We start from the raw sequence: 56,972 nt of genomic DNA on the forward strand, positions 1-56,972 counted from the left end.
AGCGCGCCGCCGGGGTGGAACATGGCGAAGTCTTCGGCCTTGAAGCCGCGGCTGACCAAAAGCGCCACCGCGATGGCATCCCCCATGGCGAGGGTGACGGTCGTCGATGCCGTGGGGGCAAGCCCGAGCGGGCACGCCTCTTCCTTTACCGATATGTCGAGAAAGATGTCGCCGCTCTTGGCGAGGGTGGAGGCGGGGTTGCCGGCCATGGCGATGAGCGATGCACCCAGCCGCTTGATGATGGGGAGGATTTTCACCACCTCGTCGGTCTCGCCGGAGTTGGAGATGGCGATGACGACGTCGCCCTTCATGATCATGCCGAGGTCGCCGTGGATCCCTTCCGCCGGGTGCAGGAAAAACGCGGGAGTCCCCGTCGAAGCCATGGTGGAGGCGATCTTCTGGCCGATGAGCCCGGACTTGCCCATGCCGGTCACGACGACGCGGCCGGTCTCGCTGTTCAGGATCATCTGCACCGCTTGTTCGAACGCTCCGTTGATCGACGCCTCAAGGTTCAAAAGAGCCTCAGCCTCGACCCGTATCACCCTCTTCGCTTCTTCTATTATCAATTTCAACTCCTTAAAGGCGGCCTCACGCAAAGACGCAAAGACCGCAAAGAAAACCTTTAAAACCACTTACAGGGATGAAGGGGATGAAGGGGATAAAACCAACTTTCAGCAGTATCCGTTCTTAGCGCCTTTGCGGCTTGGCGTGGCATGCACTACGGTTTGTATTTATGACAGTACCTTTCCACTCGTTCCACGGCATCTAAAAGGGCCGGGGTAAGTTCTAGTACCTTGACGAAGATTTCCTGGATGGCTTCAGGTACATACTCGTGGGCAATGTCGTTTCTAACCATTCGAATTTCGACAAATCTGTCACTGCTGCCGATCAGTTCTTTCTTTTCAGCCCTGTTAATCCTGTCCCTGATGGTCCCTTGGGTATCGAGATCGAGCTCATCGATCAGCCTGAACACCTTCTGAACCAGGATATCGCTCAGACGGGCAAACCGGCCGGTGAACGACTCGAAGCTTTCCAACTCCTCAGGCTCGTAGCAGGATTTAATGCCTATCCTACTGCACTTATTATAGGAATACGCCAGCACTTCAGTCGCGTCAGCGAGCAGCTTCAGTTCCTTCTGCAATATGAGTTGTAGCTGACCAGTCAAAGCTTCACCCCTGTCTTCAATGCCAATTTCACGAAAGGATCGGAATCGTCAGCAGCGAGCAAGATGTCTATCTTCTGCTCGCCAATCAGTCGGTAGAGTTCGGCTTTAATTGCTCTTTTGACATCACCACCGGAAAGCCTGCGGGACAGGACCAACAGATCGATGTCGCCGCCTTTTTTTGAATCGTCCACTCTGGAGCCGAAAAGGAACACGGCCGCCTCCTGGTCCAGGTTATGGATGGTGGACTTGATGGCGTTTATTTCTTCCCGCTTCAGTCTCATAATTGAACACCACTAGCCTCACGCAAGAAAGCATTAACACAGAGGTGTACACGGCGGTCTCAGAGAAAAAAGTCTTTACTTCGCCTTTCTCTGTGCCCTTCGTGAACCTCAGTGTCCTCTGTGCTCCGCATCCGGACCGTTCATATCCCGCCCCCTCCAAGACGCGGAATATTGAATTCGTTCATGGCGTGTTGAGACGCAACGTCGAAAAACCAGGGCGCCGGCAATATCCCCGGGTTTATTTCCACGCCGGCAAATAGTTTTTCCGGAGCTATATCGCCTGCCAGCACCACGAACTTGCCCTTCTTTGTCATTGCCAGGAATAAAGAAAACAGCTCCTGCCTTAGGTGGGGGCGTTTCAAAAGTAACCATGCGTTGTCAACCATCAGTACATCCAAGGAGAGGTACCTGAGCCTGAAATGTTGCATTGCCGATGTAGTGACAGCCTGCATCAACTCGGAGGAGAATTGGTGGACACACAGGCGCCTTGTCTTGATGCCAGGCTGCCTGCGCGTGCAGTCATGGTATCGCTTCAGCAAACGAGTTTTTCCGGTGCCTGTCGGGCCAAAAAGATAGACGAAATTGTTGGCAACCATGCTCCCCTGCATTCCCTTTATCCCTGTTAAACGTTTTTGCCTCACGCAAAGACGCAAAGACCGCAAAGAAAAACCTTTTCAAACCAAATTACAGGGATGGAGGGGATAAAAGGGATAAAACCAACTTTCAGCAGTATCCGTTCTTAGCGTCTTTGCGGCTTGGCGTGAAACGGGTTGCTTCAGGTTCTGCAGTTATCCCCTGCATCCCCTTTATCCCTGTTAAAGGTTTTAGCCTTAGCGCCTTTGCGGCTTGGCGTGAAACGGTCGCTCAAAATACTACAGCTGAGACCCAAAAGGCAAAACAAAAGCTCTGATCGATCCTAAGCCTTTGTTTTGCCTTTCTTTGCGTCTTTGCGTCTTTGCGTGAGTCGGTTTTGTTACTGGTTGACTATGGCGTCGATTGCTTTGAGCTTCTTCAAAAGCGCCGGCATGTCGTCCAGGCGCACCGAGTTCGGCCCGTCGCAAAGGGCCTGCTCCGGCTCCTCGTGCACTTCCATGAAGATGCCGTCCACCCCGGCAGCTACAGCCGCGCGGGAGAGGAACTCGACGTACTCGCGCTGTCCGCCGGAAGAGGTCCCCTCCCCTCCCGGGAGCTGCACGCTGTGGGTGGCATCGAAGATGACCGGATAACCGGTGGAGCGCATGATCGGGAAGCTCCTCATGTCGACTACGAGGTTGTTGTAACCGAAGCTCGCGCCGCGCTCGGTGAGGATGATGTTATCGTTGCCGCAGGAGCTGATCTTGCCGACCACGTTCTTCATGTCCCAGGGGGCCAGGAACTGCCCCTTTTTGACGTTGATCACCTTCCCGGTTTTGCCGGCTGCGACCAGGAGGTCGGTCTGGCGGCAGAGAAAGGCGGGGATCTGCAGCACGTCCAGGACTTCGGCCGCGGGCTCGACCTGCTCGATGGAGTGGATGTCGGAAAGGACCGGGACGCCGAGCGCCTCTTTCACCTTGGCGAGGATCCTGAGCCCCTCCTTCATCCCGGGGCCGCGGAATGCGGTGACCGAAGTACGGTTGGCCTTGTCGTAGGAGGCCTTGAAGATCAGCGAGATCCCCACGCCGTTGCAGATGCTCATCAGCCTCTCGGCGCAGCGCAGCGTGGCGGTTTCGTTTTCTATCACGCAAGGCCCGGCCACCAGCGCCAGCGGCCTCCCCCCGCCAATCTTCACTCCACCTACGGTGATTTCCTTAGTCATGAGACCTCTCCTGTAAATCAACGTTCAACGTTCAAAGTTCAACGTTCGACTTAAACCCAAAAACAAAAACACGAAAATTCTATCTACACGCAAAGACGCCAAGAACGCTAAGAAAACCGTTAAAACCTACTTACAGGGATGAAGGGGATAAAAGGGATAAAACCAAAGGCTTATGGTTCAACCCTCTTTACATGTAAGGTTCTGCCGTATCCCCTGTATCCCTGTAAAACGTTTTTGCTTTAGCCTTTCTTTGCGTCTTTGCGGCTTTGCGTGACACGGGTCGCTTCAGGTTGCGGCTTTGCGTGACCCCGCGGTTAGCCTCTCTTCGCCTTGGTGGCCCCGATGAAGGCCTTGAAGAGCGGGTGCGGGTTCAACGGCTTGGACTTGAACTCGGGGTGGAACTGGCACCCCAAGAACCACGGGTGGTCGGGGAGTTCGATGATTTCCACCAGGTTCCCTTCCTTGTAGACCCCCGAGATGACCATCCCCTTCTCCTCAAGGCAAGCGCGGAAAAGGTTGTTGAACTCGTAGCGGTGGCGGTGGCGCTCGGAGATCTCGGTGGCGCCGTAGGCCTTCTGGGCGAAGGTCCCCTTGGTGAGGGAGCAGGGATAGGCGCCGAGCCTCATGGTCCCCCCTTTGTTCTCCACTCCCTTTTGCTCTTCCATCAGGTGGATCACCGGGCTCTCGCAGTCCGGCTTGAATTCGCTGGAGAACGCTTCGGGAAGCTTGCAGACGTTGCGGGCGTACTCGACGGCTGCCATCTGCATGCCGAGGCAGATCCCGAAGAAGGGGACCTTGTTGACGCGGGCGTATTCGATCGCCTTGATCTTACCTTCGGTGCCGCGCTCGCCGAAACCGCCCGGCACCAGGATGCCGTCGACGCCGGCCAAGGAGTTCTCGGCCCCTTCCTCCTCTATCTTCTCGGAATCGAGGTAGACCAGCTTGACGCGGCAGTCGTTGGCGATGCCGCCGTGGGTGAGCGCCTCGGAAAGCGACTTGTAGGATTCCTTGAGGTCGACGTACTTGCCGACCACCGCTATGCGCACCTCGCCGGAGCCGGGGTTGGTGAGCTTGGACACCACCTGCTGCCAGTGGGAGAGGTCCGGAGCCTTGGTCCAGATGTTGAGTTTTTCCACCACCTGGTCGTCCAGCCCCTGATGGTTCAGCGCCATCGGCACCGCGTAGATGTGCTCGGCGTCCTGGGAGGTGATGACCGCCTTCTCTTCCACGTTGCAGAAAAGCGCGATCTTAGCCTTCATGTCCTGGGGGACGTCCTGCTCGCAGCGGCAAAGGAGGATATCGGGCTGGATGCCGATCTCGCGCAGCTCCTTGACCGAGTGCTGGGTCGGCTTGGTCTTCAATTCGCCGGCCGTCTTGATGTAGGGGACCAGCGTCACGTGCAGGTAGAGGACGTTGCCGGGGCCGCGGTCGCTCTTTAGCTGGCGGATCGCCTCAAGGAAAGGAAGCGACTCGATGTCGCCCACGGTGCCGCCGATCTCGACGATGGCGATGTCGGAGCCCTTGGCGTTTTCCAGGATGTTCAGCTTGATCTGGTCGGTGATGTGCGGGATGACCTGCACCGTCCCCCCCAGGTAGTCGCCGCGGCGCTCCTTCTCGATGACCGAGAAGTAGACCTGGCCGGTGGTGAAGTTGCTCTTTTTGGAGAGCTTGCCGGAGGTGTAGCGCTCGTAGTGCCCGAGGTCGAGGTCGGTCTCTGCGCCGTCGTCGGTGACGAAGACCTCGCCGTGCTGGAAGGGGGACATGGTCCCGGGATCGACGTTTATGTACGGATCCAGCTTCTGGATGGTGACCCGAAGCCCCCTAGCCTCAAGAAGAGCGCCCAAAGAAGCGGCGGCGAGTCCCTTGCCGATCGAGGAGACAACGCCGCCGGTAACAAAGATGAATTTTGTCTTCACTGAAAAAACCTCCAAAAAACAGATAAAGATGAACAAAACAGATAAAGATAAAGATAAAGATAAAGTAGAAGCTAAAACCTCGGGCAGACCGCTTCCGGTCGTTCTCAATCTCAATCTTAATATTTATCTAAATCTTTCTTCTAAATCTTAATTTCAATCTTTATCTTTGTCTAAATACTTTCCTTAATCTTTATCTTTTTTCTTTTTCTTTATCTTTATCTTTATCTTTATCTTTATCTTTATCTCTATCTCTATCTTTATCTTTATCTGTCTTTTAGCCTTTCAGCCTTTCCAGCACCTTGTCCAGGTCAGCCGGGGTGTCTACGCCTATGGACTCGAACTCGGTCTCGACGATCTTGATGCGATAGCCGTTTTCCAGAACCCGCAACTGCTCGAGTTTCTCGGCGAGCTCGAGGTAGGTGGGCTTTAGCCCTGCGAACACGGGGAGGAACTCCCTGCGGTAGACGTAGAGACCTACGTGCTTGTAGCAGAGAAGCTTGCCGCAGACGAAGGCGTCGTCTTTCAAATCGTTCCACTTGTCCCTGAAAAAGGGGAGCGGCGAACGCGAGAAGTAGAGCACGTTCCCCGTGGGGTCGGAAACGACCTTGACCACGTTCGGGGAAAGAAAGTCGTGCAGCGTCTTGATCCTGCACTTCAAGGTGGCCATCGGGATGGACGGATCGTCCAAAAGCGGCCGGATCGCCTCGTCGATCATGGCGGGATCTATCAGCGGCTCGTCCCCCTGGACGTTCACGATGATGTCCGCATCGATCTTGGCGGCCACCTCGGCCAGGCGGTCGGTACCGGTCTCGTGGGTCGGCGAGGTCATCTCGACCCTGCCGCCGAAGGCGCGCACGGCGGCGGCTATCCGCTCGTCGTCGGTCGCCACTATCACCTCGGAGACAAGGGTCGCCTTCGCTGCGCGCTCGTAAACATGCTGCACCATGGGGCGTCCCATGATGTCCGCCAAGGCCTTCCCCTCAAAACGCGTAGAAGCATACCTGGCGGGTATTACCGCGGTTATTTTCATTTGGCGTCTCAATAAGGACTCCGTCCGGAACTGCCGGCGTGAAGTCCTGGTTGCGGTTGTGGTTTGGTGAATTGGTATGGCTGGCTTTTTGCTGCGGCTTTAGCCGGCGGAGCGCAGCCTGAACTGCCGGCTCCGTCCCTTGTCTGGCGGGACGAAACAAGTTACATCAAAAGAAAGGGTTGTGTCAAGGAGTGAAATTAGAGAGATGCGGAGAGGCTGTCCGACCAGGCGATGGTCTCTAACTGGCAGGAAAGAAGCTGATCCAGATCGAGGCCGCTTTCTTCCAGTTGTTCGTTCACCCCTTCGAAATCAGCCTCTTCCAGCCTCTGGGCCAGTAACAGTAGCCCCCCCAGTTCGCCTTCGCGTGATAGGAGGGCCGACTTTACGTTCTCCACCAGATTCAGTTTCCCCACCAGCTCGTTCATGGAGTCGTCGAAGAGTACGTCGATGAGCGAGAGTATCCCGACCATGAAGGCCTGGTCGGCAAGCTCCCTCCCGGCGCGCCCTTTAAGGGCGAGCACCAGCTGTTCCATCAGCTTGCCGCGCGTGGCGGCCATCTCCAGAAGCGGGCTGTGCACGCCGTTTGAGTCGTTGCTGGCGTAAAGGGCCAGGGTGATCCAGCGCTTCAACTGCTCCATCCCGAGCACCATGAGGGCGTGGCGCAGGGTCTTGATGCGCACCCTGAGGCCGATGGCGACGGAGTTCACCAGCCTGAGCAGGTTGTAGGTGAGGCCGGGGTTCTGCTTGAAGGTCTCCTCGATCTCCTCCAGCTCCGTGTCGGCCATGACCTGCTGCATCAGCCGCAGCATGGCGATCTTCGCGATGTCGATCCTGTTCTGCCGCAGCACCACGGGACGGGCGAAGTAGTACCCCTGGAAGAGATGGAACCCCAGCTGCGAACAGAACCGGTACTGCTCGGCGGTCTCCACCTTCTCGGCCAAAAGGGTGAAGGGCCAGGGATTGAGCCGCTCCAGCATCTCGGGAAGAGCCGCGGCCGGCGTCTCCAGCACGTCGACCTTGACGATGTCGATCGCCTCGTAGATCTCGTGGCAGTCGGCGGAGTAGACGTGGTCGTCGAGGGCCAGGGTGAAGCCCAGCGACTTGAGGGTGCGGCAGCGCTCCACCACCTCCCGGTCCGCCACGATGGTTTCCAGAAGTTCGATCACCACGCGGTCCTTGGGCAAAAGTTCCACCGCGTCGCTCATCAGCATCTCGCGGGTGACGTTGAAAAAGCCGCGATGCCTCCCCAGCACGTCCTGGATGCCGAACTCGGTCAGGGCTCCCACGATGACGCTGGCGCTCGCCACCTGGACGTCGAGAAAGTTCGCCGACTGCAAGCTCTCCGCGGAACGGAACGAGAGCTCGAAGCCGACGATCTTCTGGGTCCGGTCGAGTATCGGCTGTCGTCCGAGAAAGAATTTTTCTTCGCTCATGAGTAACCCCGGAAAAGCTGTACAACGTTCGACGTTCGACGTTCAACGTTCAGGCGCAAAGCCTCAGGACTTCGCGGCTGATGGCGTCGAGGGGACGCACCAGGTCGACCCCCCCCAGCTTGATCGCCTCGTTGGGCATGCCGAAGACGATGCAGCTCGCCTCGTCCTGGGCGATGTTCACGGCACCGGCCTGCTTCATCTCCAGCATGCCGTGCGCGCCGTCGTCCCCCATCCCCGTCATGATGACGCCGACCGCGTTCTTGCCGGCGTAACGCGCGGCGGACCTGAAAAGCACGTCCACGGAGGGGCGATGCCGCGAGACCAGCGGCCCGTCCTTGATCTCGACGTAGTAGCGGGCGCCGCTTCTTTTCAAAAGGAGATGGTGGTTTCCCGCGGCGATCAGCGCCCGGCCTCGCACTACGGTGTCGTTGTTCTCCGCCTCCTTGACCGTGATCCGGCAAAGCCCGTCCAGCCGCTGCGAGAAGGCGCGGGTGAAACCTTCCGGCATGTGCTGCACGATGACGATGCCGGGAGAGTCGGCCGGCAGCGACTCCAGGAAGGTGCGCAGCGCTTCGGTGCCGCCGGTGGAGGCGCCGATTACGACCACTTTTTCCGTGGTCTGCATCATCGCCTGGCTCTTGGGCTTCTCCATGATGACGTCGGCGGAAAGCTTCGGGGCTACCTGGTGCGGGGCCGCCGACACCTTCCTGACCCTCGCCTGGCTCGCAGCCTTCACCACGTCGCAGATCCTCACCCTGGACTCCTCGAGGAAGGTCTTGGTCCCAAGGCGCGGCTTCTGGATGATCTCCACCGCGCCGTACTCAAGCGCCTTTAACGCGGTCTCCGACCCCATCTCGGTGAGGCTTGAGCACATCACCACCGGAATGGGATGCTGGCTCATGATCTTGTGCAGGAAGGTGATGCCGTCCATGCGCGGCATCTCGACGTCGAGGGTGATGACGTCGGGGACCTCGTGCCTGATGCGCTCCGCCGCGATGAAGGGATCACCCGCCGTCGACATCACCTCGATCTGGGGGTCTGAGGAGAGGATATCCGACAGGGTCTGGCGCACCACCGCCGAATCGTCCACTATAAGCACTTTTATCTTCTTCTTCGCCATCTATGAAACCCCCGATTTTCCGAGCCGTTGTAACAGCACCTCTCCGGTATCAGTATGAAAGATGATCTTTCTTCCCCGCTCTCCCCCCAGGTCCTGGCGCACCACCCTGATCGCCTCCCGTTGCAGCACCTGGAGCGCCATCTCCGCGTTCTGGCTTCCCACACCCGGATGTTGCACGCTCCCCTCGAACATGTCGGCCCCCCCGAACACCTTGGCCTGCAGTTCCTTGCCGGCGACCCCATGCGCTTTGAGCCGCTTCAGCAGCATCATGACGGCACAATCGACGTACTTCGCATGGGAGGGATCCTCGTGGCTGCAGCCGGCCTGGTTGCCGCAACTGGGGAGTTGCGCGTGACAGATGGCGCCGAAGCGGGTCCTTTGGCAAAAAAGCGTCACCGCGATGCAGGACCCTAGCAGCGTGGTGACCAAAGTCGGTTCAGAGCTTACCAGCATCTGCCCCGGTTTGAGGAAAAGCAGGCTCTGTACCTGCCGGCTCATTTCTGCCTGCGGTACACGGTCGGGTACACGCTCACCAGCGGCACGTCCAAGCCGCTCAGCGTCTCAGAGTGCCCCATGAAGATGAACGCCCCGGGTTTCATGTTCCGGTGAAAGCGCTGCAAGAGCTTCTCCTGGGTGGGGCGGTCGAAATAGATGATGACGTTGCGGCAGAAGATGATGTCCAAATGCTCCCGCATGCCGAAATCTTCGTCCATGAAGTTGAGCCTGCGAAAACGCACCTTCTCGCGCAGCTCCGGCACGATCCGGACCATGCCGGAGCTCCTGTCCTTGCTCCTCAACAGGTACTTCTTCTTGAGCTCGAAGGGGACCGGCTCCACCTGGCTCTCCTGGTAGATGGCGTTTTTCGCCTTCTCCAGGACCCGCGTGGAGATGTCGGTGGCGAGGATCCTGAAGTCGAACCCGGGATTATTGTGGGCGAACTCGGAGAGAACCATGGCGAGCGTATAGGGCTCCTCCCCGGAGGAGCAGCCGGCGCTCCAGATGGCCAGGGTGGCGCCGGGATGCCTTCTCACCCAATCAGGCAAGACCGTATGGGAGAGGTAATTGAAATGGTCGGGCTCGCGGAAGAAGTCCGTCTTGTTGGTGGTGACCATGTCGAGCATCTGCACCAGCTCCTTCTCCAGCCCCTCGCTGGAGAAGAGGTAGTCGCAGTAATCGGCGAAGCTGTGCATGCCGAGCGCCCTCAGCCTTTTTTGCAGTCGCGCTTCCAGCATGGTCTTTTTCACGTCGGGCATCTTGATGCCGCAGGTGTCGTAGATGAAACGGCTAAGTCTGCCGAAATCACGCGCCGACAGGACGGCGGTGTGGTCGATGCGGCCAGGCTCTTCCATGCGTAGCGCTCCCGATGCGAACATTCATCACTCCCTCAAAGGCTGTTCAACGTTCAACGTTCTATGTTCTGCAGTTAGAAGCAGAACCGCAGTTAAGCCTGCCCGGCTTCCACCGCCTGCAATAGTTGCGGCACGTCCAGGATCAGCGCTACGGATCCGTCGCCTAGGATGGTGGCGCCGGAAATGCCGTCCACATCCCTGTAGGCGCGCCCCAGCGACTTGATCACCGTCTGGTGCTCCCCGATCACCTGATCCACCACGAAGCCGACCCGGGTGCCGTTCACCTGGGTGATGACGATCTGCTGGATCTCCGGAGGGGTCCCCTGGATCCTGAAGTGTTCCCTGAGCGGGATGTACGGGATCAGCTGCGCCCTCACGTGGGCCAGGTTGCGGCCGTGGGAGCGCTCCACGTCCTCGCGGGTCAGTTCCACGCACTCGTCCACGAGAGCCAGCGGCAGCATGAAGGAATCCTCCCCGATCTGAACCCTGAGGCTCTCGATGATGGCCAGGGTAAGGGGGATCTTCACCGCGATGCGGGTCCCCTTTCCTTGCACGCTGGAGATGTCGATGCTCCCCCGCAGGAGCTCGATGGCCCGCTTCACCACGTCCATCCCCACCCCGCGCCCGGAGACGGAGGAGATCTTTTTCGCCGTGGAGAAGCCCGGCGCGAAGACGAGCGAGAAGAGTTCCTTGTCGGAGAGCTCCGCCGTGGCGGGGATGATCCCCCTCTCGATCGCCTTGGCCCTGATGGCCTCCTTGTCGAGCCCGGCGCCGTCGTCGTCTATGGTGATGACGACGCTGTCGCCGGAATGGACCGCGGCAAGGTGCACGGTGCCGTGGGCGGGCTTTCCTGCCGCAACCCTCGCCTCGGGGAGTTCGATGCCGTGGTCGATGCTGTTGCGGATCAGGTGCACCAGCGGGTCGTTCAGCTTCTCGATCACCGTCTTGTCCAGCTCGGTCTCGCCCCCCTCGGTGGTCATCTCGATCTGCTTGCCGAGCTCGACCGAGAGATCGCGCACCAGGCGCTTGAACTTGCTGAAGGTACTGCCGATGGGAAGCATCCGGATGTTGAGCGCGCTGTCCCTTAATTCCGCGGTGAGGCGCTCCACCTCCTCGGCTATGGCCACAAGCTCCGCGTCTTCCCGCTGCGCCGCCGTCTGGGAGAGGCGCGCCTGCACGGTGACCATCTCCCCGACCAGGTTTACCAAAAGGTCGAGGCGCTCGGCGGGGACCCGGATGCTGGAGGCCGCTTCGGTCGCCTGCTTCTCCTGGCGCACCTCCTTGACGTGCCGCTGCTCCACGAGGGCGGACTGCACCTTACCCTGGTCCAGGATCCCATTGGACACGGCCAGTTCGCCGAACCTATGCTGCTGGGCGAGTATCTCCTCCATCTCTTTGGTAGTGATGTCCCCGCGCTCCAAGAGGATCATCCCCAGCTTCTTGTAGTCCTGCGGCTCTTCGAACTGGGTATGCTCCGCCACCTGCTCTATCCTCAACTCGCAGTCGTCCTCGACGAAGATGAAGACGTCCCTGATCGCGTTCTCGCCCTGGTCGGTGGTCACTATCAGGTCCCAATAGACGTAGCAGGCCTCGGGGTCGATCTCCTCGAGGCAGGGGAAATCGCCGGTCTGCGCCACTACCGAGCAGGTCCCCAGCTCCTTTAGCTCCTGCAACAGCGTAAGCGGATTGGTCCCGGTGATGAAGATGTCCCGGGACGGTGCGAAACGTATCCTATAGGTGGCCAGATTGGCCGGCTTCCGGCCGGCCGCGGCAGCCTCGGGGGGCTCTGCTGCGGCCGGCTGGAAGCCGGCCAGCTCGCGCAGTCCCATGATGATTTCCCCGCTGACCTTAAGGTCCCCCCCTCCCCCGTCGTCGGCCCCGTCCAGCATGGCGCGGATCTGGTCCCGCGCCGCGAGCGTCAGGTTGACCAGGCGGCCGGTCACCTGAAGCTTCCCGTTGCGGACCATGTCGAAGATGGTCTCCACCTCATGGGTGAAAGCGGCGATGTCGTCAAAGCCGAACATCGATCCCGAGCCCTTGATGGTGTGCATGGCGCGGAAAACCCTGCCGATGACGTCGACATCGTCCGGCTGCTCCTCAAGCTCCAAAAGCGAGGTCTCCAGTTCAGCCAGGAGCTCGTACGCCTCTTCCTTGAATGCCTGCCGGTGCTGGTCTATCATCCGAGCACCTTCTTCACCACCGCCATCAGCTGTTCCGGCTTAAAGGGTTTCACGATCCATCCCGTGGCGCCGGCCGCCTTTCCTTCCTGCTTCTTGGAGTCCTGCGACTCCGTGGTCAGCATCACGATCGGTATGAACTTGCAGCTGGGAAGGGCGCGGGCCCCCTTGATGAGCCCGATCCCGTCCAGGTTGGGCATGTTGAGGTCCGTGATCAGCATGTCCACCTTGGTGGAGGAGAGCTTTTGCAGCGCGTCCTTGCCGTCCACCGCCTCGACCACGTCATATCCCCCCTGCTTAAGGGTGAAGGTCACCATCTGCCTGACGCTGGCGGAATCGTCCGCCGTCATTATTACCTTGGCCATTATTGCTCTCCTCCTACCCAGATGCAGCTATAAGAAGTGTCCCTCGCACACCCGGTATGCCTGCAGAAACCGGCTCCGGCAGCCATTTCGCGAAAGGTCAAGTTTCCTCCGTCCGTTATGTGGAGCCACTTCCCCCCCCGGACGGCGCTTTGGTGCGCCGCGCAGAGAAGCTGCAGCCCGGTCAGGTCTATCCCGGTCATCTCGGAGAGATCCAACTGCAGCTCGCTCGCCGCCTCAAGCGCCGCCAATAGCGCCTGGCGGAAACCGCCGGCGTCGCCGATGGTCACCCCTCCCGAGATTTTCAGTATCTGTTTTCCCCGCGACTCTGGGTCTTGCCTGCACTCCAACTTGAATTCGTCCATAAACCGTCCTTTATGCTGGAAAAGTTGCTAGAAAAGTTCCACATTGCCGCCCAGATCGTCCTCGGTTGCAGCCGGCGGCGGCGCGGCGGCAACGGTCAGCGGCCGCGCGGAAGCGTCGCGCCCTGCGTGAGCGCCGCTGAGCGATTCGTGAATCCTGCGTTCGCTTTGCATGGTGTAGCGCTGGGTGAGCTGTTCCAGGTTCCCGGCTCCCGGCGAGGCGGGAGCGATCTTTCTGGCCTGCGCCACGACCCCCGCTATTTCCCGGACCGCCGTCTCCAGCACCTGGCTCACCTTGCGGTGCACCGTGACCCCGGCGACCACCTGTTCGATATCGCCGGAGAGCCGGGTGACCGAGTCGTCCATGTTGCGCAGCGAGTGCAGCAGGGTGTCGTGCACCTGCCTTAGCGTCTGCAAAAGCCCGGAAAGGGTCTGCACCATGCCGTGCACCTCGCGTTCCAGCCCCGAGGCCTCGGCCCCCACCCCCTCGTTGAGGCGGTCGGTCACCGCGATGATCCCCTGCAAGGTCCCGGAGACGGCGCCGGTGTGGTCGATGGCGTCGATGGAGAGGCGCTGGATGGCTTCGGCGAGAACGCCCAGGGCGGCACCCTCGTCGCCGGTGTAGGCTGACTTTATCTGCGCATTCAGCGCGATCAGCTTGATCTCCTCGCCGATCTTTTCGATGTCGCCCACGAAGGTGGCGATCTCCCCCACCGTCTGCGCCACGGTCGCCATGGCCACGCAGAGCGCCTGGTTCACCTTGGAGCTGTCCAAAAGCGCGTCGCTCACCACCGAGATATCTTTCTCCATCTCGGAGAAAAAGCTCCCTCCGGTCTGGTCCGCCATCCCCGCCATGCTGGAGGTCTGCGCCGAGAGCCCCGACTGCTTGCGCGCGATCTCCCTCAGGCCGTCGATGATGGTGGTGACCGCATCGTCCAGTTCCGCCTCGGCATGGCGCAACTGGGCTATCTGCAGTTCGCAGACCGCGGCCGCGGTATCGGCTCCGGCCGTCCCGGCGGACAACCCGTGCTTGAGCTCGGTCAGCGCCTCGTCGACGTGCTCGATCTGCTGCCTTACGATGTCGTGGGCCTGCATGGACATCACCACGTCGCCGATGGAGCGGTACACCTCGTCGGAGACCGCCGAGATCGTGGCTACGGAACTGGAGCAGCGCGCGTTGATCTCGGTCAAGGCCTGCATGCTCCCCCGGGTCCGGGCCAGGATGGCCATGACCTGGTCATGCTGCTGCGCGCCGCTGTTCAAAACCCCGGCCAGGGTCTGCTCGATGGTCCGGGCCAGCTCCTCCTTGCGCTTCAGGATTACGGCGGCCTTGTCGTTGACCTGCACCGACAGCTCCCCTACGTCGCTTGCCAGCGTGTCGAAGCCGGCCGCACTCTGCCCCAGGCGCGCGCTCTCTATCTTGGTGGAGATGCCGAGCATCCTAAGCACCTTGTTCACCTTCTTGAATCCCGACAGCGGGTCGCTTACCTTGGCCAGCAGTACCAGGATCTCGCGCAGCGTGTCCGCGCTCACCTCGATCTCGTTTTGGGCCCGATTCACGTAGCGCCCCATGTCGTCGAGCATCTCCCCCAGCCCGCGCATGGCCCCGATGACGTGGTCCCCCGCGACCTCCCCCACCATCTCGGAGGCGAGCCCGGAGATCCCGAGGCCCCGCTGGTAGAAATCCTGGAGCCTGCCGCCGATGTCGAGAAACTCCTGCTCGGTGGTCCCGGAAACGGCAGCCAGCTGGGCGGCCTGCTCGGCCAAAACCGCCGACCAATCTTCCGACAGCCTCTTCAACTCCGCATCCTGCGTCACGCTATCCTTGCCGGTTGGCATCATAAGTACCTTCTTTATCGAGCGAATGGCTACGATGGATATTGCGGCCGGCGTGTTTTCATGCGTCACGGGCCCGGCTTTTTAATTTATCGTCAGGCGTTTTCAGATCTTGAAGCCTTTTTTCTCATGTAACTGAAAAATCAGGGGCTGGGGGCTGGGGAAAAAGCGGACTCACGCCAAGACGCCAAGGCGCAAGGAAAGCAAAACCATATCGGAACCAAACGGGGAACAGGGATCAGAGGCCGGGGGGTGGGGGGTAAAAGGCAGGGGCTGGGGGCTGGTAAAACCAATCCCTAGCCCCTGTTTTCGCGTTATCGTCTGACGAAAATCTCGCGGGCCATGGCGGAGTCGATGGCGAATTCGGAAAAAGCGACCCTGAAGATGTAGGACGGGAATGCCTGCAAAAGCAAGATGCGGTTTCCGGGGAGCACCCCCATGGCCATCAGTTTCTGCATCTTCTTGCTGTCCTCGGTCTGGATGTAGGCTATGTCCCCCTCGTCGCCGGGTTTGAGCTCGGTGAGCGGCACCACGCCGAGATCGCCGGTCTTGCGCGCCTCCTCGCAGCACTCCCCGGGCGGTATCGGCTTGCCGTGGGGGCAGGTCACCGGGTGGTTCAGCATGGTGCAGACCTTGGCGTCCACCCCCTCATTCAAAAGGTGCTCGAACTGGCACGCCTTCATGTCCCCGCTCTCGCCGCGGATATTGAGCACGTCCATCATCAGCCTCTCGGCGAGGCGGTGGCGCCGGATGGTGTTGCGCCCCTCCTCCCGCCCTTCGGGGCGGAAGTAGATGCGTCCTCCCTTGATCTCCACCAGGGCCTGCGAGGCAAGTTCTTGATAGGCGGGATCCGAGGCGTCTATTTCCATCCGGTCCAGTTCTGCGTAGCCGGTTCCTTTTTCCTCCGACTCGATCCACAACGCCTCCAGTATCTCTTCCGCCTTGTCAGTCAGCTTCATAAACCGCTCCTTTATCGAATATAAACTCTCAGTCAGCTTGTTGTTTTCTTTTTGGAGAATACCTTTTTGAGTGTCTTGATGAGCGCCGGCTCCGGGGGATTCTCATAGTTGCACCTGGGGCACTTCACCATCTTGCAGCCGCTTGACATAGGGCAGTTCTTGCATCCGACGTTGCCCTCATTCTCCTCGAACTCATGTCCGCAAAACCCGCACCGCATAAATTCGGACTCTCTTTTGAACCTGCATGCTAGCTGTCTAAGCGCACTAAGGTGCGTTTGAGTCAGTCATTGGATTTTAGTTGTCAATTGTCAATTGTCCATTGTCAATTGGTTCACAAGGGTTTTCGTTGTCAATTGTCAATTGTCAATTGTCAATTGGTTTTTAGTTGTCCATTGTCAATTGTCCATTGTCAATTGTCAATTGGTTCACAGGGTTTCGTCGTCAACTGGTTTACAGCAATTGCGTGGCGAGCAGGAAACGGTTCAAAAGCCATCCGCTGCCGAAGGCGAAGCCGGAGACGAAGAGCCCGATGGCGATGGCCACCTTCCAGCCGCGCTCCTTCTTCATGATCAGAAACTGCGCCACGCAGGGTATGAACAGGGTGAGGGTGACAGCCGCAACGGTGAGCTGCCTGCCGTTCAAAAGCCCCTTGGCCTGCAGGTCGTAAAGCCCGGCCGCGCCGTAATCGCGCCGGAAGAACCCGAAGATGAAGGCGACGGCCGACTCCTTGGGAAGCCCTAAGGCGGCCATGACCGGGGTCATCGCCTCGATCATCTTCTCGAAGAAATGGGTGATCTTGCCGAGCCACAAAAGCACGGAGGCGAGGATGAACAGCGGCAGGATCTCCATGAAGTACCACTGCATCCTGGTGTAGGTCTTGGTCAGCACGTTGCCGAACTGCGGCAACCGCATCGGGGGGATCTCCATGTAGAACATGGGCGTCTCGCCGGGGAGCACCTTGGCGGCCAGAAGGCCGACCAGCAGAAAGATGAGTGCCAGGCAGACGCCCCAGGCCAAAAGCGCTCCCGGAGTCTGGGAGAGAAGCGACATGATGACCCCAAGCTGCGCCGAGCAGGGGATGGCGAGCGCCAAGAGCACCGTGGCGATGACCCGCTCGCGGACCGTCTCCAGGGTTCTCGTCACCATGGTCGCCATGGTGTCGCAGCCAAAGCCCAGCACCATCGGTATCACCGCCCGCCCCGTGAGTCCCATGGTCTTGAACACGCGGTCCACCAGGAGCGCAAGCCGCGGGAAATAGCCGCTGTCCTCGAGCACGGAGAAGAAGAGGAAGAAGGTGGCGACGATGGGGAGGATGATGCCGACGGCATAGCGAAAGCCCAGGGTGATGATGCCGTACTCGCCCACCAGGAGTTCCTGGATCATCTCCCAGGGGACGTTGAGCTTGACGATTTCGGTGATCCAGGGGTTGAAATGCTCCTCGAACCCCTTTCCTTCCAGGAAATCGACCAGCGTCCCGGCGCCGAAGACGCCGACGAACTGGTAGAGACCGAAGTAAAGCACGATGAGCAGCAGCGGGATGCCGGTGGCAGGGCGTACGGTCCAGCGGGAGAAACGCTCGGCGAGCGTCACCACGCGCTTCTCCGGAGTCTTGAAGGCGCCGTCCAGGATCTTTTTCACTATCGCCTTGCGCTCCATGGAGAGGTCGAGGTGGAACGACTCGCGGCGCTCAAAGCGCTTGTCTCGAACCACCGTCTGGAGGGCGGGAAACCATACGCCCTCGGTTTCCCGAACCAATTCGGCTACCTCGGTGTCGTCTTGCAAAAGCAAAAGCGCAATCGCCTTCTTGGAGAGGATGTACTCGCCCCTGAGGCTCTGGCAGATCTCGGCGATGTCACCCTCCATCAGACGCGAATAGGTGAAGGGGGGGACGGCGCCGGGGGAGCTGCCGGCGATGGCGGACTTGATCTCGGGAATGCCGATCTTCTTAGCGGTAGCGGCCCCGATGACCGGGATGCCGAGCCGCCGGGACAAAAGCGGGATGTCGATCTCCAGCCCCATGCGCGCGGCCTCGTCCATGATGTTCACCACGAGCACCACGGGAAGCTCCGCCTCGATGAGCTGCAGCGTCATCGGGAGCATTCGCTCCAGGTTGCGGGCGTCAAGGACATGGAGCACGAGGTGCGGGCGCTCGGTCAGGAGGATCTCCCGGGCCACCCGCTCTTCCTCTGTGATCGGGAGTATGGAGTACATGCCTGGGGTGTCGATGATCTCGAACTCTTCCCCGTTGATCACCGCGCTGCCGCGGGAGACCTCGACCGAGGTACCGGGATAGTTGGATACGGTGACGTAGGCGCCCGTGAGGGCATTGAAGAGAACGCTCTTTCCGACGTTGGGATTCCCCACCAGCGCCACCTTCTTGGCGCCGCTGGCGGCAACGGTTGCGGTTTCGTGGCAGGAACCCTTCTTCTTGAAAAATGACATGTTTTCCACTACCCCTCTTTAACGTTTAGACGCCAATTAAAAGTCGATGAATATCACTTTCATGATGGCGGGAAAAATTTTTTACAGCTTAAACCAATGAGGAACCCGCCAGCCCTTTACTTTCTACAGCCGGAGCAAAGGCCGTAGAGTTCGAGGCGGTGGCGCTCGACCAGGAAGCCCCGGCTGTTGGCCACCTCGTCCTGCAGTTTCTCGATGGTCTCGTTCTCGAACTCCTCGATGTGGCCGCACCGGGTGCAGACCAGGTGATCGTGGTGCTCGCCCTCCCCCACGTGCTCGTAGCGGGTCTGGCCGTCGCCGAACTGCATCTCGCGGGCGAGGCCTGCCTCGGCGAAGAGCTTCAGAGTCCGGTAGACCGTGGCGTAGCCGATGTTCGGGTGCTTGGCTCTGAGCTTCAGATACAGCTCCTCGATGCTCAGGTGCCTGTCGCTGGACAGGAAACTGTCGAGGATGATATCCCGCTGCTTGGTCGTCTTGAGTCCGCGCTGCGCGATGAAGTCCGCGAAGATTTTTTTCTTGGCTCGTTTCATGAGAACCCCAATTGAAAGTGGATGTCATGGTAACGGCGGCGCCCGTCACTGTCAATGATTTTTTTGAGCACTGCGGACTGAATGGACTGAATGGACTGAATGGACTGAATGGACTGAATGGACTGAATGGACTGAATGGACTGCATGGGGATGGGAGAGTGCGGAAACTCGAATAGCACTGCCAGGATGAAGAACAGGCTGCTAACCACGCGGTAAGCAGCCTGCTGTTTTTCACTTCGGGACGGTCTCTTGGGCGGTTCTACCTGCCGTCATCGAGCCCTTGGCTTGGGGGCTATCTCCGGGGGGATGTCCTCGGGGTCGGGGAGTAAGGGCCTGCCGCACTGTTTGCAGCAATCCTCGCAGCCGTTTTTCTTTAGAGGGCTTTGTTGCTGCTGCCCGGACTGCACCGGCGCACGGGCGGCCTTGCACTTCTCGCAACAGTCGCAAGCTCGTTCCTGTTTTTTGTCCTGCATATCTTCGATATCGGTGCCGACCACGCCGCTTGATTCGTATTTCTCTTCCCCACCCTCCGCTCGCGCCGGTGCAAACTGCAGCAGGAGAACCAGCGCCACCATGATCGTCTTTGTCATCATCTCTCTTTCCTCCCTTTCTCAGTAGGCGGGACGTAAAAAATTAACATCAGCCAATAAAAAGTCAATTGCAGTGAATTGTCGACAGCACCGGAAGCGGCAGCCACTTTCTTTGGTATACTCCCGGGATGAATAAACCCTAACAGGAGGTGTCACATGCAGAGGCGTTTGGTCGTAACTTTGGCAATTCTGGCACTCGTCGCAACCGGTGTCACAGGATGCAAGAAGAAGAGCGAAGAGCAAGCTCAACCGCAACCTCCACAGAGCACCACCGCGGCTCCCGCTGCACCTGCAACACCACAACCGGCAGCTTCTGCAACCGCGACCACTGGGGAACAGCTCTTCAAACAGCACTGCGCAGCCTGCCACCCAAACGGCGGCAATACCATCACCCCGGCTAAGACTCTCAGCAAGAAAGCGATGGCCGACCGGAACATCAAGAGCACGGACGACATCGTGAAGATCATGCGCAACCCAGGCCCCGGCATGAACAAGTTCGACGAGGGGATGATCCCGAAGGACGACGCCAATAAGATCGGCGACTACATCCTGGCGACTTTCCCCTGATCCGGAACCACACTGCTGCAGGCAAAGAGGGGGCGGAAAATTCCGCCCCCTCTTCGTATCTCCGCCCCCATGCAGTTTTGTGACCCACTTCACTGCGCTTTCAGCGCATCGGTAGTACCTTTCACACATGAACTGCCTGTTCGCCCTAAAATCCCTCTACGCGCTGAACGGCGTCATCGCCGTGCTCCTGTACCTGCCGCAGATCGCGAAAGCCTGGAAGGACAGAAGCCACGCCCTGTCGCTATCCCTGGTCACCTTCGGCGGCTGGAGCCTGGGCTCGCTGATCACCGCGCTCTACGCCTCTTTTTTAGTGCGGGACCACATCTTCACCGCGATCAGCCTCGGCAACATGGCCGGCTCCGGGGCCGTATTCTTCATCGCCGCCTCCAACCGCCTGGCCTCCCGCGGCACCTCGTCCATCAGCTAAAACTCCCCTCGTCTCAGCGGCAGGCGACGAAACGCACCGCCTGACCGGTATCCCGCAACAGCTCCCGTAGACGATCCAGCACGTACTCTATCTCCCCGTCGTCGTTTGCGCGCCCCAGGGAAAAACGGACGGAGCAGTGCGCCTGCTGCGGCGTTAGCCCCATGGCAAGCAGGGCATGGGAAGGGTCAGGGTTTCCGGACTTGCAGGCGGAGCCGGACGAGAGAGCCACCCCGGCGCGGTCTAATAGCAGCACCAGCGACTCGCCGCGGATCCCCGGCAGCTGCATGTTGAGCGTGTTGCAAAGGCGCGGCTTTTCCGGGCCGTTTCTACTCGCGCCGGGTACCATGCCGACAATTCCCTGCTCCAGCCGGTCGCGAAGCCGCGCCAGCCGCTCCGGCTCGCCGGCAAATAGTCCCGCCTGCGAAAGCTCTACCGCCTTGGCGAATCCGACGACGCCGGGAACGTTTTCCGTTCCGGCCCGAAGCCCGTGCTCCTGTCCTCCGCCGGTGATGATCGGCTCCAGTTTTACCTCCCGACCGATATAGAGTGCACCCACCCCTTTGGGACCGTGGACCTTGTGGGAGGAGAGACTCACCAGATCGGCCCCCAACTGCTCCAGGTCCAGTTCCATCTTGCCCAGCGCCTGCACCGCGTCGCAGTGAAAGAGCGCCCCCATCCCATGTGCAATCCGCGCCAGTTCGGGAACGGGCTGGAGCGCTCCCGTCTCGTTGTTGGCGAGCATCACCGAGACCAGCAGGGTGTCCCGGCGGATGGCCCGCTCCAGCTGTTCCGGCTGCACCACCCCCTCCCGGTCGACGTCCAGCACGCTCAGCTCGTACCCCTGGCGGGAGAGGGCGCGGCAGGTGGCGAGTACGGCGGGGTGCTCGATGCTGCTGGTTACCAGGTGCCGTCTGGAACCGTCGGAAGCCAGCGCCGCCCCGCGCAAAGCGAGGTTGTCCGCCTCGGACCCCCCTCCGGTGAAGACGATGCGCCGGGCGGTGCAGTTGAGCGCTTGTGCCACCTGGCGCCGGGCATCCTCCAGCGCAAAGCGGGCGCGGCTCCCCTTGCCGTGGATGCTGGAAGGGTTCCCCCAGTCGCCGCCAAGGTAAGGGAGCATCGCCTCCCGCACCTCCGGGCGAACCTCTGTGGTGGCGTTGTGGTCCAGGTAGACTTGGCGCAAGGCGACGACGGCCGGGGTTAGCCCTTCGGTGAAGGTGGACCCAATGGACCCGATGGACTCAATGGACCCGGTGGACGACTTGGAACTGGCGGAGTCGGCAACGAAAGTCTCTGCCTTGCGCACTCGACAGAGAAGGGTCTTGTAGACGGGGAAGCCGGAGATGGGATCGTGGCGGCCGGGGTCGGTGAGTTGGTTCACGTTGCACTTTTGCCAGGCCTCGGAACCCAACGGCCCTCCCCCTCCCATGGCGGCGTCGACGCTCCCGCGCACGATGCCGCCGGTAAGCCTTGCCGTGAAGAGCGCCTTCCCCCTCGGGGTCTCGACCCATACCCGCTCCCCCTCCCCGACCCCGAGCTCTGCCGCGTCTTCCCGGTTCAAGGTGACCGGCGGCTCGGGAAGCGGGTCGGACAGGTCACGCACGCCGTGGTGCTGGCTGCGGAAATCGTGCATCGTACGCGCGCCGGAGTTGAATACCAGCGGGTATTCACGTGCCAGCTGCGGGTCGGCAAGCGGCCCCTCCCCAGGTTCGGTGTAGAGCGGCAGCGGCGCATAGCCGTTTTCCGCGAGGATGGAGGAGGCGATCTCGAACTTGCCGCTGGGGGTGTTGAAACCGGGTTTCCCGTCGGGACGCAACAGACCCTTTTCCCATTTCTTGTACTGCATCATCACGGCCGCAACCCGCGCCTCCCCCCCCTGCGCCCGCACCTCTTCCAGGGTGAAACCGCTCCCCTCAAGGGCGAAACGGAGCATCTCCTCCTCGCTTTGCGGGTACAGCTCGCCGTACCCCAGCCGCCGGGCCAGCTCCGCCAGGATCATGAAGTCGCTGCGCGCCTCCCCCTGGGGGGGGACCAGCCGCTCCCTTATCTTGAAGAGCGGGCCGTACCTCATGTAGGAGGTGATCTCGTAATAGGTGGCGGCGGGGAGGACGATGTCGGCATAGGCCGAATCGGCCGTGTGGTAGCGGTTGATGGAGACCATGAAGTCGAGGGAGGACAAGGTCCGGCGCCACAGGTCAGGGGCCGGCCAGGCGGTGATGATGGAGCCCCCCAGCACCAGGAGCGCCCGCACCGGATAAGGCTTTCCTTCCAGCACGGCCTCCGGGAGCACGGCGGCATGGGATTCGCCGCGGTAGGCGCTGTAGATCGGGAAACGGTCGCGCCCGAGCGCCTTCTTCAGATCCGGGTTTCCAATCAGGCGGGAACGGTTCTGGGGAAAGATATTCTCTTTCATCCGGAACAGCACCCCCCCGGGGACGTCGAGCTGCCCGGCCAGCGCGAAGAGCGTGAAGACGGCGCGGATCGCCTGCACTCCGCTGTCGGAGTACTCAAGCCCCGTGTACATGACCGGTGCCGCCCCCCGGGCCGAGGCGATGCGGCGCGCCAGGTTCCTGATGCTATCCGCCGGGACTCCCGAAATCTCCTGTACCGCTTCGGGACCAAAGTGCTGCACCAGCGTGCGGAGCTCGGAAAAGCCGACGGTCCAGTCGCGGGCAAAAGCCTCGTCGTAAAGCTCCTCTTCCACCAGGACGCCGATCAGGGCCAGCGCCAGCGCCCCGTCGGTTCCGGGACGGATCGGGATCCACTGCGCGCCCGCCTCCCGCGCCGTCTCCCCAAGCCGCGGATCTATCGCCACCACCTGCGCCCCTCGCGCCCTTGCCGCCAGGATTTGGCGGTGCGCCAGGGGAGGCGAATCGGTAGCCGGGTTGGCGCCCCAGATGACGATCAGTTCCGACTGTTCCAGGTCGGTCTCCATGGTGATCAGCATCTCTCCCATGGTGACGTGAGGGGCGATCATGGCGAAGGAGACGTAGCAGAGGGCGCCCACGCCGAGCGTGTTGGGGGACCCGAAGGGAAAGAGAACGCTGGAGGCTGAGGAAACCGCGGCGTCCGCCGGCTGGAACAGGTCGCATAGAGCCATGTCGAAGCTGCCGCGCCCGGTGTAGATCGCCGCCCCCTCCGCCCCGTAGCGCGCCTTCACCTCGTTCAGCCGCGCCACGATGGTCTCGAAGGCCTCGTCCCACGGGATGCGCTCGAAGTCGTACCCCCCCTTGGGGCCTGTGCGCTTGAGCGGATAAAGGAGCCGGTCCGGGTCGTGCACGAGCTGCGGGGAGTGGCGCCCGATACGGCAGAGGATCCCCATCGGGCTTCCCGCCTGGGGCTCCACCGCCACCAGCCTCCCCTGCTCAAGGGTCACGGTCACCAGGCAGCCGGCCGGGCAGATGCCGCACATGCCGTTACGGGTCTCACAGCTATGCTCCGGCATCTATGACCTCCCCGATCGGCCGCCATAGCTTGGCAGGCGGCGCAGCAGCAAGAGCGCGAACCAGCGCCGCTCGTCGCTGAAGACCTGCTCGGTGCCGAAGCCGCAGCGGTTCAACTCCGGGATCACCTGCTCCAGCCGGAATTTCCGGGAGATTTCGGTCCGCACCGATTCCCCCTCGGCGATGGTAACGGCCCTCCCCGGGGGTTGAAGGAGGAAAGTCTGCTGCTTCGTGAAACAGGCGTCGATCTCTATCTGCTCCAGCTCAGCCCGGTAACGCGCCGCATGCTCGATCGACTCGAGGTCTATGGCGCTGCCAAGCTCGCGGTTCATCCGGGCGAAGATGTTGCGGGTAAAACGCTCCGTTACTCCAGCCCTGTCGTTGTAGGCCGCCTCCAGGACCGAACTTCTCTTCACCAGGTCCAGGCCCAGGAGTAAGAAGTCGCCGGGTCGCATCGACGCCGCCAGGGCGAGGCAGAAGCTCGTCATCTCGAGCCGGCTGAAGTTGCCGATGCTGCTCCCCAGGAAGGTCACCAGCACCGGGGAGAGCTGCGAGAGAAGCGGGAACGCCTCCGCGTACTCGCTGTTCACCGCGATGACGCGGGCAGCAGGAAACCTCGCCGAGATGCTTTTGCAGGCCCCCAGGAGCGCGGTCAGGCTCACATCCACGGGAAAATAGCAGACCGCCTTGGAGCGCTCCAGCCAGGCTCTCAAAAGATGATCCGTCTTCGCCGCGCTGCCGGCCCCAAGCTCCATTATGTTCGCCGGTCCGGTGAGGGCCCTGATGCGGGCGGCGTTGGCCGCGAGGATCGAGGCCTCGGTACGGGTAAGGTAGTATTCCGGCTGCGCGGTGATCTGCTCGAAGAGGATGCTCCCCTGCGCATCGTACAGAAACCTGCTCTCCAAGCGGCGCGGCGGCGACGCGAGCCCCGCCGCGGCGGAGCGCGCGAAATCCTGCACCGGGTCCGCAGCGGCCGACGGCCGCACGATTCTAGGGCCGCGGCCTCGGCTCGCTTCACTGAGTTGGCGGCAGATCTGCGCCTCGGGCGAGGCGAAAAAGGTATCCATGGCTCCTCCTTGAGGGTTCCCAGAAGTACAAGATTGTAATCTGTTAATTATAACCGTCAACGCTCATGATAAAGGCGACGCTCGCCTTTGCATTTATGAACCCGGGCCAGTAGAGTTAGGGTGTGAAAAATCAGAGGCCGGCAAGGAGGGGTCACATGAAAGACGACCGTTTGCTGAGAAAGGAACTCCTCGACCTGCTGCAAGGGGGCAATGCCCACTTCAGCTTCGAGGAGGTGCTCGCCGGGCTGCCGCCGGATTCGATCAACCGGAAGCCCCCGAACACGCCCTACTCGCTCTGGCATTTCGTGGAGCACCTGCGCATCGCCCAATGGGACATCCTGGAGTTTATCCGGAACCCGGCGCACGTCTCACCGGATTACCCCTACGGCTACCGCCCCGCCGCGGGGTGGAGCACCGACGTTGCCGGGTGGGAAAGAAGCTGCGCCGGGTTCCTGGCGGACCTCGAAGCGCTAAAGGAACTGGTGAGGGACGAGCGGAACGACCTTCTGGCTCCGCTGCCGCACGCCCCCTCCTACAACATCGTCAGAGAGGTCGTGCTGGCGGCCGACCACAACGCCTATCACATCGGCGAGATCGCCATTATCCGGCAGGTCCTGGGGCTGTGGCCCGCGGACAACAGGTACCTGACCGGCTGAGAGAAGGGAGCGGACATGGACAAAGAGAAAAACATCATGCTGGTCGGCGACATCATGCTCGACTTCGCCGGGAGCACCGGGCTTACCGATCCCGACCGGGCGCCGCGGCGCTACCTGTGGACCGACGCCTTCGCCGTCTGCAACTTCCTGGAGCTTTACCGTTGCTCCCAGGACGAAACCTGGCTGGAGCTGGCGCGGCAGTTGGTCGACCAGGTGCATCACGTCCTCGGGCGCCACCGGGACGACGGCCAAACGAGCGGCTGGTTGAGCGGTCTGAACGAGCAGGAGGGAGAACTGCACCCGACCATCGGGGGACTGAGGATAGGGAAGAGGCTTCCCGAGCGCGCCCCGGAGGAGCCTGCAGACGAGCGCCTGGAGTGGGATCGCGACGGGCAGTATTACCACTACCTGACCAAGTGGATGCACGCGCTAAGCTGCATGACCCGGGTCGCCGGCGACGTCACCTACCTCAGGTGGGGCATGGAGCTGGCACGGACCGCGCACCGCGCTTTCCGCTGCGCCGCGACGCCCGAGGGATCAACTGCCCTGCAGTGGAAGATGAGCATCGACCTGAAGCGCCCGCAGGTCCGTTCCGCCGGGCTGCACGACCCGCTGGACGGCCTGGTCACCTACAGCGAATTGCGGTCCCTTGCGGGAGACTTCGCCGTGGACGGGCTGCCGGAACTGGGAGAGGAGATCGGGGAACTGGCGGAGATGTGCCGCGGCAAGAGCTTGGCCACCGACGACCCTTTAGGCATCGGGGGGTTACTGTGCGACGCCAACTGGATGGAGCTGCTGGTGATCAAAGGGGATTTTCAGCATCTGCGCCTCTTCCGGCAGGTACTGGACGACAGTCTGGCGAGCCTGGAGAGCGCGGGGGACGGTTTCCTGGAACTTCCGGCGCGCTACCGGCTGGCGTTCCGCGAACTGGGTTTGTCGATCGGGCTCAGGGGGGTAGCGAACCTGGCGAGGCTCGTGGTCGAGTTCCAGGAGGATCACGACCCCGATCTGCTCTTCGAGCTCACCCCACGCATCGAGGCGCTTACGCCACACCTGGCGCTGGTGCCGAAGATAGAGCGGTTCTGGCGGGAGGAGCGGAACAAGGGGACCGAGCATTGGAAGGAGCACCGGGACATCAACATGGTGATGCTGGCGACAAGCCTCGCCCCCGAGGAGTTTTTGCAGGCGGGTTAAAAATTGGCGCATTCACAGGTCATAGACGTTTCCGCCGCGCAAAAGCTCTACCCCCGGAAGACGCAGGGCCGCAAGCTCCGCCTCGATCCGGTCGTAATACTGCGGTTTCAGATGGGTAATCAGGATGCGCGGGGGGAGTTTCGGCAGTTTCGCCAGCTCCTTCCCCAGGAGCGCGGGCGTCAGGTGACCGGTGAGGAGCGCTATCTCCTCCATGTCGCTCGGGAAGGAAACCTCGACGATCAGCGCCGCCAGCTCCCCGGCCAACTCCCAGATGCGCTCGGTGGGGCCGGTGTCGCCTGTGTAGAGCAGCGAAGTCCCCCCCCGGCTCACCCGGTAGCCGACCGCAGGGACGGGGTGGTTCACGGGGGAAGCCAGCACCTCGTAATCGCCGACCGCGAAGGACTTCTCTACCGGGATCGGCTGGTAGCGCAGCACCGGGGCCTCGGGCGTGGGGATGCGGGTGAAATCGGGCCAGATGACGCCGTTCATCAGATGGGTGCGGAGAGCCGCGAGGACTTCAGTCGTGCCGCGGACCTGGACGGTCCGGGAAAGTCCGGAGACGACGATGTTATCGGCCAGAAGCGGGATGCCGCGGATATGGTCCAGGTGCGAATGGGTCACCAGGATGTCCTCGATGCGCCACTGCTCGTCCTCGCTGAGCACGGCACCCACGGTCCCGGCGTCCAGGAGCAAAGAGTCGTCGATCAGAAAAGCCGATGGGCTGTGTCCGGGGAATTCGGCGCCTGAACAACCTAGTACGCGTAATCTCACAGATTTCCTCGCTTATCCTGCAATGGTAGTCACTGCTCGTTACTGCTTCGGCGACAATGCGATCCGAATCCCCGCTCCCGCGACGGTGCCGGGCGGCGCCACGGTTCCTATCCGGCGCGCCCCCGGCTCCGGGTTCCGCACCATACCACGTACCGCTTTGGATTTCCTGGTAATTCCGCGCCTATTTCGGCAGTGCCGCCAGTCTTTCCTGGGCCTGTTTCGCAACCGGGCTATCGGGATATTTGTTCACGATCTCCTGGTAGAGCTGCTTTGCGTGTTCCCTGTTGTTCTGCTTTTCCTCGAACTGGGCGGTGTCGAAAAGCTCCTTGCCCTTGTCCGAGCTGCACGCACCCGCCAACGCAAGCACCAGCATCATCAACAGTACGGATTTCTTCATCTATATCTCCTTTTGATTCCGGCGGGTTCTTGATGCCGCGGGCATCAAGGACGACCTTCGCCTTGAACTCAACGTAGATTGCCGCAGTGTAAATATCACTTGGTACTCTTTTAAGACAACTATTTTATCTCATTGAATCGTAAAATCACCGGTTTTGTCGTTGAGTAACGGTAAGGGTTATGTCACATCCGTTGGCTATGCCTTTCCCGCTGCTTTGTATCGTGACGCCGCGTGCTGCGTCAGAGTCTAAAGTTCCTATCGGCTGGAGTCAACGCGGCTCAAGCAGAATCGAAAGATGACTGCAAGAAAGCTTGATTAACTTCCCTCTTGACCTAAAGTCATAGCTATGCCGGAAAACGTCCTGAAATATTTCCACCCGCTGATAGCCGACTGGTTCAGGGAAACCCTGGGAGAACCGACACTGGTACAGTCGCGCGCCTGGAGCGAGGTGATGCAAGAGCGGCACGTGCTGGTGACTGCCCCGACCGGAAGCGGGAAGACGCTGGCCGCTTTCCTATGGGCTATCAACCAGTTGGTGACCGGCGCCTGGCCCTGCGGGGAGACGAGGGTGCTCTACGTCTCCCCGCTTAAGGCGCTGAATAACGACGTGCGCCGCAACCTGACCGCGCCGCTTTTCGAATTGCGCCAGCACTTCGCGAAGCAGGGGATCCCCTTTCCCGACATCGGCGTAATGACCCGCAGCGGCGACACCCCTGGCGACGAGCGCAGAAGGATGCTGCGCCATCCCCCCGAGATCCTGATCACCACGCCCGAGAGCCTCAACATCCTCCTTACCTCGAAGGGAAGCAGGGCGACGCTCAACGGCGTCGCCACCGTAATACTGGACGAGATCCATGCGGTCGCCGGGGGGAAGCGGGGGACGCACCTGATCACGGCGGTGGAGCGGCTGGTGCTCTTGAGCGGCGAATTCCAGCGCATCGCGTTGTCGGCCACGGTGCGGCCGCTGGAAACGGTGGCGGATTTCGTTGGGGGGCTCCGTCAAGCCGGAAGAGAGCATGTTCCCCGGCCGGTATCCATTGTCCGCGGGGACCGCGGGAAAAGCTTCAGCCTCACCATCGGCGCTCCGGATGAGGCCGCTAGCCAAGGCGCTGCGGACGATTTTTGGCCCGCTTTGACGGCCCGGTTCGCGGAGATCATCGGAGAGCACCGCTCCACCCTCTTCTTCGCCAACAGCAGACGCACCACGGAAAAGGTCACCCGCCTGATCAACGAGCTCTCGGGCGAGGAGCTCGCCTATTCGCACCACGGCTCCCTGTCGCGCGAGATCCGCCTCGCCGTCGAGGAACGGCTCAAGCGCGGCGAGCTGAAGGCGATCGTGGCCACCAACTCGCTGGAATTAGGCATCGACATCGGGCGGCTGGACAGCGTGGTGCTGATCCAGACGCCCCGCTCCATCTCCTCCGCCATCCAGCGCATCGGCCGCTCGGGTCACGGGGTGGGAGAGGTGAGCTCCGGGATGCTCTTTCCCACCTACGGCATGGACTTCGTCTCGGCGGCGGTCATCGCCCGCGCCATCGCGGACGGCGAGATCGAGGAGGTCCGCCCGGTGGAGAACCCACTGGACCTGCTGGCCCAGATCGTCCTCTCCATGGCCTTGGCCGAGACCTGGCAGTTGGACGACCTTTACGACTTCCTGAAGGGGTGCTACCCGTACCGGAACCTTTCCAGGCAGCAGTTCGACCTGGTGATCGGCATGCTGGAGGGGAGATACGCGGAGTCGCACGTCCCGGAGCTGCGCCCCCGGGCCACGGTGGACCGGCTGGAGCAGACCATCTCGACTCGCCCCGCGCTTTCCATGCTCCTCTATCTGGAGGGGGGGACTATTCCCGAGCGGGGGTACTTCGAACTGCGCCTGAAGGAGAGCGGTGCCAAGATCGGGGAGCTGGACGAGGAGTTCGTCTGGGAGCGGAGGATCGGGGACACCTTCGCGCTCGGGGCGCAGGTCTGGCAGATAACGGAGGTGACCCACAGCACGGTCCTGGTGGTGCCGGCGAGGAAGTCCCAGCAGATCATCCCCTTCTGGAGGGCGGAGGAGCTCGACCGCGATTTCTTCTATTCCGAAAAGATCGCCTCGTTCCTTCAGCACTGCGACGAGCGGCTGGGGGAGCCGGAATTGATCGAGGAGCTGATGCAGCGGCATTTCATGGACCGGGACGCGGCGAAGGCGCTGGAGAGCTATCTGAAACGGCAAAATGAATCGACTGGCGCGCCGCTTCCCCACCGCCGCCATCTGCTGATCGAGCAGTTCCGCGACCCTGCCGCAGGGGCGGAAACGGAGCAGATCATCCTGCACACCCTTTGGGGGAACGCGGTCAACCGCCCGTTCACCTTCGCGCTCACAGCAGCCTGGGAGAAGCGCTACGGCTTTCCCCTGCAGGCCTTCTACAACAACGACGGGATCGCGCTATTACTCCCCCACGACCTGGAGCAGCCGGAGCAGATCCTCGAACTGGTCACGCCGGAGAACATCGAGCCGCTGCTCAGGGAATCGATGGAGGGGACCGGCTACTTCGGCGCGCGCTTCAGGGAGAACGCAGGGCGCGCGCTGCTACTGTCCCGAAGCAACTTCAAAAGGAGGATGCCGCTTTGGCTGAATCGCCTCCGCTCCAAGAAGCTCCTCGCCTCCGTGCTCAGGTACCGCGACTTCCCTGTGCTCTTGGAAACCTGGCGCTCCTGCCTTAAGGACGAATTCGACCTGGCGAACCTGAAGCGGCTTTTGGAGGAGATCCAGGACGGGAGCATTGCCCTTACCCGGGTCCGTACCACGAAAGCATCCCCCTTCGCCCAGGGGCTCATCTGGCAGCAGACAAACAAGTACGTCTACGAGGATGACACGCTGGGGGGCGGGCGGCGCTCGGCGTTGGGGAGCGACCTCCTCACGGAGATGGCGCTCTCCGCGCACCTGCGCCCGCGGCTTCCCGCCGAATTGGTGCGGCTCTTCGAGCAGAAGCGGCAGCGGCTGGCCGCGGGATACGCCCCCGATTCGCCCAGGGAGCTTTTCGATTGGGTGAAGGAGAGGCTCCTGATCCCGTTTTCGGAATGGCCGCTGCTCCTTGAAGCGGTCAGGCGCGACAGCGATTTTCCGGAAGAGGAGCTGCTGCCGCAGATAGCCGGGCGGCTCATCGCATTGACGCTGCCGAAAACTGAGGCCCCGCTGGTGGCAGCCGTCGAGATGATCCCGGAGCTGGCCCGGGCTTTTGCGCTGGAGAGAGAGAAGCTGTGCTGGGCCCCGCTGGCCGGCGACGAGGGTATGGCGGAGCTGTTGCAGGAGTCGCTGGATCGGCTTTGGGAGCGGGAAAATAGTCCTGCGGACGAGGGAGCTGAGGAAGAAGAACCGGCCGCGGCAAGGTCGGTGGCAAGGTGGCTGAGCTATTACGGCCCTGTCGAGGTAACCAGGCTGCAACGAACACTGGGACTTTCCGACCAGCTGCTGCGCGACACCCTGCAGACACTGGAAGAAACCGGCACCGTGCTGATCGACGAGTTCACCGAAAAGGCTGTTGAACCGCAGATCTGCGACGCCGTGAACCTGGAGGCGCTGCTGCGCATGCTGCGCAGATCGAGAAAGCCCGCCTTCGAGGCGCTGGATCTCTCCCGGCTCCCCCTGTTCCTGGCGACGGTACAGGGGCTTGCCGCTGCGGGGAGTTCCGCGGACGACCTAAGGGACAGGCTGGAGCAGCTGCTGGGCGCGCCGCTTTCGGCGCCCCTCTGGGAAGAAGAGGTCCTGCCCGCCCGCCTTGCCCCGTACTGCGGCGCCTGGCTGGACAGCCTCATGCAGTCCAGCGACCTCCTTTGGTTTGGCTGCGGCCCGAAGAGGCTCTCCTTCGCCTTTCCGGAGGAGCTGGACCTGTTTCAGGAAAAGGAGGACACGCATCCGGAGCCAGGCTCCGAGCGCCCCTCCCCTCTCATCCCCGATCCCCGGGGGCACTACAGCCTCAGCGCTATCTGTTCCATTACCGGCCTCGCAGCGGCGACGGTGACGAAGCAACTTTGGCTGGACGCTTGGCGTGGGGAAATCGGCAACGACTCTTTCGCTGCGGTGCGCAAGGGGATTCTGAACCGGTTCGAGTTGCCGCAGCACGATGCAAGCCACAGCCGGCACCTAAGGCGTCCGTCCGGAAACCGCTGGAGCCGCGTGAAGGAAGGCCCGGGCAATTGGTATCTACTCCCGGTGCAGGAAGGGGCGACCGACGCGCTGGAAAAAGAGGAGAGGAACAAGGACCGGGTGCGCGTGCTGCTGGAGCGTCACGGCATCCTCTTCAGGGAGCTTCTGGCGCGCGAGCTCCCTCCCCTGCAGTGGAGCCGGCTGTTCAGGACGCTGCGCATCATGGAGATGTCCGGGGAGGTGCTTTCGGGGAGCTTCTTCACGGGCATACCGGGGGTGCAGTTCATCTCCCCGGAGGCGTACCGGCAGCTTGAGCGCGGGATGCCGACGGACGCCGTCTACTGGCTCAACGCCGCCGACCCCGCCTCCCTTTGCGGCATCGGGCTTGAGGGGTTGCCGTATCGCCTTCCCGCCCGCCTCCCCTCGACCCACCTCGTGTACCGGGGCCCGGACCTCGTGCTGGTATCGAGGCGTTACGGCAAAGAGCTTCTCATCAAGGCGGAGCCGGACGACGAGAGGCTCCCGGAGTACCTGCGTTTTTTCCACACCCTCCTTTCCCGCGACTTCAACCCGTTGAAGAGGATCCAGGTCGAGCGGATCAACGGGGAGCCCGCCGCGTCCTCCCCTTACGCCGGCGCCCTGCTCGCCTTCGGTTTCCAGCAGGCCTACAGCGGCCTGGAGCTGTGGCGGAAATACAGCTGATCCTCCAAGCAGTCCCCGCCTTTCACAAAGAAGTAACAAGGTTCTACCATTTCCCCACACACGCCCTCGCCCCCAAACATTACCCCTATATCGCACCAGAGAATTTTTTGCATCTTAAGTTGAAATCACAGATGCATAGGGATAAGATGAGAACGTCAGGCTTTTCATTATAATGAAGACACAACGTTTTAAAATCGACGCGGAACAGGTGGGTTTTTTCACAGTGAAAAACGGAGGAAGCAGCCATGGAAGTGTCACGGAGGAACTTTTTAAAGATCTCGGGTGTCGGCGTGGCGGCGACCACCCTGGGTCTCAACCTCGATCCGGTCGAGGCGAAAGCCCAGGAACTCGCCATCCAGCACGCCAAGGAAACCACGACCATCTGCCCCTACTGTTCCGTCGGGTGCGGCATGATCGTGCACACCCAGGGCGACAACGTCATCAACGTCGAAGGGGATCCGGACCACCCCATCAACGAAGGGGCCCTCTGCCCCAAGGGTTCTTCCGTGTACCAGCTGCGCGACAACAAGGCGCGCATCACCAAGCCGATGTACCGGGCTGCCGGCGCCGCAGCCTGGCAGGAGGTGACCTGGGAGTGGGCGCTCGACCAGATAGCCAGAAAGACCAAGGCGACCCGCGACGCCTCCTTCGTTCCCACCAGCAAGATAAAGGTCAAGGAAAAGGTCGCCGGGGTTGAGGTCGAGAAGGAGATCGAGGCCGAGGTGAACCGCACCATGGGTATCGCCTCGGTCGGCAGCGCCGCGCTGGACAACGAGGAATGCTACCTGTACCAAAAATTTCTAAGGGGGTTGGGCCTGGTGTACATCGAACATCAGGCGCGCATTTGACACAGCGCCACTGTAGCGGCTCTGGCAGAGTCGTTTGGACGCGGTGCGATGACAAACCACTGGATAGATTTCAAGAACGCCGACGTAATCCTCATCATGGGCGCGAATCCCGCCGAGAACCACCCGGTCGCCTTCCGCTGGATCCTGAAGGCTAAGGAGTCGGGGGCGAAGGTCATCTGCGTCGATCCCCGCTTCACCCGCAGCGCCGCAAAGTCGGACCTGTACGCGCCGCTTCGCTCCGGAACCGACATCGCCTTCCTGGGCGGGATGATCAACCACATCCTGCAGAACAAGCTCTACTTCGAGCAGTACGTGGCCGAGTACACCAACGCCTCCTATCTGGTGAGCGGCGACTTCAAGCTCCCGGGAGAACTGGACGGCCTCTTCTCGGGTTACGACCCGCAGAAGCGGAGCTACGACGTTAAAAGCTGGTCCTTCCAGAAGGAGGCCGACGACAGCATCAGGAGGGACCCGACCCTGCAGGACCCGAACTGCGTCTTCCAGCTCCTGAAGAAGCACTACAGCCGCTACACCCCGGAGCTGGTCTCGAAGACCACCGGGACGCCCAAGGAAAAGCTCCTGGAGGTGTACCAGCTCTACGCCTCCACCGGCAGGCCCGACCGCGCCGGCACCTCGCTTTACGCCATGGGGTGGACCCAGCACACGGTGGGGACCCAGAACATCCGCACCATGTCCATCATCCAGCTGCTTTTAGGGAACATCGGCGTCGCCGGAGGCGGGGTGAACGCGCTGCGCGGCGAATCCAACGTGCAGGGGTCGACGGACCAGGGACTTTTGTTCCACATCCTCCCGGGCTACATGCCGGTCCCCTCGGCCGACCTCCCCACCACGGCCGCCTACATCGAGAAGCACACCCCGAAGAGCAAGGACCCGCAGAGCGCCAACTGGTGGGGTAACCGCAACAAGTACCTGGTCAGCTACCTGAAGGCGATCTACGGCAACAACGCCACCAAGGAAAACGACTTCGGCTACAACTGGCTCCCCAAGCTCGACCCGGGCATGAACGGCTCCTGGCTGATGATCTTCGACAACATGCTCAAGGGGAAATTCAAGGGGTTCTACGCCTGGGGGCAGAACCCCGCCTGTTCCGGGGCGAACTCCAACAAGGTCCGCAGCGCCCTCGCCAAGCTCGACTGGATGGTGGCGGTCAACCTCTTCGACAACGAGACCGCCTCTTTCTGGAAGGGACCGGGGATGGACCCGGCCAAGGTGAAGACGGAGGTCTTCTTCCTTCCCGCGGCGGCATCCTTCGAGAAGGAAGGCTCCATCACCAACTCCGGGCGCTGGGCCCAGTGGCGCTATGCGGCGGTCAAGCCGCTCGGGCAGAGCAAGCCCGACGCCGAGATCATGAACGACCTGTACCAGGCGATCAGGGCTCTCTACGCGAAAGAAGGGGGCGCGCTCCCCGATCAACTCTTGAAACTTACCTGGAACTACGGCTTCAAAAGGGCCGACGGCAGCATCCGCTCCATCGACATCCACCAGGTGGCCAAGGAGATCAACGGCTACTTCCTCCAGGATGTGCCCGAGCCCGCCAAGCCGCTGAAACCCGGTGAGGCGCCCCCGAAACCGCGGGAGCCCTGGGAAGCGAAGAAGCTTCTCGGCAAAAAGGGAGAACTGGTGGGAGGGTTCGCCCAGCTCCAGGCCGACGGGAGCACCTCCTGCGGCTCGTGGATCTTCTGCCAGAGCTACAACGAGAAAGGGAACATGATGGCCCGGCGCGGCAAGAAGGACCCCACGGGCCTCGGGATGTTCCCGGAATGGAGCTGGTGCTGGCCGGTGAACCGCCGCATCATCTACAACCGCGCCTCGTGCGACCCAAGCGGCAAGCCGTTCAACGTGAAAAAGGCAGTGGTCTACTGGAACCCGTTGGCGGTGCTGCCGGACGGCAAAATGGGGGCATGGGTGGGCGACGTCCCTGACGGCCCCTGGCCGCCTCTTGCCGCAGGAGCGGAGGGGAGAAAGCCCTTCATCATGAGGGCGGACGGGGTAGCCGCGATCTTCGGCCCGGGGCTGAAAGACGGCCCCTTCCCCGAGCACTACGAGCCGATGGAGTCGCCTCTGGCCCAGAACCTCATGTCCAGGCAGCTCAACAACCCCGCCGTGAAGATCTTCAAGGACCCCGCGGTGAAAGAGGACATCCTCGCCAACGCCGACCCGCGCTTCCCGCTGGTGGCCACCACCTACCGGGTCACCGAACACTGGCAGACCGGCGTCATGACCCGCAACACCCCTTGGCTATTGGAACTGCAGCCGCGCCAGTTCTGCGAGATCAGCCAGGAGCTCGCCAAGGAAAAGGGGATCGCCAACGGCGACCTGGTCGAAGTCGCCTCCGCCCGCGGCAAGGTCGAGGCGGTGGCCATGGTGACCGTGCGCATGAAGCCGATGAAGATAGGGGACAAGGTCGTGCACCAGATCGGCCTCCCCTGGTGCTTTGGCTGGCACACCCCCGGCGTGGGAGACGCCGCCAACCTGCTGACCCCCACCGCGGGGGACGCCAATACGATGATTCCCGAGACCAAGGCGTTCATGGCCGGGATCGCGAGAAAGGGGTGAGCCATGGCCGACACTATTAATCGAAGCGGCCGTAAAGGCTTTCTTGTCGATACTTCCAAGTGCATCGGCTGCCGCTCCTGCCAGGTGGCGTGCAAGCAGTGGAACAAACTGGAGGCGGACAAAACCGCCAACATGGGGAGCACCGAGAACCCGCGCGACCTGACCCCGGCGCTCTACAACCGCATCAGGTTCATCGAAAAGGAGAGCTCGGGCCAGACGGTATGGCAGTTTTTAAACCAGCGCTGCATGCACTGCGGCGACGCTGGGTGCATCAAGGTCTGCCCCTCCCCGGGTGCCTTGTACCGGACCAAGGAAGGGAGCGTCGTCTTCAACAAGGAGAAATGCATCGCCTGCAAGTACTGCGTCTCGGCCTGCCCCTTCAACATCCCGCGCTACGACAGCAACGACAAGGTCGCCAAGTGCCATCTCTGCTATGACCGGATCGCGGCAGGGATGTCCCCCGCCTGCGCCAAGGCGTGTCCCACCCAGGCGCTGCAGTTCGGCAACCGCAACGATCTGATAGCCAAGGCCACGGCCGCCAAGAAAAAGCTCTACGGGGTGGACGACCTCTTGGGGCTCGGGGTGGTCTACGCGCTGGAAGGGCCGCCCGAGCAGTACGGTTTGCCGGCGAAACCGGAGATACCCACCTCGATCTTCCTCTGGAAGGACGTCATCAAACCGCTGGGCATCCTCGGTTTCTGGGGGAGCATCGGCGCGGTGCTGCTGCACTACGTGACGGTCGGCCCGCAGCGCACCGAGGAGACGGAAGACAAGGGAGGAAGTCATGAGTAACTACATCGAGCGCTTCAGTACGCGGCAGCGCGTGCTGCATTGGATCGTGACCGCGAGCTTCTTCACCCTGGTCCTCTCCGGGGTGGGGCTCTTCTCGCGCCTGTTCAACGGCTACTTCAACTTCTTCGGCGGGGGGCAGAACGCGATCCTCATCCACAAGATCGCCGGACCCATCTTCTTCCTGAGTTCGGCCTACATGTACCTGGACCACAGGGCGGAGATCTCCAGCTTCGACAGCAACGACATGGAGTGGTTCAGGAAGGCGGGGGGCTACCTCTCACGCGAGCCGCATCATTTCCACATCGGCAGGTACAACCCGGGGCAGAAGATGTTCGCCCTGTTCATAGCGGTAGCCACCCTGGTATTGGGGATCACCGGCCTCTTCATCTGGGTCCCCACCGCTTTCCCGCGCTGGATCGTGCAGATCTCGCTGATGCTGCACGGGCTGATGTTCGTGGGTTCCATCATGTTCATGGTGCTGCACGTCTACCTGGCAACCATCGGCAACCCGGGGACGGTGCAGGGGATGCTCTACGGAGACGTCCGCAAGGATTGGGCGCGGCATCACCACCCGAGATGGTACAGGGAGCGGACCGGCGGGAAATAAACCTTGAGACCACACAGACAGGAGCCGGAAATGTACAGCACGGAGAGGAAAATCGAGGCGCTGCAGAGCGCGGTGCACCGGGCGCCGGAATATGCGGCCATCGCGCCGTTCTTCGCGGCGGTCTACCACTACCTGTTGCAGCACGAAGGAGGCACCGGCATCGGGGTAGAACTCGCCGGGGTGGACCAGGAGCAAAGGAGCTCGAACGGCTTTCCGCTCATCTCCCCCTCGGAGCTGAGGGTGGACCGGTTGGCATTGGTCACCTTCCTGGCCGGTTTGGTGACGGTGCTGGAGGCGGAGAGCACGGAGGGGGCGGCGGCGCTACGGAGTATCGGGGAGGCGCTGCAGACCGGAGAGCTCGACCCGGAGCCTATGCTGGCGGCCATATTGGAGCGGCGCCGCGCCCCGCTGGACGAGGCTTCCCTGGCACTTGGGGTGCCGGGACCGCTTCTTGAGTACATCCTGGAGATTCCGCTGAAGGCAGCGCTGGAGCCTTGCGCCGCCGTGCTCGGCGCGGGGGCCTTCCCCGGGTGGCACGAAAGCGTCTGCCCCGTCTGCGGCGCGCGTCCGGCCATGGCAGAGCTCTCAGGCGACGAAGGTGAGCGCCGCCTCTGCTGCTCGACCTGCAGCTACAGCTGGTCCTTCCGCAGGATCAAATGCCCGTCCTGCGGCTGCGAAGATCCGCAACAGCTCTCCTACTTCACCGCGGGCGAAGGGGCGACCAGGGTCGATACCTGCCGGGCTTGCAGCCGGTACATCAAGACGCGCGATACAAGGAAGGGTGGGGGCGAGGTGCCGCTGGAGGTGGAGGATCTGCTGACCATCCACCTGGACCTGCTGGCGTCCAGAGAAGGGTTCGTGAGGGGCAAGTAGAAAGGACAGCTTATGAAGAAGACAAGAGCTGCAAGACGGCCGGTCGCCGCGGGGGGGATAACCGGGGTCATCCTGGCGGGGGGGGTCTCCAGCCGCATGGGGAGCAACAAGGCCCTGCTTCCCTACCGGGGCGGGCGTTTCATCGAGTCGATCCACCGCCTGCTAGGGGAGCTCTTCGACGACGTGCTGCTGGTCACCAACACGCCGGAGCAGTACGACTTTCTCCCCTGCCGGAAGACAGGTGACCTGTACCCAGGGATGGGTACCCTGGCGGGGCTGCACGCCGGGCTGCAGCAGAGCCGGACCCCGTACATCTTTGCTGTTGCGTGCGACATGCCGTACCTGAACCCGGAGCTGATCGCCATGCTGGCGAGGTACCGGGACCGGGGGGACGTGGTGATCCCCCACGGAGACAAGGGGGCGGAGCCGCTGCACGCGCTGTACGGGAAAGGGTGTCTCCCGGCTATGGAGCGCTCGCTTGACGCCGGGAGGCGGCGCATCGTCTCCTTCTTTCCGGAGGTTAGGGTCTGGGATGTAACGCCGGATGAGGTAGCGCGCATCGACCCCCGCTTCGACTCCTTCAAGAACATCAACACGCCTGACGACTACTTCGCACTCAGGGAGGAGGAACGCGCGTTTTGCGGGCTTGCGCTACGGCCGGCGGCGGGCTCGGTCGAAGAGGCCGAGGGGAATGCTCGCGGCGCATTGAGCGTGACAGGATAGGGATCACTACTGAACCGGATTTTTGCCTGATCGCAGCGCCCTCACCCCCGCCCCTCTCCCAAAGGGCGAGGGGAGACAAGCACTCTCAGTGGACAATCTTGGCGGTGTAACCGCCGCCTGCGGCGGGGACCAACTCCATGTGGTTGGCGATGCAGGGAATCCGGTCCTCGGAGTGATGGTTCACGTAGAGGATCTGGGTGTCCCCCGTCCTTCCTAGGTGATCCACCAGCTTCAGCACCATCTCCCGGTTCACGTCGTCCAGTCCCTGGCACGGTTCATCCAGGATCAACAGGTCCGGCTGCTTCACCATGGCCCGGGCCAAAAGTACCAGCCTCTGCTCGCCATAGGAGAGCTCGCGGAAGGTGTCGCCGGCGCGGTGGTTCATGTGCAGCAGTTCCAGCCATTCCTGGGCGATTTCGAGCTGCCTGGGGGAAGGGTCTGAATAGACGCCGATGGAGTCGAAGAAGCCGGAGACGACCACCATCTTGGCGGAACCACCCACCCGGTAATCCTGCTGCAGCGTAGTGGAAACCAAACCGATCCGCTTCTTGATGTCCCAGACCGTCTCGCCGGTCCCCCGCTTCCTGCCGAAAAGAGCGATGTCGTTGGCGTAGGCCTGGGTGTTGTCCCCGCTGACGAGGCTCAGCAAAGTGGATTTCCCCGAGCCGTTCGGCCCCGTTATCTTCCAGTGCTCCCCGGGCGTTACGGTCCAGGAAAGCCCGGAGAGGACGGGTTTGCCGCCGTAAGAGACTTTCACGTCCTTCATCTCGACTAGCGGCACCCCAGCCGGAATCGGCTCAGGGCGGTGCGCGCAATCTATCTCCGGTAACCGGTCGGGAAGGGTGTAATGAAAGGCGTGGAACCGGCGCAGCGCCTCGGAATCGAGCATCTCGTTCTTGGTGCCGCTCATGAAGATGCGGCACTCTTTCAGGTAAGCCACGTGCGTGATTTCGGGGACGATCTCGCTGAAGCGGTTCAGGAGCAGGATCACCCGGATGCCGCGCCCGATGCAGCGGCTGATAAGGGTGCGCAGCACTTCGCAGGAATGCTGGTCCAGCCCGTCGAACGGCTCGTCCAGCACAAGCAGCTCCGGTTCCAGCAACAGGGATTTGCAGATCAAGACCTTGCGCATCTCTCCGGTGGAGAGGAACTTGATGCCACGCTCCAGGATGCCGGTGAACTCCATCTCCTGGACGAGTTCGAGCAGCGTCGCCTCGTCGGCGTGGGAGCCGGAGAGGATGAACTTGGCCACCGGTGTGCCTTGGGTGACGTAACCGAGAAAGTCGGAGTCGTCGTTGTAGCGTTCCGTTTCCAGGAGCTCGTCGATCTTCTCGAAGGAGACGTACCCGGCTTTGGCCGGGATGCGGCAGATGCCGGAAGCGACCTTCAGTTCGCCGCAGAGGAGTTTCCCCAGCGCCGATTTCCCCGAACCGTTGGCCCCGATGATGGCCCATTGCTCGTCCGCTTCAATGTTGAAGGTGATCCCTTCCAGGTTTTTCCCGTTGTGTATCTTGGCTACTGCGTCCTGCAAAACGATATTCACTGTTCCATCCGATATTTATTCGCCGCATTAGCGGCTTCTTGATGCTTAGACGTCATAAAGGTTATCCTCTGAAGTGGAGGAAAGTTATGTCTGAAAGAAAGAGAACGACAATCTATCTCGATGCGGCAATGCACAAGGCTTTAAAGCACAAGGCGCTGGAGACGTCGCGTTCGGTTTCCGATCTGGTCAACGATGCGGTGCGCAGGACACTCGCCGAGGACGCCGAGGATCTCGCTGCCTTTGAAGAACGGGCCCACGAGCCGCTGGTAACGTACGAGAGCCTGCTGAAAGAGTTGAAGGAAAATGGCCGGCTATAATGTCGTAGAAGTCGCCCACCGGCGCGAGGCGTATCGAGTAGTTGGCGGGATGTCCACGTTTCAGCACTGCTTCGCGGGTTGCACCACGACATTGTTGTCGGAGATGATCTTCCTGAATGGCTCTCTGGTGGTGGCCCAATCGACAACATCCACCTTCATCGGCAGGTCCGACTCATCGAATGCCTCGCGGAGAGCAGCCATAGTCGCAAGCGGCAGCGGCTGTTGAGAGATAACTGCAAGGTCAAGATCTGAGTAGCGTTTTGCTTTGCCATTGGTGCGGGACCCAAAAGCCCACACTTCCAGACCGGGAACAAGCTGATTCAATATCCGCTTCACCAGCTCCCATTCCTGCTGCTTCAGATCTATCCGGTGCTGCTCTTCCATCTCAATCACCCTTCCCTGCTTTTTGAAACCAATTGCCCGTACAGATATCTCGCTTCTTCGAGGAAGTCGGGGGCTACCGCGTAAACGGCCTCAGCCTTCCCTTCGTCATAGGTGTGGCTGCTGTCGGTGCGCGCCTGCCGATAGATTTTCCACATGGACCAATCGGAACGGAGCAACCCCTTCTCGTTGCCGGTCCGGATCAGGTTCTGGAAAGTGCTCAGGTCGTTTTCCTCAGGGCTGGCCGCTGTCTCTTCAAGGAACCTCCTGAGCATCTTGTGACTCAGCTCATAGGTGAACTCGAAGCACTGGATGACAGAGTTGCGCAGTTGTTCGAACAGGTCGCGATCTTCCGCCATAGGCGAATGCGCGAACCTTATGCTTTTTTCGAGCTGGCCTATGGCGCTTTGCAGCGGGCTGAAGTCGAGGCTCATATCGCACCGTCCTTTGTTGATGGAGAAGTACCGCTGCACTTATTATCAGAAGCGAAACAAACCGGCAATAAATAAAGGGGTGAGCGAAAGTCGCTCACCCCTTGTCTTTATAACCTGCCTGCGGGGTCCTACTTGTTGAGGAACTCCCTGCCAAAGGGCGACATCTGGCGCAGGCGGCTGATGATCGGGGGGAGTTCCCTGATCACGGCGTCGATCTCGGCGTCGGTGGTGAACCTGGAAAGCGAGAAGCGGATGGAGCCGTGAGCGCAGGTAAACGGAACACCCATGGCGCGCAGCACGTGGGACGGCTCCAGGGAGCCCGAGGTGCAGGCGCTGCCGGAGGAGGCGCAGATTCCCTTCTCGGAAAGGAGCAGCAGGATCCCCTCCCCTTCCACGAATTCCATGGCGATGGAAAGGGTGTTGGGGAGACGGTTGGTGCCGCCGCCGTTGATCCTGGTGTTGGGGATGAGCGCGGTCAGTTCGCGCTCCAGCCTGTCGCGCATCTCGCGCACGCGCCCCGCTTCCTCGGGCATGTGCAGGTGGGCAAGCTCGCAGGCCTTGCCCATGGCGATGATGGAGGCGGTGTTCTCGGTCCCCGCCCTGCGTCCGCGCTCCTGGTGCCCGCCGACCAGAAGCGGACGGAACGGCGTGCCGCGGCGCACGTAAAGAACGCCTACCCCTTTGGGGGCGTGCAGCTTGTGCCCGGAGAGGGAAAGGAGGTCAATGGCGGATTCGGCCATGTTGAGCGGGATCTTGCCCACGGCCTGAACGGCGTCGGTGTGGAACAGAGCGCCCTTCGCCTTCACCATCTTGGCGGCTTCCTCGATGGGGAAGATGACGCCGGTTTCGTTGTTGGCGTACATGAGGGAGACGATGACGGTATCGTCATCCAGCGCCGCCTCGAGTTCCTTCAAGTCAAGTTGCCCGTTGCCGTCCACGTTCAGCTCGGTGACCCGGTACCCGCGCTTGGTGAGGTTGCGGCACTGAGTGAGCACCGCGGGGTGCTCGACGCGGCTGGTTATGATGTGGCGCTTCTCGGGGAAGACCTCCAGCGCGGAACGAATGGCGGCGTTGTCGCTCTCGGTCCCGCAGGCGGTGAAGACGATCTCGTCGGGGAGCGCACCCAGAAGCGCGGCGACGCGGCTGCGTGCCTCGTCCACTTTCTTTTGCACCTGACCGCCGAAGAAGTGCATTGAGCTCGGGTTGCCGTACAGCTCGCAGAAATAGGGACGCATCTCCTCGAAAACCCGCTCGTCCACCCTGGTGGTGGCGTTGTTGTCAAGATAGATCTCTTTCATCCCTGAACCTCCTGCACGGTGATGTCAGGAGAAACCATCTCACGCAGCTTCTGCTCGACAAATTTCGCGGTGTTGCCGGAAGAGGCGCAGCCGGCGCATGCCTTGCGGAAGGCGACCTGCACGTTGGCACCGTCGATGTCGATCAGTTCGAGGTCGCCGCCGTCGGCCCAAAGCTGGGGACGGATCTCGTTCTCCAGGGTCTCCTGGATCAACTGCATCTTCTTCAGGTTGGTGAGCTTCGTCGGCCTCTCCGGCGCGGCCTTCTTCTCCTCGCCCATTACCTCGGCGATCAGCTCCTTGATCTTCGGGATGCAGCCGCCGCAGGCGCCGCCCGCCTTGGTGAAGTGGGTCACCTGTTCGGCGGTGTGCAGCTTGTTGGAGGCGATGACCTTCTTGAGGAAGATATCGGTCAGGCCGAAGCACTTGCAGACGATCTCACCCTCGGTCTCGACGTGGTCGTGTCCGTGCTTGGGCGCCTCGACGCCGCGGTATTTAGCGATGGCGACCTCGAGCGCCTCCTGCCCCATGACCGAGCAGTGCATCTTCTCTTCGGGGAGCCCCCCGAGAAAATCGGCGATCTCCTGGTTGCTGATCTGCAGCGCCTCGTCCAGGGTCTTCCCCTTCACCATCTCGGTGAGTGCGGAAGAAGACGCGATGGCGCTGCCGCAACCAAAGGTCTGGAACCTGGCATCGACGATCCGTTCTTTTTTCTCGTCCAGCTTTATGAACAGCTTAAGCGCGTCGCCGCAGGCCAGACTGCCCACCTCGCCAACCGCATCCGCATCGGTAATCTCTCCCACGTTCCGGGGGTTGAGGAAATGTTCTTTAACTTTATCTGTGTAGTCCCACATAGACCCTCCCTTCTAATTAGTCCGGGTATCATAGCGCAGAGCTGATAGAAAGAAAACCCAAAAACGCGCTTTTAACTACGGCACGTCAGTCGGGTATACCTCCCCGAGTGAACATCTGCGGGGAATTGCAATTCCCGCTCCGCACGCCCGTCCAATTGACCGATGACGAAGACTTCAATCAACTTAACTATCGATAATTTGGTCAAAAAAATTTCTACCCACAACGTCTGGCGGTCATACATGAAGAAGAGCCGCCCCCGCTATCTGTGTAAGAAAACAGCATAAGCAAGTATGAAGATATAGCGCTCCAAAAAAAATGGGGCACGGAGCTGCAATCCGATAATCCAATGAGAGAGGGTCCGATCACCCTCCTGTCATGGTGTTTCAGATGCATCCGCGTCCCATTTCATTTTTTCAAACCCGCCCCGGCGCCCTTCGCGTCAGGCGAAAAAACGCCATCGCTGTCGATTGTGCAACGCTTCGGGCTTTACGCTTTGCCCACGATGAACTCGCGGCCGGCTTCTAAAAGCGCCTGCAGGCGCGCCTCGCTGGAGGCCTCGGCGTAAAGCCGCACCACCGGTTCGGTCCCCGATTTCCTGAACAGGAGCCAGCTCCCGTCTTCGAGGATGAACTTGTTTCCGTCCACCGTCACCTTCTGCTTTACCGCGACTCCCGCAAAAGCGGCTGGGGTGGCCGTGATGCGCTCCGGGAAGACCTCTTCCAGTTCCGGGGACAAAGTGATGTTGACGCGCTTGGTGAGATAGCGTCCCACCTTCTCGTAGAGCTGCTCCAGCAGGGCTTTCACCGGCTTGCCTTCGCGAGCGACCATCTCGGCCACCAGCAGACAGGCCAGGATGCCGTCCTTTTCGGGGACGTGCCCCTTGATGGTGAGCCCGGCGCTCTCTTCGCCGCCGATGATGATCTTGTCCTGGCTGATCAGCTCGCCGATGAACTTGAAGCCCACCGGCGTCTCGAACACCTCGATCCCGTGCAGCTTGGCGACGGCGTCCACCAGATGCGAGGTGGCGACGGAGCGCCCTACCCCGCCGGTCATCCCCTTTACCCGGACCAGGTAATCGAGGAGCAGCGCGATGATGTAATTGGGCTCAATGAAACTGCCGTCGCTATCGACGATGCCGAAGCGGTCCGCGTCGCCGTCGGTGGCGATCCCCAGGGTGATGGAAGGGTCCTGCTGCACCAGCCGGATGAAGTCCTGGATGTATTTCTCGGAAGGTTCGGGGGGGAATCCGCCGAAGTAGGGGTCGCGATTGGCGTTCATCTGCACCACCTTGACACCGTGAGCCTTGAGCGGTTCGGCGAGGTAGCCGCGGGCGGTGCCGTAGAGAGGATTTACGGCGATGGTCCCCAACTTGGCGATGGCGGCGAAATCGACCTTGGTTGCCAGATCATCCAGATAGGCCTGCATCGGGTCGATCTCCACCAGAAGCCCCTTTTGCATCGCATCGTCGATGGAGCACTCCGTGTAGCAGATCTCTCCCGCCATCTCGTTGGCGCGGTTTTCGATGTCGGTGGTGGTCTGCGGCAGGGCAGGTCCCCCCCAGGAGGGGGAAAACTTGATGCCGTTGTATTCGGGGGGGTTGTGGCTGGCGGTGAAGTTGATGGCGCCGGCCGTGCCGCGCCTGAGGATCTCGAAGGCGATTACCGGGGTGGGGGTGTCGCGGATGCAAAGATAGGTGGTGATGCCGGCTCCAGTCAGCACGCGGGCGGCCTCCCGGGCGAAGGATTCGCCCATGAAACGGGAGTCGTATCCTACAATGATTCCCTTGCGTGCCTCGCCGGAGGCCTTGACGTTGTCCGCAATGGCCTGAGTGACTACCTTCACGTTCTCAAAGATGAAATCTTCGCACATGATGCCGCGCCAGCCAGAGGTGCCGAAAGTGATACGCTGCATAAATCCCTCCTGAACAATTGAATAGACACCAGATGGTGAGGTGAACACCCGCTCGCTCCGATGGAAGGAGGCGAAATCACAGCACCAAGCGGCCTGAAAAAATAATTACTAGAGATTAATGCATCGCTTTTGGAGAGTCAACTTTTTACGGAAAAAAGTGGGTTGACATTTTTCTTTCGAAATTGGTATGGTAGCCTCTATCAACGATTACGAAGGAATTCAGGAGGCTTAAAACATGCAATGTCAAACCGTACTTCCTGGTGCCGAGTGCACTTTCATGGGCAAACAAGGTTGTGTATTCACTGAAGGCGCTTGCCAGCCGGTAGTGGAAAATTGCGAGGGTTGTGACAGGGTCGTCGACGGCACCATCGGGAAGGTTTGCAGCGCATACCCCGCCCCCGAGAAGAAATGGTCCGCAGGCATCTGCAACTTCGCTACCCACGTGAAGGTTGAGCTCAAGACCGACGACGCCAAAGTCAACCCGCTGAAAGCATCCAAGAAAGCAGCAGGCGCCAAGAAGAAGAAGTAGCACACACCGAAACACGCTGTACCTTAAGGGGAGGACCGATACCGATGTCCTCCCCTTTTTTTGCTCAAAATCCCTCGTGGAGGTGCCCCATGCCCTTTGACTATCTGGCCTGCCCCGCCTGCGGCACCAGGGTCAAGCAGTACAAGAACCCTCTCCCGACGGTCGACGTCATCATCGAGCTGCCGGAGGGGATTGTTTTGATCGAGCGGCGCAACGAGCCTTTCGGGTGGGCGATACCAGGCGGCTTCGTCGACTACGGCGAGTCCCTTGAGGCCGCCGCGGCCCGGGAGATGCTGGAAGAGACCTCGCTCGAGGTGACCGAGCTGAGGCTTTTGGGATGCTATTCCGACCCTTCGCGGGACACCCGCAGCCACAATATCTCCACAGTGTATGTCGCCACGGCCGCAGGCACCCCGAAGGCAGGAGACGACGCCGCCAACCTGGCGGTGTTTCCCATCGACAAGCTGCCGCAGCCCCTTTGCTTCGACCACGGCAAGATCCTCTCCGACTACCGTCAAAGAAAAGAAGCGGGGACCATCTAGCGCCGCTTCAGCGAGAGCTGAAAAAAGGGGCGAGACGATCACTCGCCCCTCCCCCATTGTCCGTTCACATGCAGCCGAGCTTCATGCCTATAACTGACGATTGCCTTTCGTTGTCAATTATCAATTGTCAATTGTCAATTGGTTCACGCGCCTCTCCCCTCATTCGAAGAACCGTATCTGAGGCAAAGTCGGGATGAGCCCCAATTCGAAGGCATGGCGGAAGAACAGGCGCGCCCCCTCTATGTGCGCCTCGGTCAGCTCGTAGTTGATGGTGTTCCAGTAGTCCACCAGGTCGCTTTCCCCGATCCATTCCCGCTCCTGGCAGGATGCGGCGATCTCGGGGTAGCTGCGATAGGCGAGTTCCTTGGCCGCGACCAGGTCTCGTGCCAGCATGGTCATCCCGCCATGCTTCGCGGAGGCGGCGTCGCGCCTCACGATCCACAAGGCAAAGACAAAGGGGAGCCCGGTGAAGTCGTACCAGAGTTGCCCCAAGTCGTAGCAGTAAGCGGCGACTCCCGAGGCGGCACCCTTGAGGGCTGCGTCCCCGATCAGGAGCAGGCCCGGGAAGCGCTTGAGCGCCTCGACGAGAGGCTCGCGGGTCCTCTCGAAGCTGTTGCTGAAACCGTACTTCCGCGCCAAGAGCACCTTGAGCAGATTCACCGAGGTGTCGGATTCGGCGCTCAACCCGATGGAGCAGCCATCGAGCTCCTCCACCGGGACGGAGGAGAAGAGGAAAACGCTCTTGACCGCGCCGATGGAGCTGATGGAAAGGCTGGGGAGCAGGCAGTACTGCTCGTGCGCGGTAGCGTACTCGATCGACGAGGACGGGCTTAGATCGATCTCTCCCGAGCGGAGCATGGCGTTCAAGTCGGCCGGGACGCCGTCCACGAAGCGGTATCCGCTGCAGTCGAAGTGCGAGGCGAGAGCGGTGAAGATGGGGGTGCAGTTTGCGTACTTGATGTGTCCGATGTTGATAGTCACTGAAGAACTCCGGGGCTGTAAAAGGAAAAGGCGAGAGATGCTCTCGCCTTTTCCTGTATATGTGCATCTGATTCTTAATCTTCCGCTACGGCGACGTAATCCTCGTAGTGTTCGGCGGACATAAGGAGATTCGACTCCTCGGAGTCCGCCACCTCGATGACCACCAGCCACCCCGCGTCGTAAGGATCGTCGTTGACGAACTCCGGCGCGTTCCCCAGTTCTGAGTTTACCTCCAGCACGGTGCCGGAAAGCGGGGCGTACAGCTCGGCAACGGTCTTCCTCGCCTCGACGGACCCGAAGGAATCGTCCTGCTCCAACTCGTCGCCCGGTTCGGGAAGCTCGACGGAAGTGACGTTGCCCAATTCGGTCTGGGCATAATCGGTGATGCCGATTACGGCGCGTTCTCCTTCGATGCGCACCCACACGTGTTCCTTGCTGTATTTAAGCTCTTCGGGAAAGTCCATAGTTTACTCCAGTACCAGCCTTTCGATGAAGCCGGTGTCTATGTTCCCTTCGATGAAGTCTTTGTTGGCCATGATTCTCTTGTGGAACGGGATGGTGGTCTTGATCCCTTCCACGATGTACTCGTCCAGCGCGCGGGCCATCCTCTTGATCGCCTCTTCCCTGGTGTCGGCATGCACGATCAGCTTGGCGATCAGGGAGTCGTAGTGCGGCAGCACGGAGTAGTTGGTGTAGACGAAGGAGTCGACCCTGACGCCGAGACCGCCGGGGGTGTGGTGATCGGTGATCTTTCCCGGGCAGGGGGTGAATTTCACCGAGTCCTCCGCGTTGATGCGGCACTCGATGGAGTGTCCCTTGATCTTGATGTCGTCCTGGGTGTAGCGCAGTTTCAGGCCGTATGCGGAGCGGATCTGCTCCTTCACGACGTCCACGCCGGTCACCATCTCGGTCACCGGGTGCTCCACCTGGACGCGGGTGTTCATCTCCATGAAGAAGAAGTTGTTGTTCTTGTCGACGAGGAATTCCATGGTGCCGACGCTGCAGTAGTTGACCGCCTTGGCCGCGGCGACCGCAGCATCGCCCATCGCTTTCCTCAGTTCCGGAGTGGTGACGGTGGAGGGAGCCTCCTCGATCACCTTCTGGTGGCGGCGCTGGATCGAGCAGTCGCGCTCGCCCAGGTGCACCACGTTGCCGTGTTTGTCGGCGAGGATCTGGATTTCGACGTGGCGCGGACTCTCGCAGTAGCGCTCGATGTAGACCTCGGGGTTGCCGAAACCGGACTGCGCTTCGGCGCGCGCGGTGGCGAAGGCGTTCGGGAGCGCCGCCGGGGAGTGGACGATCTTCATGCCGCGTCCGCCGCCCCCCGCCGTGGCCTTGATGATGACCGGGAAGCCGATCTCCTTGGCGACGCGGATCGCTTCGTTGACGTCATGCACCCCTTCCTTGGTACCGGGAAGGATGGGGACGCCGACCTTGATGACCGCCTGGCGGGCGGAGATCTTGTCGCCCATGATGCGCATGCTTTCCGCGGTAGGTCCGATGAAGGTGATGCCGCACTTCTCGCAGATCTCTGCGAAGATCGGGTTCTCGGAGAGGAACCCGTAGCCGGGGTGGATCGCTTCCGCGTCGGTCAGTTCCGCCGCGGAGATGATGGCGTTTATGTTCAAGTAGCTGGAGAGGCTGGGGGGCGGACCGATGCAGACGCTCTCGTCGGCGAGCTTCACGTGGAGCGACTCGCTGTCGGCCGTGGAGTAGACGGCGACCGTCTTGATCCCCATCTCCTTGCAGGTTCTGATGATCCTGAGGGCGATCTCACCCCTGTTGGCGATAAGAATTTTATGAAACATTTATATCTCCAGAGAACAGATTAAGATTAAGACTAAGATTAAGTTTTAGACTAAGACTAAATCAGGAAGCGACATCAACTGAATCTAGTCCTGATCTTTATCTTTTTCCCAATCTGTTGTTACAGCTTTTCCACAACGAAAAGCGCGTCGCCGTACTCGACCGGTTGTGCGTTCTCTTTGCTGATCTTTACGATCTTGCACTTGAACTCGGCCTCGATCTCGTTCATGAGCTTCATAGCCTCGACGATGCAGAGGACCTGCCCTTTCTCGACGATCTGGCCGACCTCCACGTAGGGAGCCGCGTCCGGAGCCGGTGAGCGGTAGAAGGTGCCGACGATGGGGGAAGTGACCACGTCACCCTGCTCTTTTTCGGCGGCAGCCGGCGCAGCGGCCGGTGCTGCAGCTGCAGCTGCGGCGGGAGCGGCAGGAGCGTACTGGTACACCGGGGCCTGCATCTGGAACTGGGGAGCGGCGGAGCTGCACCCCCTTTTGATGACGACCTTGTCCTCTGCGTTTTCCAGCTCGAACTCGGTGATGTCGGTCTCGGTCACCATCTTTATCAGCATCTTCAGGTCTTTTATATCCACATCTATCTCCTTTGCATTTACGCTGATTGCATGATTAAAAGACTGCCCCGGAGCGCATCGGGTGCAGCCTGCTTGAAAACGGTCACGGCAATACGATCAGGTCCTTGGGGACCTTGGTGATGCGGCGGCAACCATGGGACTCGGCGACCACGGTGTCCTCGATCCTTACCCCGCCCCATCCCGGGATGTAGATCCCGGGCTCGATGGTGAATACCATACCCTCCAGGATCACGTTCTTGCTGCGCGGCGATGCCGCCGGGTGTTCATGAATATCTATGCCCACCCCGTGCCCGAGCCCGTGCCCGAAGTACTCGCCGAAGCCGCGCGAGGCGATGTAATCCCTTGCCACAGCGTCAAGGTCCCTGAAGCTCAGCCCCGGGTGAACGGCGTTCATGGCGGCGCGTTGGGCGCCCAGCACGGTCTCGTAGACCTCGCGCTGCCGGCTGTCCGGCTCGCCCAAGGAAACGGTCACCGTCTCGTCGGAGCAGTAACCGCCGTAGATGGCGCCGTAGTCGAAGGTGACCAGTTCCCCTTTTGCGAGCCTCTTCCCGGACGCCTTGCCGTGGGGAAGCGCGCCCCGTTCGCCCGAGGCGACGATGAAGTCGAAGGACTTGTTCTCCGCCCCCCTCTCCCTCATGGCAACCTCCAGCATCCAGGCGGCCTCGCTCTCCGTCATGCCGGGGGTGACCCGCGCCAGCGTCTCCAAAAGCGACTCCGAGGCGAGCGCGGCCACCCTTTCCAGGATCTCCAGCTCGCCGGCGTCCTTGACGCTGCGCAGCGCCGTCATCTCGGCGTCCGCCGGGAGGTATTCGATCTGCGGCGTTTTGCTGCAGAGCTCCTGGTAGACGGCAACCGTGGTGTGGGCCGCCTCGAAGGCTACCTTGGACGGCTGCAGCTTTTGCAGCAACTCGACCAGCGATTCCATCTTGTTGGAGAACTCGGCAACTCTTGCGCCTGTGACTTCGGCGCCGGCCTGGGAGGTGTAACGGGAATCGGTCAGAAACCACCCGTCGTCTGGCGAGAGAACCAGCAGCGCCTCGCTGCCGGTGAACCCGGTAAGGTATCTGATATTACTGAGGTTTGTGACCAGCAGCAGGTCGCCTCCGACCCGCTGGAGGCACCCCCTGGCCGCAGAGATTCTGTCTATTACCATAAACCCGCCCGTATGACAATCTTATTTTCCCAGCCGATCCGCCAGTGCGCGCAGTCCCAAAAGGTAGCTGTCGGCGCCGAATCCGCAGATCTGGCCGAGCGCAACGGGGGCTATATAACTGTGGCTTCTGAATGGCTCCCTGGCGTGAACGTTGGAGAGATGCACCTCCACAGCGGGGAGCGCCACTGCGGCGATGGCGTCGCGGATGGCGACGCTGGTGTGGGTATAGGCAGCAGGGTTGATGAGAATTCCCTGGCAATCGGCCATGGCTCCCTGGATGGCGTCAACCATGGCCCCTTCCGAATTGGTCTGCAGGATGCGCAGCTCCAGCGAGAGCTCAGAGGCAAGCGCCATGAGCGACTGGTTGATCCCCTTCAGCGTTGTGGTGCCGTAGACCCCAGGCTCGCGGGTGCCGAGCAGGTTCAGGTTCGGTCCGTGAAGGACCAATATCCTCACGACTGTTTTTGTCATCGCAGCGCCTCCGCAAAACCGGGGGCGGCGCGCTTCAAGAGGTAGCGCCCCTTGCCGAAGTTGCCGTCGGCGGTCATGATGAGCGCCACGAAGAAGTCGTCGCTGATCCCGCGCACGACGACGCTGCATTCCCCGGTGATGATGGAAACCTCTTCCAGCTCGCCGGTCTTCAGCACCCCGACCGTTCTCTTGATTTCTTTCAGGACCGAGGCGTATTCGACGGTCATGGTCTGCACGTCGATCCCTGCCGATTCCTTCACATACTCATCGATGGAGATGCCGTCGTATCCCATGATGACGCCGCCAAGGCCGCCGCCGCTTTCCTCGACGATCGACTTGAGTATCGCCTTAAACCCCATCTTTTCTTCTCCTTATGTTTTCCAGCCAGCGTTGCAGCTCGACCTCGACTTCGCCGGCGCCACCGGTCGGCGCGCTCCGCGTCTCGAAGGCCTCCAGGGCAGGCTCTTCCATGACGGACGGGGATTCGATGGCAAACGCCGCCTCGGCGGTTGCCGGAAATTCCAGCTTAGCCGGCGTCTCCAAGGCGGCAGGTATCGGCAGGTCGGAGGTCCTTTCTGCTTCAGGCATGCCTTCCGGCTCGACAGGGACATCCCAGCCGGCTTCCAAATCGTCGGTTTCCTCCGGCAGTTCCGCGGCGGGCGCGGTCGCGGCAGCCGGTCCCTTTGCCGCACCTGCGGGCTCGGCAGGCATCTGCTGCAATTCCAGCATTTCCTGAAGTTCCGCGCAGCGCAGCCGGTACTGCGAGTTGGACGGGTGCGCGGTGATGAGCTCCCGGTAGATCCCCAGCGCCTTCTCGATGAACCCCTGCGAGACGTAGAGTTCAGCCAGGGTCGCAGTGGTCAGCGGATCGGGGGTGGCAGCGTCGCTCCGTTGCGGGGGTAGAGGCTCGACCTCGACCTCTTCCAGGTCCTCGATGGCCCAGATGTCGTCGTCTTCCAGGGGCGCCGCGGCAACCGGCGCCTGGTGGGGGGCCGGTTCCACCGCGGGACGGAGGGGAGCGGCAAAATCCTCTTCCACCACCTCCTCCAGTTCCTCTATGATCTCGAGATCCTCCAGCACTTCCTCGGGTTCCTCCCGGGAGGAAGTGACGGCGACCGAGTTCAGCAAAAGCGAACTCTCCAGGTCATCCGGGTCCTGCTGCAGCGCCTGCTCCAGCACCTTGCGCGCCAGAACCACCTCATTTTGTTCCACGTAGAGCTGTCCCAGGAGTTTCAGGGCCTCAAGATGGTTCGGCTGGAGCGCCACCGCACGCTCCAAGGCGGCGCGCGCCTGGCCGGTAAGCCCCTTCGCGTAACAGGCGGTGCCAAGGGCGAGGAAGCCGGCAGGGAGGTCGGGATGTGCGGCGCACCCTTTCTCAGCCACCATGATGGCATCGTCCAGAAGGCCAAGCTTTCGGTACAGCTCCGAGAGGGGCGCGAAGCACAGGCTCTTGGCATCGGTTGCCAGCATGTCCTCGTAGCGCTGTATCTCCGTCCAGAAGGATAAAGCGTCCTCTACCATGTCATTCTCCTATGCCACAGATCTCCAGAAGCGCCCCCAGGTCGGTGAGCCTCTCCATGCGATAGGCGCCAATCCCCTGGTTGCAGATGAACAAGAGCCCCTTGTCGCGTACCTTCTTGTCGTGCGAGAGCGCCTCCCTGTACTGCCGAGCCGGGAAGGAAGGAAGTTCCGTCGGCAGCCCGAGCGCCACGACCAGGGCTTCGATGCGCTCCCGGTCCGCCTGGGAGCAGAAGCCGTAGTGCTGGGAGATCCGCGCAGCCTGTACCATGCCGATAGCGACCGCCTCCCCGTGCAGATAGCGGGTGTAACCGGTAAGGGTCTCCACGGCGTGCCCCAGGGTGTGCCCGTAGTTCAGCACGGCGCGCACCCCCCCTTCCCGCTCGTCCTCCGCCACGACCTTCGCCTTGATGGCGCAGCTGCGGCTCACCGCCTGGATCAGGGCCTCCTTGTCGCGGGCCAATAGCAGTTTCGCGTTTGTTTCCAGGAAGTCGAAAAAGCCGCCGTCCAGCACCGCACCGTACTTGACGATCTCTCCCAGACCGCTCAGGAACTCCCTTTCCGGCAGGGTATCGAGGGTGGCGACGTCGATGAGGACCGCTTTGGGCTGGTAGAAGGCGCCGATCAGGTTCTTGCCGCGGGGATGGTTGATGCCGGTCTTGCCGCCGACACTGGAGTCGACCTGGGAGAGGAGCGTGGTGGGGATCTGGACGAAGGGGATGCCGCGCAGGTAACTTGCGGCGGCGAACCCGGCCATGTCGCCGATGACCCCGCCGCCCAACGCCAGGATGAAGGAGCCGCGGTCCAGCGAGGCGTCGACCAGGCCGTCGTAGATCAGGTTGAGCGTAGCGCTGTTTTTGTACCCCTCGCCGTCCGGGAGAGTCACCGGCACCACCCGGTACCCTGCGCGCTCCATGGAAAGGCGGACCGTTTCGTAGTAGAGCGGGGCCACGGTGGTGTTGCTGACCACCGCCGCCGTTCCGGACAGACCGACTTCACGGCAAAGGGAACCGATTCTGTCGAGATTGCCGGCGCCCATTTCGATGTCGTAGCTCCGTTCGTCGAGCGCGACCCTGATCTTTTCAGCTATCACAAAAACCCCTTCAAAGAATCGATTACTTCCGAGGCAACCGCCTCGACACTCTTGCCTGTAGTGTCGAGGCGCAGGTCGGCGTCGGCGTAGAACTGTTCGCGCCCTTGCAGCATGAAGCTTATCCGCTCCACCGATGCGTCCGCGGCGAGAAGAGGGCGTTCGCTGTCGCCGGAGACGCGTGCGGCGATGGTCTCTACGCTCGCGGTGAGGTTGACGATGCGGCCGGCGCCCCGCATGGCTTCCCGGTTCTGTTGCGCGATCACCGCCCCGCCGCCGGTGGAAATAACCTGTGACTGGCGGGAAGCAACTTCCGCCAATGCGGCGGTCTCAACTTCCCTGAAAGCCGGCTCTCCCTTTGAAGCGAAGATTTCCTTGATGCTGGTACCCGCCCGGTCCACGATCACCTGATCCAGGTCGACGAAGGTCCAGCCGAGCCTTTGGGCGAGGACGCGGCCGACGCTGGTCTTGCCGCACCCCATGAAGCCGGTGAGAAAGATGTTGTTCTTCAAAGAAACCCCGAAAAATCCATAATCGGAACACAGAGGTCACTGAGGTCCACGGAGGTCACAAAGGAAAAAACTGGTTAAAGGTTACATCTACAGGTCTTTCATCTGTGTTTCCCCAGATGTTCCTCTGTGAACCTCTGTGTCCTCAGTGGTGAGAGCCTTTGGCTTAGAATTCCCGCAGGTACTCTATGTACGAGGAGTAATTCCTGGCGGTCTCGGCAACGGAGTCGCCGCCGAACTTGTCCATGAAGGCGGAGGCTATCTCGATGGCGACCACCGCTTCGGCGACGACCGACGCCGCCGGGACGGCGCAGCAGTCGGAGCGCTCCACCGTCGCCTCGAACGGCTCCTTGGTCAGGATGTCCACCGACTGCAGCGGCTGGTACAGGGTCGGTATCGGCTTCATGGCGCCGCAGATCACGATCTCCTCGCCGTTGGTGATACCCCCTTCCAGCCCGCCGGCGCGGTTGGTGTTGCGGTAAAAGCCGGTCTTCTCCCCGCGCGCCACCCGCTGCTGGTCGAAGAAGATTTCGTCATGCACCTGCGAGCCCGGAAGCCGCGCCGTTTCGAAACCGGCACCGACCTCGACTCCCTTGAAGGCCTGGATGCTCATCACCGCCGCGGCGAGCCGGGCGTCCAGTCTGCGGTCCCACTGCACGTGGCTCCCAAGCCCAACCGGCAGGCCGGTCACCCTCACCTCGACCACACCACCCAGCGTGTCCCCGGCGTCCTTGGCGCGGTCGATGGCGGCGATCATCTCCAGTTCCGCCTTGGGGTCGTAGGTGTAGACCGGGGAAGCGGCGATTCTCTCCTGCAGCGCTTTAACGCCCAGGTCGGGACGCTCGGCCTTCACCCCGCCCAACTCGAGAACGCAGCCGGTCACCGCAATGCCGAAACGGGCGAGATACGCCTTGGCCACGGCTCCGACCGCCACGCGGACGGCGGTCTCGCGGGCGCTGGAGCGCTCGAGGATGTTGCGCACGTCGCTTTGGCAATACTTCATCGCACCGGGGAGATCGGCATGGCCGGGCCGTGCGCGGGTAACCCTGATGCTGTCGTCGCGGTGCTCTGCGTGGGGGGACATGCGCTCTTCCCAGTTGACCCAGTCGGAGTTTTCCACCACCAGGGTGATCGGGGACCCCATGGTCTCCCCCCAGCGGACGCCGGACAGGATTTGCACCTTGTCCGTCTCGATCTTCATGCGGCCGCCCCGGCCGTACCCTCCCTGCCTGCGCGCGAGATCGACGTTGATGTCGGCTTCGCTGATCTTGAGGCCGGAAGGGACACCTTCAACGATGGCAGTCAACTGCGGACCGTGCGACTCCCCCGCGGTGAGATATCTAAACATGCATACTCCTAACATCGATTTTCAAATGCCGGTTCAAGCGGCAACGCAATTATCTCGGCGAATGCGGCGGATAATATCAACAAATACAGCCACAAGCAAAACAATATCACCGGACAAACGAAAGCCAGGCTATTTCCCTGGCTTTCTTAGAATGTTGATCGCTTTATTAAGTTACGCTGCGGCTAGAAGCTACCGGTTACTGCTATTAGCTTCGTGGTCTCTAGTCCCTTTGGTGTGGTGACCTTGATGGTGATGTATCCTGTTTGCGCCTTGGGTGTTTCTGTAGCGGCTAGGTTGAAGGAGAGCGTTACCCCATACCCTATATTCTGAGGCACCGTGTAACTTGTGTTCCCAGTAAGCTTGCCGAAAGGGGCCGCCGTTGTGATGGTAGTACCAGATGGCATTGTGTTGCCGTTAAGGTCGCTAACCGTAACAGTGAAAAGTCCCGGCGCCAACAGCGTGTTGGTAGAGGTCGTTATGCTAGCCGCTGAGGTCGACATAATGAGAACAGAATTGCTGAAGACGTGTTTAGAAATCGCCGCTCCGCTGTTTCCACTGCCCTGGAGGA

At 61.2% G+C, this 56,972-nt stretch carries 55 protein-coding genes (2 of these 55 only partly in view); 13 read left to right on the top strand and 42 right to left on the bottom strand.

The window, feature by feature from the left end:
* From K419_RS0100530 to K419_RS0100630, 20 genes are all read right to left on the bottom strand, one after another.
* Window positions 1-566, bottom strand: partial view of a KpsF/GutQ family sugar-phosphate isomerase gene (locus K419_RS0100530; RefSeq protein WP_026839832.1) — the 5' portion only. 403 nt of this gene lie to the left of the window's left edge; 566 of the gene's 969 nt are visible here — the first part of the coding sequence; the start codon lies at window positions 564-566; its stop codon lies beyond the left edge, outside the window.
* Between the two features lie 152 nt (window positions 567-718).
* Window positions 719-1,165, bottom strand: coding sequence for a hypothetical protein (locus tag K419_RS0100535; RefSeq protein WP_026839833.1), 447 nt, complete (start codon window positions 1,163-1,165; stop codon window positions 719-721).
* The gene (locus tag K419_RS0100540; protein ID WP_026839834.1) at window positions 1,162-1,446 is read right to left on the bottom strand and encodes a nucleotidyltransferase domain-containing protein; all 285 of its coding nucleotides are present in this window, start codon (window positions 1,444-1,446) and stop codon (window positions 1,162-1,164) included. The genes K419_RS0100535 and K419_RS0100540 overlap by 4 nt, the downstream gene beginning before the upstream one ends.
* Before the next feature lie 140 nt (window positions 1,447-1,586).
* Window positions 1,587-2,042 (bottom strand): DnaA ATPase domain-containing protein, encoded by a 456-nt coding sequence (locus tag K419_RS0100545; RefSeq protein WP_198013082.1) that lies wholly within the window; start codon window positions 2,040-2,042, stop codon window positions 1,587-1,589.
* Window positions 2,043-2,419: 377 nt separating this feature from the next.
* Complete coding sequence (gene kdsA, locus K419_RS0100550; RefSeq protein ID WP_026839836.1) at window positions 2,420-3,241, bottom strand: 3-deoxy-8-phosphooctulonate synthase; 822 nt, start codon at window positions 3,239-3,241, stop codon at window positions 2,420-2,422.
* A 314-nt stretch (window positions 3,242-3,555) separates the two neighbouring features.
* Window positions 3,556-5,157: a CTP synthase gene (locus K419_RS0100555; protein ID WP_026839837.1), complete on the bottom strand. Its 1,602-nt coding sequence runs from the start codon at window positions 5,155-5,157 to the stop codon at window positions 3,556-3,558.
* A 274-nt stretch (window positions 5,158-5,431) separates the two neighbouring features.
* A complete protein-coding gene (kdsB, locus tag K419_RS0100560) occupies window positions 5,432-6,187 on the bottom strand; it encodes a 3-deoxy-manno-octulosonate cytidylyltransferase (protein WP_026839838.1) in 756 nt (251 codons plus the stop codon).
* Window positions 6,188-6,384: 197 nt separating this feature from the next.
* Window positions 6,385-7,620: an EAL and HDOD domain-containing protein gene (locus K419_RS0100565; protein WP_026839839.1), complete on the bottom strand. Its 1,236-nt coding sequence runs from the start codon at window positions 7,618-7,620 to the stop codon at window positions 6,385-6,387.
* 49 nt (window positions 7,621-7,669) lie between these two features.
* Entirely contained in the window at window positions 7,670-8,740 is a 1,071-nt protein-coding gene (locus K419_RS0100570; RefSeq protein WP_026839840.1) for a protein-glutamate methylesterase/protein-glutamine glutaminase, read from the bottom strand.
* Window positions 8,741-9,238, bottom strand: coding sequence for a chemotaxis protein CheD (locus K419_RS0100575; protein ID WP_026839841.1), 498 nt, complete (start codon window positions 9,236-9,238; stop codon window positions 8,741-8,743).
* Window positions 9,235-10,113, bottom strand: coding sequence for a CheR family methyltransferase (locus tag K419_RS0100580; RefSeq protein WP_026839842.1), 879 nt, complete (start codon window positions 10,111-10,113; stop codon window positions 9,235-9,237). The genes K419_RS0100575 and K419_RS0100580 overlap by 4 nt, the downstream gene beginning before the upstream one ends.
* 68 nt (window positions 10,114-10,181) lie before the next feature.
* Window positions 10,182-12,269: a chemotaxis protein CheA gene (locus K419_RS0100585; protein ID WP_026839843.1), complete on the bottom strand. Its 2,088-nt coding sequence runs from the start codon at window positions 12,267-12,269 to the stop codon at window positions 10,182-10,184.
* On the bottom strand, window positions 12,266-12,631 hold the full coding sequence (locus tag K419_RS0100590; RefSeq protein WP_012530027.1) for a response regulator: 366 nt from the start codon (window positions 12,629-12,631) through the stop codon (window positions 12,266-12,268). The genes K419_RS0100585 and K419_RS0100590 overlap by 4 nt, the downstream gene beginning before the upstream one ends.
* A complete protein-coding gene (locus K419_RS0100595; RefSeq protein ID WP_026839844.1) occupies window positions 12,631-12,993 on the bottom strand; it encodes an STAS domain-containing protein in 363 nt (120 codons plus the stop codon). The genes K419_RS0100590 and K419_RS0100595 overlap by 1 nt, the downstream gene beginning before the upstream one ends.
* Before the next feature lie 27 nt (window positions 12,994-13,020).
* Entirely contained in the window at window positions 13,021-14,832 is a 1,812-nt protein-coding gene (locus K419_RS0100600; RefSeq protein ID WP_026839845.1) for a methyl-accepting chemotaxis protein, read from the bottom strand.
* Between the two features lie 308 nt (window positions 14,833-15,140).
* A complete protein-coding gene (locus K419_RS0100605; protein WP_026839846.1) occupies window positions 15,141-15,785 on the bottom strand; it encodes a metal-dependent transcriptional regulator in 645 nt (214 codons plus the stop codon).
* A gap of 32 nt (window positions 15,786-15,817) precedes the next feature.
* The gene (locus K419_RS24000) at window positions 15,818-16,003 is read right to left on the bottom strand and encodes a hypothetical protein (RefSeq protein WP_026839847.1); all 186 of its coding nucleotides are present in this window, start codon (window positions 16,001-16,003) and stop codon (window positions 15,818-15,820) included.
* A 232-nt stretch (window positions 16,004-16,235) separates the two neighbouring features.
* Window positions 16,236-18,227, bottom strand: a complete 1,992-nt coding sequence (gene feoB, locus K419_RS0100615; protein WP_026839848.1) for a ferrous iron transport protein B — start codon at window positions 18,225-18,227, stop codon at window positions 16,236-16,238.
* A gap of 116 nt (window positions 18,228-18,343) precedes the next feature.
* Window positions 18,344-18,775 carry a Fur family transcriptional regulator gene (locus tag K419_RS0100620; protein ID WP_026839849.1) on the bottom strand — a complete coding sequence of 144 codons (432 nt, stop codon included), beginning with the start codon at window positions 18,773-18,775 and terminating at the stop codon, window positions 18,344-18,346.
* 269 nt (window positions 18,776-19,044) lie between these two features.
* The gene (locus K419_RS0100630) at window positions 19,045-19,368 is read right to left on the bottom strand and encodes a hypothetical protein (RefSeq protein ID WP_026839851.1); all 324 of its coding nucleotides are present in this window, start codon (window positions 19,366-19,368) and stop codon (window positions 19,045-19,047) included.
* Between the two features lie 153 nt (window positions 19,369-19,521).
* Between K419_RS0100630 and K419_RS0100635 the strand changes: the two genes are divergently transcribed.
* The gene (locus tag K419_RS0100635; RefSeq protein WP_026839852.1) at window positions 19,522-19,932 is read left to right on the top strand and encodes a c-type cytochrome; all 411 of its coding nucleotides are present in this window, start codon (window positions 19,522-19,524) and stop codon (window positions 19,930-19,932) included.
* 127 nt (window positions 19,933-20,059) lie between these two features.
* Window positions 20,060-20,359: a PQ-loop domain-containing transporter gene (locus K419_RS0100640; RefSeq protein ID WP_026839853.1), complete on the top strand. Its 300-nt coding sequence runs from the start codon at window positions 20,060-20,062 to the stop codon at window positions 20,357-20,359.
* 13 nt (window positions 20,360-20,372) lie between these two features.
* Here K419_RS0100640 and K419_RS0100645 read toward each other — a convergent pair whose 3' ends face one another.
* Together K419_RS0100645 and egtD are read right to left on the bottom strand one after the other, a co-directional pair.
* Window positions 20,373-23,801, bottom strand: coding sequence for an aminotransferase class V-fold PLP-dependent enzyme (locus K419_RS0100645; RefSeq protein WP_026839854.1), 3,429 nt, complete (start codon window positions 23,799-23,801; stop codon window positions 20,373-20,375).
* Window positions 23,802-24,866 carry an L-histidine N(alpha)-methyltransferase gene (gene egtD / locus K419_RS0100650; RefSeq protein WP_026839855.1) on the bottom strand — a complete coding sequence of 355 codons (1,065 nt, stop codon included), beginning with the start codon at window positions 24,864-24,866 and terminating at the stop codon, window positions 23,802-23,804.
* Window positions 24,867-25,021: 155 nt separating this feature from the next.
* Here egtD and K419_RS0100655 point away from each other — a divergent pair, with 155 nt between their 5' ends.
* Window positions 25,022-25,522, top strand: coding sequence for a DinB family protein (locus K419_RS0100655; protein WP_026839856.1), 501 nt, complete (start codon window positions 25,022-25,024; stop codon window positions 25,520-25,522).
* Between the two features lie 15 nt (window positions 25,523-25,537).
* Window positions 25,538-26,716 (top strand): hypothetical protein, encoded by a 1,179-nt coding sequence (locus tag K419_RS0100660; RefSeq protein ID WP_026839857.1) that lies wholly within the window; start codon window positions 25,538-25,540, stop codon window positions 26,714-26,716.
* 12 nt (window positions 26,717-26,728) lie between these two features.
* Here K419_RS0100660 and K419_RS0100665 read toward each other — a convergent pair whose 3' ends face one another.
* Together K419_RS0100665 and K419_RS0100670 are read right to left on the bottom strand one after the other, a co-directional pair.
* The gene (locus tag K419_RS0100665; RefSeq protein ID WP_026839858.1) at window positions 26,729-27,487 is read right to left on the bottom strand and encodes a 3',5'-cyclic-nucleotide phosphodiesterase; all 759 of its coding nucleotides are present in this window, start codon (window positions 27,485-27,487) and stop codon (window positions 26,729-26,731) included.
* A 181-nt stretch (window positions 27,488-27,668) separates the two neighbouring features.
* On the bottom strand, window positions 27,669-27,884 hold the full coding sequence (locus K419_RS0100670; RefSeq protein WP_026839859.1) for a tetratricopeptide repeat protein: 216 nt from the start codon (window positions 27,882-27,884) through the stop codon (window positions 27,669-27,671).
* Between the two features lie 346 nt (window positions 27,885-28,230).
* On the opposite strand from K419_RS0100670, the gene K419_RS0100675 reads away from it, so the two are divergent.
* The 6 genes from K419_RS0100675 to mobA all read left to right on the top strand — a co-directional run bounded on the left by K419_RS0100675 (window position 28,231) and on the right by mobA (window position 39,132).
* Window positions 28,231-32,712: a DEAD/DEAH box helicase gene (locus K419_RS0100675; RefSeq protein ID WP_026839860.1), complete on the top strand. Its 4,482-nt coding sequence runs from the start codon at window positions 28,231-28,233 to the stop codon at window positions 32,710-32,712.
* A gap of 245 nt (window positions 32,713-32,957) precedes the next feature.
* Window positions 32,958-36,137 (top strand): formate dehydrogenase-N subunit alpha, encoded by a 3,180-nt coding sequence (gene fdnG, locus K419_RS0100685; RefSeq protein WP_084154072.1) that lies wholly within the window; start codon window positions 32,958-32,960, stop codon window positions 36,135-36,137.
* A gap of 3 nt (window positions 36,138-36,140) precedes the next feature.
* Window positions 36,141-36,929, top strand: coding sequence for a 4Fe-4S dicluster domain-containing protein (locus tag K419_RS0100690; protein WP_026839863.1), 789 nt, complete (start codon window positions 36,141-36,143; stop codon window positions 36,927-36,929).
* Window positions 36,922-37,536: a formate dehydrogenase subunit gamma gene (locus K419_RS0100695; protein WP_012530008.1), complete on the top strand. Its 615-nt coding sequence runs from the start codon at window positions 36,922-36,924 to the stop codon at window positions 37,534-37,536. The genes K419_RS0100690 and K419_RS0100695 overlap by 8 nt, the downstream gene beginning before the upstream one ends.
* A gap of 30 nt (window positions 37,537-37,566) precedes the next feature.
* Entirely contained in the window at window positions 37,567-38,409 is an 843-nt protein-coding gene (locus K419_RS0100700; RefSeq protein ID WP_026839864.1) for a formate dehydrogenase accessory protein FdhE, read from the top strand.
* Window positions 38,410-38,421: 12 nt separating this feature from the next.
* Window positions 38,422-39,132: a molybdenum cofactor guanylyltransferase gene (mobA, locus tag K419_RS21440; RefSeq protein ID WP_035496726.1), complete on the top strand. Its 711-nt coding sequence runs from the start codon at window positions 38,422-38,424 to the stop codon at window positions 39,130-39,132.
* Window positions 39,133-39,217: 85 nt separating this feature from the next.
* Here the strand turns inward: mobA and modF are convergent, their stop codons facing one another.
* The gene (gene modF, locus K419_RS0100710; RefSeq protein WP_026839865.1) at window positions 39,218-40,675 is read right to left on the bottom strand and encodes a molybdate ABC transporter ATP-binding protein ModF; all 1,458 of its coding nucleotides are present in this window, start codon (window positions 40,673-40,675) and stop codon (window positions 39,218-39,220) included.
* 86 nt (window positions 40,676-40,761) lie between these two features.
* Between modF and K419_RS0100715 the strand changes: the two genes are divergently transcribed.
* Window positions 40,762-40,992 carry a ribbon-helix-helix protein, CopG family gene (locus tag K419_RS0100715; RefSeq protein WP_026839866.1) on the top strand — a complete coding sequence of 77 codons (231 nt, stop codon included), beginning with the start codon at window positions 40,762-40,764 and terminating at the stop codon, window positions 40,990-40,992.
* Between the two features lie 60 nt (window positions 40,993-41,052).
* Here the strand turns inward: K419_RS0100715 and K419_RS0100720 are convergent, their stop codons facing one another.
* From K419_RS0100720 to K419_RS0100740, 5 genes are all read right to left on the bottom strand, one after another.
* On the bottom strand, window positions 41,053-41,376 hold the full coding sequence (locus K419_RS0100720) for a nucleotidyltransferase family protein (RefSeq protein WP_026839867.1): 324 nt from the start codon (window positions 41,374-41,376) through the stop codon (window positions 41,053-41,055).
* A 5-nt stretch (window positions 41,377-41,381) separates the two neighbouring features.
* Window positions 41,382-41,807 (bottom strand): HI0074 family nucleotidyltransferase substrate-binding subunit, encoded by a 426-nt coding sequence (locus K419_RS0100725; RefSeq protein WP_026839868.1) that lies wholly within the window; start codon window positions 41,805-41,807, stop codon window positions 41,382-41,384.
* Between the two features lie 128 nt (window positions 41,808-41,935).
* Complete coding sequence (gene nifS / locus K419_RS0100730; RefSeq protein WP_026839869.1) at window positions 41,936-43,105, bottom strand: cysteine desulfurase NifS; 1,170 nt, start codon at window positions 43,103-43,105, stop codon at window positions 41,936-41,938.
* Window positions 43,102-43,956: a Fe-S cluster assembly protein NifU gene (gene nifU / locus K419_RS0100735; protein ID WP_026839870.1), complete on the bottom strand. Its 855-nt coding sequence runs from the start codon at window positions 43,954-43,956 to the stop codon at window positions 43,102-43,104. The genes nifS and nifU overlap by 4 nt, the downstream gene beginning before the upstream one ends.
* 487 nt (window positions 43,957-44,443) lie before the next feature.
* On the bottom strand, window positions 44,444-45,868 hold the full coding sequence (locus tag K419_RS0100740; RefSeq protein WP_026839871.1) for a phosphoglucomutase/phosphomannomutase family protein: 1,425 nt from the start codon (window positions 45,866-45,868) through the stop codon (window positions 44,444-44,446).
* 235 nt (window positions 45,869-46,103) lie between these two features.
* Between K419_RS0100740 and K419_RS0100745 the strand changes: the two genes are divergently transcribed.
* Together K419_RS0100745 and K419_RS0100750 are read left to right on the top strand one after the other, a co-directional pair.
* On the top strand, window positions 46,104-46,397 hold the full coding sequence (locus K419_RS0100745; protein WP_012530000.1) for a PxxKW family cysteine-rich protein: 294 nt from the start codon (window positions 46,104-46,106) through the stop codon (window positions 46,395-46,397).
* A gap of 89 nt (window positions 46,398-46,486) precedes the next feature.
* Window positions 46,487-46,939 (top strand): NUDIX domain-containing protein, encoded by a 453-nt coding sequence (locus K419_RS0100750; protein ID WP_026839872.1) that lies wholly within the window; start codon window positions 46,487-46,489, stop codon window positions 46,937-46,939.
* Between the two features lie 159 nt (window positions 46,940-47,098).
* Here K419_RS0100750 and K419_RS0100755 read toward each other — a convergent pair whose 3' ends face one another.
* From K419_RS0100755 to K419_RS23400, 12 genes are all read right to left on the bottom strand, one after another.
* Entirely contained in the window at window positions 47,099-47,920 is an 822-nt protein-coding gene (locus K419_RS0100755; protein ID WP_026839873.1) for a menaquinone biosynthetic enzyme MqnA/MqnD family protein, read from the bottom strand.
* Between the two features lie 74 nt (window positions 47,921-47,994).
* Entirely contained in the window at window positions 47,995-48,384 is a 390-nt protein-coding gene (gene gcvH / locus K419_RS0100760) for a glycine cleavage system protein GcvH (RefSeq protein ID WP_026839874.1), read from the bottom strand.
* Window positions 48,385-48,387: 3 nt separating this feature from the next.
* A complete protein-coding gene (accC, locus tag K419_RS0100765) occupies window positions 48,388-49,728 on the bottom strand; it encodes an acetyl-CoA carboxylase biotin carboxylase subunit (protein WP_026839875.1) in 1,341 nt (446 codons plus the stop codon).
* A 119-nt stretch (window positions 49,729-49,847) separates the two neighbouring features.
* Window positions 49,848-50,315, bottom strand: a complete 468-nt coding sequence (gene accB / locus K419_RS0100770; RefSeq protein ID WP_026839876.1) for an acetyl-CoA carboxylase biotin carboxyl carrier protein — start codon at window positions 50,313-50,315, stop codon at window positions 49,848-49,850.
* Window positions 50,316-50,397: 82 nt separating this feature from the next.
* On the bottom strand, window positions 50,398-51,468 hold the full coding sequence (locus tag K419_RS0100775) for a M24 family metallopeptidase (RefSeq protein WP_026839877.1): 1,071 nt from the start codon (window positions 51,466-51,468) through the stop codon (window positions 50,398-50,400).
* Between the two features lie 21 nt (window positions 51,469-51,489).
* On the bottom strand, window positions 51,490-51,924 hold the full coding sequence (gene aroQ, locus K419_RS0100780; protein ID WP_026839878.1) for a type II 3-dehydroquinate dehydratase: 435 nt from the start codon (window positions 51,922-51,924) through the stop codon (window positions 51,490-51,492).
* 11 nt (window positions 51,925-51,935) lie between these two features.
* The gene (locus tag K419_RS0100785) at window positions 51,936-52,298 is read right to left on the bottom strand and encodes a roadblock/LC7 domain-containing protein (RefSeq protein WP_026839879.1); all 363 of its coding nucleotides are present in this window, start codon (window positions 52,296-52,298) and stop codon (window positions 51,936-51,938) included.
* Complete coding sequence (locus K419_RS0100790; RefSeq protein ID WP_026839880.1) at window positions 52,288-53,460, bottom strand: tetratricopeptide repeat protein; 1,173 nt, start codon at window positions 53,458-53,460, stop codon at window positions 52,288-52,290. The genes K419_RS0100785 and K419_RS0100790 overlap by 11 nt, the downstream gene beginning before the upstream one ends.
* A gap of 1 nt (window position 53,461) precedes the next feature.
* Entirely contained in the window at window positions 53,462-54,550 is a 1,089-nt protein-coding gene (gene aroB, locus K419_RS0100795; protein WP_026839881.1) for a 3-dehydroquinate synthase, read from the bottom strand.
* Window positions 54,547-55,059: a shikimate kinase gene (locus K419_RS0100800; RefSeq protein ID WP_026839882.1), complete on the bottom strand. Its 513-nt coding sequence runs from the start codon at window positions 55,057-55,059 to the stop codon at window positions 54,547-54,549. The genes aroB and K419_RS0100800 overlap by 4 nt, the downstream gene beginning before the upstream one ends.
* 163 nt (window positions 55,060-55,222) lie before the next feature.
* A complete protein-coding gene (gene aroC, locus K419_RS0100805) occupies window positions 55,223-56,404 on the bottom strand; it encodes a chorismate synthase (protein ID WP_026839883.1) in 1,182 nt (393 codons plus the stop codon).
* A gap of 182 nt (window positions 56,405-56,586) precedes the next feature.
* Window positions 56,587-56,972, bottom strand: partial view of an Ig-like domain-containing protein gene (locus K419_RS23400; protein ID WP_156912162.1) — the end only. The gene runs 1,531 nt beyond the window's last position; only the last 386 of its 1,917 coding nucleotides appear in the window; its start codon lies off the right edge, out of view; its stop codon occupies window positions 56,587-56,589.

The organism is Citrifermentans bremense R1, assembly GCF_000426865.1.
Taxonomy (GTDB): domain Bacteria; phylum Desulfobacterota; class Desulfuromonadia; order Geobacterales; family Geobacteraceae; genus Geomonas; species Geomonas bremensis.

Bases quoted from the DNA above. Each gene is read 5' to 3' on its own strand.
- K419_RS0100575 (WP_026839841.1), bottom strand. From the start codon at position 9,238: ATGAGCCGGCAGGTACAGAGCCTGCTTTTCCTCAAACCGGGGCAGATG.
- K419_RS0100635 (WP_026839852.1), top strand. From the start codon at position 19,522: ATGCAGAGGCGTTTGGTCGTAACTTTGGCAATTCTGGCACTCGTCGCA.
- K419_RS24000 (WP_026839847.1), bottom strand. From the start codon at position 16,003: ATGCGGTGCGGGTTTTGCGGACATGAGTTCGAGGAGAATGAGGGCAAC.
- K419_RS0100750 (WP_026839872.1), top strand. From the start codon at position 46,487: ATGCCCTTTGACTATCTGGCCTGCCCCGCCTGCGGCACCAGGGTCAAG.
- K419_RS0100640 (WP_026839853.1), top strand. From the start codon at position 20,060: ATGAACTGCCTGTTCGCCCTAAAATCCCTCTACGCGCTGAACGGCGTC.
- K419_RS0100630 (WP_026839851.1), bottom strand. From the start codon at position 19,368: ATGATGACAAAGACGATCATGGTGGCGCTGGTTCTCCTGCTGCAGTTT.
- K419_RS0100720 (WP_026839867.1), bottom strand. From the start codon at position 41,376: ATGGAAGAGCAGCACCGGATAGATCTGAAGCAGCAGGAATGGGAGCTG.
- accC (WP_026839875.1), bottom strand. From the start codon at position 49,728: ATGTTTCATAAAATTCTTATCGCCAACAGGGGTGAGATCGCCCTCAGG.
- K419_RS0100695 (WP_012530008.1), top strand. From the start codon at position 36,922: ATGAGTAACTACATCGAGCGCTTCAGTACGCGGCAGCGCGTGCTGCAT.
- K419_RS0100545 (WP_198013082.1), bottom strand. From the start codon at position 2,042: ATGGTTGCCAACAATTTCGTCTATCTTTTTGGCCCGACAGGCACCGGA.
- K419_RS0100590 (WP_012530027.1), bottom strand. From the start codon at position 12,631: ATGGCCAAGGTAATAATGACGGCGGACGATTCCGCCAGCGTCAGGCAG.
- K419_RS0100540 (WP_026839834.1), bottom strand. From the start codon at position 1,446: ATGAGACTGAAGCGGGAAGAAATAAACGCCATCAAGTCCACCATCCAT.
- mobA (WP_035496726.1), top strand. From the start codon at position 38,422: ATGAAGAAGACAAGAGCTGCAAGACGGCCGGTCGCCGCGGGGGGGATA.
- K419_RS0100595 (WP_026839844.1), bottom strand. From the start codon at position 12,993: ATGGACGAATTCAAGTTGGAGTGCAGGCAAGACCCAGAGTCGCGGGGA.
- K419_RS0100745 (WP_012530000.1), top strand. From the start codon at position 46,104: ATGCAATGTCAAACCGTACTTCCTGGTGCCGAGTGCACTTTCATGGGC.
- egtD (WP_026839855.1), bottom strand. From the start codon at position 24,866: ATGGATACCTTTTTCGCCTCGCCCGAGGCGCAGATCTGCCGCCAACTC.
- nifS (WP_026839869.1), bottom strand. From the start codon at position 43,105: ATGAAAGAGATCTATCTTGACAACAACGCCACCACCAGGGTGGACGAG.
- K419_RS0100775 (WP_026839877.1), bottom strand. From the start codon at position 51,468: ATGGTAATAGACAGAATCTCTGCGGCCAGGGGGTGCCTCCAGCGGGTC.
- gcvH (WP_026839874.1), bottom strand. From the start codon at position 48,384: ATGGACTTTCCCGAAGAGCTTAAATACAGCAAGGAACACGTGTGGGTG.
- K419_RS0100620 (WP_026839849.1), bottom strand. From the start codon at position 18,775: ATGAAACGAGCCAAGAAAAAAATCTTCGCGGACTTCATCGCGCAGCGC.
- K419_RS0100715 (WP_026839866.1), top strand. From the start codon at position 40,762: ATGTCTGAAAGAAAGAGAACGACAATCTATCTCGATGCGGCAATGCAC.
- K419_RS0100690 (WP_026839863.1), top strand. From the start codon at position 36,141: ATGGCCGACACTATTAATCGAAGCGGCCGTAAAGGCTTTCTTGTCGAT.
- K419_RS0100740 (WP_026839871.1), bottom strand. From the start codon at position 45,868: ATGCAGCGTATCACTTTCGGCACCTCTGGCTGGCGCGGCATCATGTGC.
- aroC (WP_026839883.1), bottom strand. From the start codon at position 56,404: ATGTTTAGATATCTCACCGCGGGGGAGTCGCACGGTCCGCAGTTGACT.
- feoB (WP_026839848.1), bottom strand. From the start codon at position 18,227: ATGTCATTTTTCAAGAAGAAGGGTTCCTGCCACGAAACCGCAACCGTT.
- K419_RS0100655 (WP_026839856.1), top strand. From the start codon at position 25,022: ATGAAAGACGACCGTTTGCTGAGAAAGGAACTCCTCGACCTGCTGCAA.
- K419_RS0100605 (WP_026839846.1), bottom strand. From the start codon at position 15,785: ATGAAGCTGACTGACAAGGCGGAAGAGATACTGGAGGCGTTGTGGATC.
- K419_RS0100600 (WP_026839845.1), bottom strand. From the start codon at position 14,832: ATGATGCCAACCGGCAAGGATAGCGTGACGCAGGATGCGGAGTTGAAG.
- K419_RS0100585 (WP_026839843.1), bottom strand. From the start codon at position 12,269: ATGATAGACCAGCACCGGCAGGCATTCAAGGAAGAGGCGTACGAGCTC.
- K419_RS0100700 (WP_026839864.1), top strand. From the start codon at position 37,567: ATGTACAGCACGGAGAGGAAAATCGAGGCGCTGCAGAGCGCGGTGCAC.
- K419_RS0100790 (WP_026839880.1), bottom strand. From the start codon at position 53,460: ATGGTAGAGGACGCTTTATCCTTCTGGACGGAGATACAGCGCTACGAG.
- K419_RS0100725 (WP_026839868.1), bottom strand. From the start codon at position 41,807: ATGAGCCTCGACTTCAGCCCGCTGCAAAGCGCCATAGGCCAGCTCGAA.
- K419_RS0100570 (WP_026839840.1), bottom strand. From the start codon at position 8,740: ATGGCGAAGAAGAAGATAAAAGTGCTTATAGTGGACGATTCGGCGGTG.
- K419_RS0100660 (WP_026839857.1), top strand. From the start codon at position 25,538: ATGGACAAAGAGAAAAACATCATGCTGGTCGGCGACATCATGCTCGAC.
- K419_RS0100785 (WP_026839879.1), bottom strand. From the start codon at position 52,298: ATGGGGTTTAAGGCGATACTCAAGTCGATCGTCGAGGAAAGCGGCGGC.
- K419_RS0100675 (WP_026839860.1), top strand. From the start codon at position 28,231: ATGCCGGAAAACGTCCTGAAATATTTCCACCCGCTGATAGCCGACTGG.
- K419_RS0100580 (WP_026839842.1), bottom strand. From the start codon at position 10,113: ATGTTCGCATCGGGAGCGCTACGCATGGAAGAGCCTGGCCGCATCGAC.
- kdsA (WP_026839836.1), bottom strand. From the start codon at position 3,241: ATGACTAAGGAAATCACCGTAGGTGGAGTGAAGATTGGCGGGGGGAGG.
- K419_RS0100645 (WP_026839854.1), bottom strand. From the start codon at position 23,801: ATGCCGGAGCATAGCTGTGAGACCCGTAACGGCATGTGCGGCATCTGC.
- kdsB (WP_026839838.1), bottom strand. From the start codon at position 6,187: ATGAAAATAACCGCGGTAATACCCGCCAGGTATGCTTCTACGCGTTTT.
- K419_RS0100565 (WP_026839839.1), bottom strand. From the start codon at position 7,620: ATGAGCGAAGAAAAATTCTTTCTCGGACGACAGCCGATACTCGACCGG.
- K419_RS0100670 (WP_026839859.1), bottom strand. From the start codon at position 27,884: ATGAAGAAATCCGTACTGTTGATGATGCTGGTGCTTGCGTTGGCGGGT.
- nifU (WP_026839870.1), bottom strand. From the start codon at position 43,956: ATGTGGGACTACACAGATAAAGTTAAAGAACATTTCCTCAACCCCCGG.